Annotated in this window: 50 protein-coding genes (1 of these 50 running past the window's edge); 13 read left to right on the top strand and 37 right to left on the bottom strand. The window is 38.8% G+C overall.

The features are described 5' to 3' along the window. From BUA16_RS12025 to BUA16_RS12085, 13 genes are all read right to left on the bottom strand, one after another. Positions 1-254 (bottom strand): helix-turn-helix domain-containing protein (locus tag BUA16_RS12025; protein WP_143150502.1); only part of this gene is annotated, 254 nt, incomplete at its 3' end. 103 nt (positions 255-357) lie between these two features. Beyond that, a complete protein-coding gene (locus BUA16_RS12030) occupies positions 358-2,412 on the bottom strand; it encodes a DUF349 domain-containing protein (protein ID WP_072765002.1) in 2,055 nt (684 codons plus the stop codon). Between the two features lie 137 nt (positions 2,413-2,549). Further along, positions 2,550-3,314: a shikimate dehydrogenase family protein gene (locus BUA16_RS12035; protein ID WP_072765003.1), complete on the bottom strand. Its 765-nt coding sequence runs from the start codon at positions 3,312-3,314 to the stop codon at positions 2,550-2,552. Then, positions 3,286-4,305 (bottom strand): DUF368 domain-containing protein, encoded by a 1,020-nt coding sequence (locus tag BUA16_RS12040; protein WP_072765004.1) that lies wholly within the window; start codon positions 4,303-4,305, stop codon positions 3,286-3,288. The genes BUA16_RS12035 and BUA16_RS12040 overlap by 29 nt, the downstream gene beginning before the upstream one ends. Positions 4,306-4,319: 14 nt before the next feature. Further along, positions 4,320-5,237, bottom strand: coding sequence for a polyprenyl-phosphate transporter (locus tag BUA16_RS12045; protein WP_072765005.1), 918 nt, complete (start codon positions 5,235-5,237; stop codon positions 4,320-4,322). Between the two features lie 28 nt (positions 5,238-5,265). Then, positions 5,266-6,666 carry a tetratricopeptide repeat protein gene (locus BUA16_RS12050; RefSeq protein WP_072765006.1) on the bottom strand — a complete coding sequence of 467 codons (1,401 nt, stop codon included), beginning with the start codon at positions 6,664-6,666 and terminating at the stop codon, positions 5,266-5,268. A gap of 98 nt (positions 6,667-6,764) precedes the next feature. After that, entirely contained in the window at positions 6,765-7,946 is a 1,182-nt protein-coding gene (locus BUA16_RS12055; RefSeq protein WP_072765007.1) for an aspartate aminotransferase family protein, read from the bottom strand. 1 nt (position 7,947) lies between these two features. Next, positions 7,948-9,654, bottom strand: a complete 1,707-nt coding sequence (locus BUA16_RS12060) for an OstA-like protein (protein ID WP_072765008.1) — start codon at positions 9,652-9,654, stop codon at positions 7,948-7,950. Positions 9,655-9,768: 114 nt separating this feature from the next. Further along, positions 9,769-11,040, bottom strand: coding sequence for an adenylosuccinate synthase (locus BUA16_RS12065; protein ID WP_072765009.1), 1,272 nt, complete (start codon positions 11,038-11,040; stop codon positions 9,769-9,771). 21 nt (positions 11,041-11,061) lie between these two features. Beyond that, on the bottom strand, positions 11,062-11,508 hold the full coding sequence (locus tag BUA16_RS12070) for a Fur family transcriptional regulator (RefSeq protein ID WP_072765010.1): 447 nt from the start codon (positions 11,506-11,508) through the stop codon (positions 11,062-11,064). A 42-nt stretch (positions 11,509-11,550) separates the two neighbouring features. Further along, a complete protein-coding gene (locus tag BUA16_RS12075; protein ID WP_072765060.1) occupies positions 11,551-13,755 on the bottom strand; it encodes a RelA/SpoT family protein in 2,205 nt (734 codons plus the stop codon). A gap of 63 nt (positions 13,756-13,818) precedes the next feature. Further along, positions 13,819-15,051 (bottom strand): M48 family metallopeptidase, encoded by a 1,233-nt coding sequence (locus tag BUA16_RS12080; protein ID WP_072765011.1) that lies wholly within the window; start codon positions 15,049-15,051, stop codon positions 13,819-13,821. Positions 15,052-15,166: 115 nt separating this feature from the next. Continuing rightward, a complete protein-coding gene (locus BUA16_RS12085; protein WP_072765012.1) occupies positions 15,167-15,976 on the bottom strand; it encodes a TrmH family RNA methyltransferase in 810 nt (269 codons plus the stop codon). 73 nt (positions 15,977-16,049) lie between these two features. Here BUA16_RS12085 and BUA16_RS12090 point away from each other — a divergent pair, with 73 nt between their 5' ends. Then, positions 16,050-16,850: a DUF6503 family protein gene (locus BUA16_RS12090; protein ID WP_072765013.1), complete on the top strand. Its 801-nt coding sequence runs from the start codon at positions 16,050-16,052 to the stop codon at positions 16,848-16,850. A gap of 151 nt (positions 16,851-17,001) precedes the next feature. On the opposite strand, the gene BUA16_RS12095 is transcribed toward BUA16_RS12090, so the two are convergent. The 3 genes from BUA16_RS12095 to BUA16_RS12105 all read right to left on the bottom strand — a co-directional run bounded on the left by BUA16_RS12095 (position 17,002) and on the right by BUA16_RS12105 (position 22,695). Continuing rightward, positions 17,002-18,300: an amidohydrolase family protein gene (locus tag BUA16_RS12095; protein WP_072765014.1), complete on the bottom strand. Its 1,299-nt coding sequence runs from the start codon at positions 18,298-18,300 to the stop codon at positions 17,002-17,004. 12 nt (positions 18,301-18,312) lie between these two features. Continuing rightward, on the bottom strand, positions 18,313-21,270 hold the full coding sequence (locus BUA16_RS12100) for an amidohydrolase family protein (protein WP_072765015.1): 2,958 nt from the start codon (positions 21,268-21,270) through the stop codon (positions 18,313-18,315). A 357-nt stretch (positions 21,271-21,627) separates the two neighbouring features. Further along, positions 21,628-22,695, bottom strand: a complete 1,068-nt coding sequence (locus BUA16_RS12105; protein WP_072765016.1) for a DUF3810 domain-containing protein — start codon at positions 22,693-22,695, stop codon at positions 21,628-21,630. A gap of 72 nt (positions 22,696-22,767) precedes the next feature. Between BUA16_RS12105 and BUA16_RS12110 the strand changes: the two genes are divergently transcribed. Together BUA16_RS12110 and BUA16_RS12115 are read left to right on the top strand one after the other, a co-directional pair. Further along, a complete protein-coding gene (locus tag BUA16_RS12110; RefSeq protein WP_072765017.1) occupies positions 22,768-24,228 on the top strand; it encodes an aminoacyl-histidine dipeptidase in 1,461 nt (486 codons plus the stop codon). 138 nt (positions 24,229-24,366) lie between these two features. After that, on the top strand, positions 24,367-24,825 hold the full coding sequence (locus BUA16_RS12115) for a CBS domain-containing protein (protein ID WP_072765018.1): 459 nt from the start codon (positions 24,367-24,369) through the stop codon (positions 24,823-24,825). Positions 24,826-25,214: 389 nt separating this feature from the next. Here BUA16_RS12115 and BUA16_RS12120 read toward each other — a convergent pair whose 3' ends face one another. From BUA16_RS12120 to BUA16_RS12130, 3 genes are all read right to left on the bottom strand, one after another. Continuing rightward, complete coding sequence (locus BUA16_RS12120) at positions 25,215-26,324, bottom strand: peptidylprolyl isomerase (protein ID WP_072765019.1); 1,110 nt, start codon at positions 26,322-26,324, stop codon at positions 25,215-25,217. An 11-nt stretch (positions 26,325-26,335) separates the two neighbouring features. After that, positions 26,336-26,887 (bottom strand): gliding motility-associated peptidyl-prolyl isomerase GldI, encoded by a 552-nt coding sequence (gene gldI / locus BUA16_RS12125; protein ID WP_072765020.1) that lies wholly within the window; start codon positions 26,885-26,887, stop codon positions 26,336-26,338. A 131-nt stretch (positions 26,888-27,018) separates the two neighbouring features. Next, positions 27,019-28,035: a DHH family phosphoesterase gene (locus BUA16_RS12130; protein WP_072765061.1), complete on the bottom strand. Its 1,017-nt coding sequence runs from the start codon at positions 28,033-28,035 to the stop codon at positions 27,019-27,021. A 440-nt stretch (positions 28,036-28,475) separates the two neighbouring features. On the opposite strand from BUA16_RS12130, the gene BUA16_RS12135 reads away from it, so the two are divergent. After that, positions 28,476-28,895: a nucleoside-diphosphate kinase gene (locus BUA16_RS12135; protein ID WP_072765021.1), complete on the top strand. Its 420-nt coding sequence runs from the start codon at positions 28,476-28,478 to the stop codon at positions 28,893-28,895. A gap of 67 nt (positions 28,896-28,962) precedes the next feature. On the opposite strand, the gene BUA16_RS12140 is transcribed toward BUA16_RS12135, so the two are convergent. Genes BUA16_RS12140 through recF form a run of 3 tightly spaced genes read right to left on the bottom strand, consistent with a single transcriptional unit; the run spans position 28,963 to position 30,759 of the window. Beyond that, positions 28,963-29,259: a DciA family protein gene (locus BUA16_RS12140; RefSeq protein ID WP_072765022.1), complete on the bottom strand. Its 297-nt coding sequence runs from the start codon at positions 29,257-29,259 to the stop codon at positions 28,963-28,965. Beyond that, positions 29,259-29,678: a lipocalin family protein gene (locus BUA16_RS12145; protein WP_072765023.1), complete on the bottom strand. Its 420-nt coding sequence runs from the start codon at positions 29,676-29,678 to the stop codon at positions 29,259-29,261. Before BUA16_RS12145 ends, BUA16_RS12140 begins: the two co-directional genes overlap by 1 nt. Position 29,679: 1 nt before the next feature. After that, a complete protein-coding gene (gene recF / locus BUA16_RS12150; protein ID WP_072765024.1) occupies positions 29,680-30,759 on the bottom strand; it encodes a DNA replication/repair protein RecF in 1,080 nt (359 codons plus the stop codon). Between the two features lie 135 nt (positions 30,760-30,894). On the opposite strand from recF, the gene BUA16_RS12155 reads away from it, so the two are divergent. The 7 genes from BUA16_RS12155 (at position 30,895) to BUA16_RS12185 (ending at position 37,151) form a co-directional block, all read left to right on the top strand. Next, complete coding sequence (locus BUA16_RS12155) at positions 30,895-31,659, top strand: tetratricopeptide repeat protein (protein WP_072765025.1); 765 nt, start codon at positions 30,895-30,897, stop codon at positions 31,657-31,659. A 2-nt stretch (positions 31,660-31,661) separates the two neighbouring features. Then, positions 31,662-32,144 (top strand): 6,7-dimethyl-8-ribityllumazine synthase, encoded by a 483-nt coding sequence (gene ribH, locus BUA16_RS12160; protein ID WP_072765026.1) that lies wholly within the window; start codon positions 31,662-31,664, stop codon positions 32,142-32,144. Positions 32,145-32,352: 208 nt separating this feature from the next. Further along, complete coding sequence (locus tag BUA16_RS12165; protein WP_072765027.1) at positions 32,353-32,640, top strand: riboflavin synthase subunit beta; 288 nt, start codon at positions 32,353-32,355, stop codon at positions 32,638-32,640. A gap of 2 nt (positions 32,641-32,642) precedes the next feature. Further along, a complete protein-coding gene (gene mutL / locus BUA16_RS12170; RefSeq protein WP_072765028.1) occupies positions 32,643-34,493 on the top strand; it encodes a DNA mismatch repair endonuclease MutL in 1,851 nt (616 codons plus the stop codon). After that, positions 34,494-35,240, top strand: a complete 747-nt coding sequence (locus BUA16_RS12175) for a rhomboid family intramembrane serine protease (RefSeq protein WP_072765029.1) — start codon at positions 34,494-34,496, stop codon at positions 35,238-35,240. Next, positions 35,240-36,112: a rhomboid family intramembrane serine protease gene (locus BUA16_RS12180; RefSeq protein WP_072765030.1), complete on the top strand. Its 873-nt coding sequence runs from the start codon at positions 35,240-35,242 to the stop codon at positions 36,110-36,112. Before BUA16_RS12175 ends, BUA16_RS12180 begins: the two co-directional genes overlap by 1 nt. 4 nt (positions 36,113-36,116) lie before the next feature. After that, positions 36,117-37,151, top strand: coding sequence for an endonuclease/exonuclease/phosphatase family protein (locus tag BUA16_RS12185; protein ID WP_072765062.1), 1,035 nt, complete (start codon positions 36,117-36,119; stop codon positions 37,149-37,151). Between the two features lie 162 nt (positions 37,152-37,313). Here the strand turns inward: BUA16_RS12185 and BUA16_RS12190 are convergent, their stop codons facing one another. From BUA16_RS12190 to udk, 13 genes are all read right to left on the bottom strand, one after another. Next, the gene (locus BUA16_RS12190) at positions 37,314-38,060 is read right to left on the bottom strand and encodes a 3-keto-disaccharide hydrolase (protein ID WP_072765031.1); all 747 of its coding nucleotides are present in this window, start codon (positions 38,058-38,060) and stop codon (positions 37,314-37,316) included. Positions 38,061-38,149: 89 nt separating this feature from the next. After that, complete coding sequence (locus BUA16_RS12195) at positions 38,150-39,463, bottom strand: Gfo/Idh/MocA family protein (protein ID WP_072765032.1); 1,314 nt, start codon at positions 39,461-39,463, stop codon at positions 38,150-38,152. A gap of 185 nt (positions 39,464-39,648) precedes the next feature. Next, positions 39,649-39,957, bottom strand: a complete 309-nt coding sequence (locus BUA16_RS12200; protein ID WP_072765033.1) for a DUF6122 family protein — start codon at positions 39,955-39,957, stop codon at positions 39,649-39,651. After that, positions 39,950-40,582, bottom strand: coding sequence for a WbqC family protein (locus BUA16_RS12205; RefSeq protein WP_072765034.1), 633 nt, complete (start codon positions 40,580-40,582; stop codon positions 39,950-39,952). Before BUA16_RS12205 ends, BUA16_RS12200 begins: the two co-directional genes overlap by 8 nt. 171 nt (positions 40,583-40,753) lie before the next feature. Further along, positions 40,754-42,493 (bottom strand): signal peptidase I, encoded by a 1,740-nt coding sequence (gene lepB / locus BUA16_RS12210; protein ID WP_072765035.1) that lies wholly within the window; start codon positions 42,491-42,493, stop codon positions 40,754-40,756. An 82-nt stretch (positions 42,494-42,575) separates the two neighbouring features. Then, complete coding sequence (dapB, locus tag BUA16_RS12215) at positions 42,576-43,277, bottom strand: 4-hydroxy-tetrahydrodipicolinate reductase (protein WP_072765036.1); 702 nt, start codon at positions 43,275-43,277, stop codon at positions 42,576-42,578. 3 nt (positions 43,278-43,280) lie between these two features. Next, the gene (locus tag BUA16_RS12220; RefSeq protein ID WP_072765037.1) at positions 43,281-43,928 is read right to left on the bottom strand and encodes a DUF5683 domain-containing protein; all 648 of its coding nucleotides are present in this window, start codon (positions 43,926-43,928) and stop codon (positions 43,281-43,283) included. Further along, positions 43,921-44,844, bottom strand: a complete 924-nt coding sequence (locus BUA16_RS12225) for a ParB/RepB/Spo0J family partition protein (RefSeq protein WP_072765038.1) — start codon at positions 44,842-44,844, stop codon at positions 43,921-43,923. Before BUA16_RS12225 ends, BUA16_RS12220 begins: the two co-directional genes overlap by 8 nt. Then, positions 44,844-45,617, bottom strand: a complete 774-nt coding sequence (locus BUA16_RS12230; RefSeq protein ID WP_072765039.1) for a ParA family protein — start codon at positions 45,615-45,617, stop codon at positions 44,844-44,846. Before BUA16_RS12230 ends, BUA16_RS12225 begins: the two co-directional genes overlap by 1 nt. Before the next feature lie 148 nt (positions 45,618-45,765). Continuing rightward, complete coding sequence (gene scpA / locus BUA16_RS12235) at positions 45,766-47,967, bottom strand: methylmalonyl-CoA mutase (RefSeq protein ID WP_072765040.1); 2,202 nt, start codon at positions 47,965-47,967, stop codon at positions 45,766-45,768. Positions 47,968-48,049: 82 nt separating this feature from the next. After that, positions 48,050-49,438, bottom strand: coding sequence for a methylmalonyl-CoA mutase subunit beta (locus tag BUA16_RS12240; protein WP_072765041.1), 1,389 nt, complete (start codon positions 49,436-49,438; stop codon positions 48,050-48,052). Then, a complete protein-coding gene (locus BUA16_RS12245; protein WP_072765042.1) occupies positions 49,438-49,764 on the bottom strand; it encodes an FtsB family cell division protein in 327 nt (108 codons plus the stop codon). Before BUA16_RS12245 ends, BUA16_RS12240 begins: the two co-directional genes overlap by 1 nt. 6 nt (positions 49,765-49,770) lie before the next feature. After that, positions 49,771-50,379, bottom strand: coding sequence for a uridine kinase (gene udk / locus BUA16_RS12250; protein WP_072765043.1), 609 nt, complete (start codon positions 50,377-50,379; stop codon positions 49,771-49,773). 582 nt (positions 50,380-50,961) lie between these two features. Here udk and BUA16_RS12255 point away from each other — a divergent pair. Both BUA16_RS12255 and BUA16_RS12260 read left to right on the top strand, forming a co-directional pair. Then, on the top strand, positions 50,962-51,753 hold the full coding sequence (locus BUA16_RS12255; protein ID WP_317045396.1) for a serine hydrolase: 792 nt from the start codon (positions 50,962-50,964) through the stop codon (positions 51,751-51,753). 181 nt (positions 51,754-51,934) lie between these two features. Continuing rightward, positions 51,935-54,760: an Npt1/Npt2 family nucleotide transporter gene (locus BUA16_RS12260; protein WP_072765045.1), complete on the top strand. Its 2,826-nt coding sequence runs from the start codon at positions 51,935-51,937 to the stop codon at positions 54,758-54,760. On the opposite strand, the gene BUA16_RS12265 is transcribed toward BUA16_RS12260, so the two are convergent. Together BUA16_RS12265 and BUA16_RS12270 are read right to left on the bottom strand one after the other, a co-directional pair. After that, positions 54,747-56,009, bottom strand: coding sequence for a serine hydrolase (locus BUA16_RS12265; protein ID WP_072765046.1), 1,263 nt, complete (start codon positions 56,007-56,009; stop codon positions 54,747-54,749). The genes BUA16_RS12260 and BUA16_RS12265 overlap by 14 nt on opposite strands. 1 nt (position 56,010) lies before the next feature. Continuing rightward, positions 56,011-57,671, bottom strand: the 3' portion of a protein-coding gene (locus BUA16_RS12270; protein WP_072765047.1) for a PEP/pyruvate-binding domain-containing protein. The gene runs 1,246 nt beyond the window's last position; 1,661 of the gene's 2,907 nt are visible here — the last part of the coding sequence; its start codon lies off the right edge, out of view; the stop codon is at positions 56,011-56,013.

The raw sequence follows: 57,671 nt of genomic DNA on the forward strand, positions 1-57,671 counted from the left end.
TAGGCAGGAAATTCAAAAGCGATTTGCACTACGGCTCTTTCCACTTCTTCCTCAATTCGATTCTTGAGGTTTGGCTTCCTTCTATTGAGTTCCCGTAGTGCCAACTCACCTCCTTGGTCGTAGAGCTCTTTGAAACGATAAAAGCTATCTCTGCTATAACCAAAAAGCTTGCAGGCCTGAGATACGTTGCCCAATTGTTCTGCTAACTGTAATAAACCTACCTTAGATTTAATTACCTTTGCTTCTGTATTCATTCTGACAGTTTTAAGGATTAATATTTGTTGTTTTGACTCTTTAAATATAATTCTTAACTGTCAGATTTTATCGTGGTTACTTCATTTTAAAAAAAAAGTCGGATTACTCTTCCTTTGTGGTTCCTGCTTCGTCATTCTCGGCATCTTCCGCTTCTTTAATTAAATTGTTTTCTAAAATATTTAATTTTTTAAGCTTTTCTTTCCAAGTGGCTAAGGCGGCTTTGTGATTTTCGATATTTTTAATCACCTCTCTAACTACCGGATTGTCCTCAGAAGCATTGGAGAAGAACTGAAGGTTGTTCTCTAATTGTCTGACCTCGTTCTTGCTTTCGTCTATTTTTCTTCTAATAAAAGTACGTTCGTTAGAGATCGCATATTCATTATCGTTATTAGCCAATTGCTGAATCTTATTGCCGTATTTAAGCAATTCTGCCTCTTGTTTGTTGATGTTTAGTTTTTTGAAAATCGCATCAAGAATTTTGTTGAACTTAACATTAATGTTCTTTTTGTTAAAAGGGACCCTGCCTATAGATTTCCATTCTGAAATAAATTCTTTTATGCTGGTTAAATCTTTGGATTTATCCCCACTTAGTTCAAAAGCCTTTAGTTTTTCTAAACATGCATTTTTAAGATCAAAATTCTCAGCTTCTTCCTTGTGTGCTTCATTTTTTAAGGCGTGTAAACGGTCAAAGAAATGGTTGCAAGCGGCTTTGAATTCTTTCCATATTTTATCCGAATACTTTCTTGGGACATGTCCGATTTTTTTCCATTCGTTCTGAATCCTTTTTAATTCTTGAGTAGTCGTATCCCAATCTTCACTATCCTTTAAGGAAACGGCAAGTTTTAATAAATCTCTTTTTTTATCGAGATTTATCTGCTGTTCTTTCTTTAGGTTCTTATAGTAGTTGTTTTTGTTCCTATTAAATTCCCTAACAGCTTCCTTAAAGCTTGCCCAAGTTTTTTCATTTACCTTTTGTGGTACCTTCCCCGCCTTAAAGAAAGACTCTCGAAGAGCCTCGACCTCTTTTATTTGTTGCTGAAGCTCTTTGTGTTTCTGAGATACGTTGGATGCTATAGCGCTAATGGCTTGGGTAATTTCTGTTTTCTTGGCTAAATTTTGCTCGTATACTTTTTCAATGTCTTTAAAGTGTTCTTGCCTACGGCCGTGGAGGGCTTTGGTGGCATTGCTAAAGCGTTCCCAGATTGCTTCTCTATGGTCTTTGCCAACAGGGCCTATGTCTTCCTTCCAGATTTTGTGCAGGGTTTGTAGTTCTTGGAAGGCTTTAGATAAATCTTCTTCCCCCACTAGGGCTTCGGCGCGCTCTACTATCTTAATTTTTTCTTCTAGATTGTGTTTAAAATCTAAATCGCGCAATTCTCTATTAAGATGTAAAAAATCGTAAAAAATTTCAATATGATGGTGGTAAGTACGCCAAACATCATTGTAGTTTGTTCTAGGAATAGGGCCTGCATTTTTCCAAGCTTCCTGTAAGTCCTTGAAGTTTTTATAGGTGGTGTTGATGTCTTCTTCGACATTAACAAGTCCCTTTAACTCATTGATTATTTCTAATCTCTTGGCTAAATTGGCTTTAAGTCCCTGTTCTAAATTTTTATAATAGAGGTTTCTTTTTTCGCGATATTCGGAATAAACTTCATTAAACTGACGCTTGGTTACCGAATTGTATCGGAAATCAATTTCATTGCCGCCATTATTAATAAAGTCTTCTTTCTTTTCCTCGATGAAATCTTGAAATTTTAAGTCGAATTCAGCTTTAATACCTTCTACATGCTTCTTTATGGCTTGTACCTTTTCGTTACGGATCAAGCGTTGTAATTCTCCAACCAGATTTTCCATGGACATGGCATGGTAATCGGGCATAGGGATCTGGTGTCTTTGTTGATTGTCTTCGTCCTCGGCATCTTCGGCATTAGATTCATCAATTTCTTCCAATACATCTTCTTTTTCCTCGTCACCATCTTTTTTGGTGGATGTTTCTGCCATAGCTGATGTTGTATCTATATCGGCAACAGAGTCTTGATCTACTGTATTTGTTGTTGTTTCAGATGATATTTCTGAACTTTTGGAGGATGCAGAGGTCTCTGAAACTTCTTCTATCTCTACATTATTTTGTAGTTTATCTTCTTTGTCTTCTAACATTTTATGAATGTTTATAGCTTTCTAATTCTAATATACGGAAATATACTAACAACCGCTTTAATAGCAAAGCTTATGAATCTTCTTTTTAAGATTTAGCAGTGAAAAATGCAAAATGTATCTTAAAATTTCTTGCTTACTTATAATTCCTCACCAGAATTCCATATGGACCAAGCTTTTTCTGCCTGTAGCTCTAACATGTTTGCTCCGTTACAGATCTGGGCTCCTTGTGCTGCTCCTGCCAAAAGGAATGCTGTTTTATCAGGATTATAAATTAAATCGTAGAGCAGGTGTTTTTCTGTAATAAAGGAGTATGGAATAGTTGGTTTCTCTTCTATATTGGGAAAGGTTCCTAAAGGAGTACAATTAACTATTACTGAGTAATTGGCCATGATCTCCTTATTAAGGTCCTTATACTGCAGTTGTCCTTCGGCGGGGTTTCGCGAAACAAAATTGTAACTAATGCCCAATTCAGCGAAAACATGGGCAACTGCTTTGGAAGCACCGCCAGTACCTAAGATAAGAGCTTTGGTGTGGTGATCTTTTAAGTGGGGTGCGATAGATTGTCGAAACCCATGGGCGTCTGTATTGTACCCATAAGTTTTGTTTCCGATAACTTTTATGGTGTTTACTGCTCCTATTTTTTGTGCTTCTGGGTGAATCTTAGTTAATAGAGGCATTATTTTTTCCTTGTAGGGAATAGTGACATTAAAACCTACGATATTGTTGTTGCCTTCTAGAAGATTAGTAAACTCTTCTATTTCTTCCAAGTCAAAATTTTCGTAGGAATGGGTGTCTAGTCCCATTTTTGAAAACTTATTGGTAAAATACCCTTTTGAAAATGAATAGGAAATGTTTTTTCCTATCAAACCAAATCTAAACTTTTTTTTCTCTGTTATTTCCATACCAATCCAAACCTATTAAAATGAATATTCCAAATAAGATAAAAAACAAAGCCCACCATGTTTCTGTGGACTCTAATTGTGGTAAATATCTTTCGTAATTTTTTATGATAGGATTTTGGTTTGAATCCATTATTAGGTTGCCATCGTCAGATGTTAGGAAAAGTGTTCTTTTCCAAGGCCATACCACTCCTAAAGAGCCTGTTATAAAACCAATAATTACCGCGGTGGTAATGTGTTTGTAGTGTTTTAATACAAAGCTTAAGAAATGCGATAATGTAACCAGGCCTACTGCCGATCCTGCTGTAAATACAGCTAATATTTTTAAGGTGTTCAGGCGCTTTGAGTTTTCTAGAAAACTAAAGTTGCCAACCAAGATTTCTGATAAAGTGTCGTAAAGGGCATTTACAGAATCGACCAATAATAGAACGTAGTTCCCTAATAAGATTAGGATAAAAGAACCTGATAATCCAGGTAATGTCATTCCAGAAACACTTATTATGCCGCAGAAAAAAATAAAAATCAGGTTCCCGTTTTCGCGGGCCGGACTAAGAAAACTGATGGAGATGCCTACTAAAAGGCCTAAAATACCGGCGGTAATAGTTTTTTTGTTCCAGTGGTTGAAGTCTTTAGCAATAAAGTAAATAGAACCAAGGATCATCCCAAAAAAGCTAGCCCAAACAAAAAGCTCCTTGGTTTCTAAAAAATAATCCAAGACTTTAGAAATACTAAAATAGCTTACTAGCATTCCAAGAATAAGAAGGGATAAAAATTCTCCATTGGTATAGCTATAAAAACTTCTAAATCTTCCACTTGCCAAAAGTTTAATTGCCTTAAAATTGACTTTTTGAAGGGAATATATGAATTCCTCGTAAAAACCACCGACATAAGCAACAATACCTCCAGAGACACCTGGTACTTTATTGGCCGCCCCCATGCATAGTCCTTTGATAATCAAAAAGAATTTATCCGACAATGTTCTGGAGTTTTTCATTTGGGTGGTAAGGTTTACTTTTTAGTAGCCAACTTTTCTAGCATAAAAATAAGGGAAAAACCTAGGATACCTAAAAGAATGGCCCATAATATTTGAGGATCGCCATCAAAGGATAGGGGAGAAATGTTTTGTTCCTTGATTGTAATTATTTTTTCGCCAAAGGTTTTCGTTTCCAACACTTCTTTCCATGGCCATATTTTGTTAAGTGAGCCTAAAATAAAGCCTGTTAAAATGGCAAGGGTAAGGTTCTTATAGTGAGAAAACATCCATTTTAAGAGTTTGGAAAAACTCAATAATCCGAAAATAGCCCCAAAACCTACAGTAATAATTATTTTAAGATCGCGTTCATGAACGGCTTCAAGTATGGTTTTATACGATCCCAATAAAACAAGAATGAAGGCTCCTGATATACCTGGTAAAATCATAGCGCAAATAGCCAAAGCTCCCGAGAAAAATAAATAAGGGAGGGAGTCGGTGTTTGCAGAAGGGGGTAGGCTGGTAATAAAATAGGCCACTACCGCACCAAGAACTAACATCAATATGGTGGCGGTATTCCAGCGTTGTATTTCCTTGCCTACGAAAAAGACGCTGGCAATAACAAGGCCAAAAAAGAAGGACCAAAGCGGAATAGCCTGATTTTCTAATAGCCAACTGATTAATTTTGCCAAGGAAACTACGCTAATTGCTATGCCTGAGACCAAGGCAAGTAAAAAATTACCGTTTAATTGTTTCCAAAAAGAAGTAAAACCTTCTTTTTTAAGGGTTTTTAAGAGCGATAAGTTTACATTGTTAATACTACTGATAAGTTCTTCGTAAATACCAGAGATAAAGGCGATGGTGCCTCCTGAAACCCCGGGTACTACATCTGCAGCACCCATGGCCATTCCTTTTAGGGATATAAAAATATAATTTAAAAGATTGCGTTTTTCCATAATTGATAAAAAAACAAAAATAGTTTATTTATCTGGAAGCTTTTTTGATATCTTGGATTAAGTTTTTCGCCCAGTCCGTATGGTAAAATTGCGGAAACTCCTTCTTGAATAAATGTAACTGTCCTATATCTATTTTTAAAGCATTGATTAGTTGGTGCTGAGCTTTTTCAAAATCGCTGATCAATAGGTAAAAGCCTGCTAATTTATATTGCATTTCTGAGCGATCCGGATAAAAAACGATCCCTTGCAATAATATTTCAATGGCCGAGGGTACATCAAAATTTTGGATCGCGACATTGGCCCAATGAAACCATATGTCAAATTCAAAATATCCTAAGTCTACCGCTTGCTGGTAGGCGTAATAGGCTTCGTCATTGTTTTTTAAGGTGGCGTGTATACGGGCGCATTTTTTCCAGTATTTGGCATTCTCACCATCTAGATTAATGGCCTTATTGATATAATAAAGGGCTTTTGTGAAATCTTTTTGTCGAATATAATAGTCCGTAATGGCTAGCCATCCTTTATCCAATAAAGGGTCTTCGTGTACAGTTCTGTAGTAAAATGACTTTGCTAACTCCTCGTTTTGTAACTTTTCATGGCATCTCCCGATTCTTAAATAGGCATGAGAAGTGGGGTCTTCCATTTCTATGGTGATCTCGTAGTTTTCTATAGCTTCATTATATCGGCCTAGTTTTTCCAAAACCTTTCCTTTTTCAAAATAGGCTCCAATAAAGGTGTCATCAGAAATAACCGCAAAGTCAAAGGCAGCCAAGGCTTCTTTGTATAGTTTTTTCTCAAAATACATTTTTCCCAGCTGGTGCCAAGCAACTTCGCTATAAGGGTTTCGTTCTAAGTAATCGTTCAGATATAAAATGGCACCATCGTGTTCTTCCAAGAACTCAAAACAATAGATGACATTATAGAGCGATTGGTAATCATGTTCGTCATGCGAAACACATTTCATGAAGTTGAGTTTGGCATCTTCAAAATTATCCATGAATAGATACTCCATGCCCAATAGGGAATGAATGTCAAAACTATCATCGGTAAGGTTAAGAGCCTCATGTAAGAGCATAACTGCGGCCTCATGATTGTCTTTTTTAGAAAATATGTTGGCACGCTGAATGTAAATTTCTTCGTTGCTACTATCAATAGACTGCAATTCGTCAAGAAGTTGTTCGGCCAGATCCAAGTTGTTTTCAAAAACAAGGACTTCGACAAATAACAGCTTCAATTCGATACTGTCCGGATGCTGTTCTAGACTAATTTTTATGGCCTTTTTGGCCAAGGCAATTTTACCGTTGTTTAAGTAATGGTGTATGATGTCCTCGAAATCCTCTGCGTCAAAGAAGTATATGTCATCTGTCTTGAGCATGGATTCAAACTTTGTAATGGGTGGTCCAGGTCTTTCATTCGGTTCTAACGCCATAGGAACTCTTTGATTAATCTTATGAAAACTAAAATAGTCTTTTGAGAATTGTATTTACGGAGGGTCGGGACTATATTATTAACAAATTAGTTAACAATTTATAATTGCGATTTATCTAGAACTTCTAAGATAATAGCACACCCAGCAATAATTTCCTCTTCCGAGAGGGTTAATGGGGGTGAAATCCGCACCGCTGTTGGTTCAAATAGCAACCAAAACAGAATAAGGCCGTTTTGGGCACACCTAAGAACCAATTCATTGGCTAATTCCGGGCTGTCTACCATAATGGCAAGCATTAAGCCTTTTCCGCGTATTTCCGTAATTTTCGGATGTTTTAAAAGTTTTCTGAAAAGCTTTTCCTTTTTTAAGGTGTCGGCAATCAGTTGGGATTCCGTCAACTCCTCCAAGGTGGCCAAACAAGCAGCTGCTATAACAGGGTTTCCGCCAAAGGTAGTAATATGTCCGAGTTTCGGACTGTCTTGCAATGACTGCATTATTTTATTGGAAGATACAAATGCACCTACAGGCATCCCGCTAGCCATGCCTTTGCCTATTACCAAAATGTCCGGAACACAGTTGAAGTGTTCAAAAGAAAACAATTTGCCTGTTCTTCCAAATCCCGGCTGTATTTCATCTAAAATCAATAAGGCGCCAACTTCTGAACATCGCTGTCTTACCTTCTGTAAATAATCATTTTTTGGCAGTATAAAGCCAGCCCCTCCTTGTATGGTTTCTAAAACAACCGCGGCTGTTTTTTCCGTGATACGTGCTAGATCTGCTTCCTCATTAAACTGTATAAAGCCAACATCGGGAATAAGGGGTCTAAAGACGCTTTTTCGCTCTTCAAGTCCCATTAAGCTTAAGCTTCCCATAGTATTTCCATGATAGGCCTTCTTCGCGGCCAAAATTTGTGTTCTTCCTGTATATCGTCTGGCTAATTTTATGGCACCTTCCATCGCTTCTGTTCCCGAGTTTACCAGGTAAGTGGACTCTAAAGGATCGGGCAGGTGTTTTGCTAAAAGCTTGGCATAGGCTACGGCAGGCTCCTGAACATACTCTCCATATACCATAACATGCATATATTTCTCTGCTTGTTCTTGGATAGCTTTTACCACTCTAGGGTGACAATGACCTAGGCAACAGGCAGAAACGCCAGCTACAAAATCCAAATGAGCCTTGCCTTGGGAATCATAAATATAAGAACCTTTGGCATGGGAAACTTCCATGGCTAAAGGGTGTGGGCTAGTCTGAGCCTGATATTTAAAAAAATCGTGAAGCATTTTAAGGTTCTTGTTTTGCTTTTGTTAAGGCAGTTTTTGTTTTAGAAGGTGTTGTGCTTGGTCTATTTTTTTCTGGTTGGTCAATGGGGTCTCCTTGGTTTTTGGAACGCTCTTCTTCCTCAGCATCGATGTCTATAGGGTTTTCGATGCCTCTAATGGTGGGGAGCACTAGATTGTCGTCGTCCTCATCGAAAATATCTTCCATGGTAAGTATCCGTTCTTCTCCTCTCCAAATAAAACCTTTTAATTTTCGGCTATTATCGGGTAAATCTTTTTCCGGAAAAATATCCCCATCGGCATTGGTATTGAGGTAGATATCTTCAATATCGTTTTTGTCCATCGTTAATCGGATAGCACTACAGATACTTTTGTTGATGCCTATAGGTTCTTTCTTATCGTTGTACATATAGTAAATGACCTCGGTATTCTTGACCAAATCTATGATTTTTAGCTCATTGTCTATAAACTGTCCAAACAAATCTTTTCCCTTTGCTTGGTTATAGCCAGTGTTGCTAACCGTGTCCAAGGCTATGATAAAGGCATTATTGATTACCTTGAGCGAATCGAGTTTTTCGGTTTTTAAATTCGTGAGCAAATGAATGCTGTCCCCGGTCATCTGGTTTTTACCGTTCCAAATAATAGGGGCTTTAATGAGTTGTGTTATTCCTGTCTTTTGGTCGAAATGAATGGAGTCGCATTTGCCGCTAAGATCTTTTTTGTAAAATTTAGCATTCCGAAAGGTTCTTAAGATGCGTTCATCGGGTTTTCCTGTGATCATTAAAGTATCTCCGTGCATATAAAGCGAGTCTTTTTCTACCAGAGTAATCGATACGGCTCGTTTGGTAGCAAAAACAGAATCCTTGGCCTTGTGTATTTCGGCGTAATGAGCCCTTATGATCCCTTTATTAATGGTATCCGTGATGGTAATATTATTGGTGGCAGAAGCAAATTCCGACTTCTTGTCAAAGAAAAGACTGTCGCCTTGAATGATTCTGTTATTGTAATCTATACGGGTGTTTTTGATACCGTAGCCACTTTCTATTTTTGTATCGTAGAACCCACGTTCGCAATACAGTTTATAGGCTTCCCCTGTGATGGTTGACGGTCCGTACATATAGACATTCTTAGAAGTCGTATAGTAATCTAATTGTTTGGAATCTATAATATAGTCAGGATTGTTAATGTTTACGCTGTCCAAAAATTGTAATTTTTTTAGAGGCATAAAATATCGGCCTATTTTACTGGTCAGGGTATTGGAAGAATCTACTACAGTACCATGGTCTTGATAAAAAGCTTCTTGCCTTTCTCGGTCAAGCCGCAGGGTATCGGTAGTAAGGGTCATACTAGAGTTTGTCAGAACAACATTGTCCCATGCTTTTGCTAGTTTTACATTACCATTGTAGTCTATTTTGCCACTGGTCATTTGTAGAGAATCTCCTTGTTGTAAACGGATATTGCCAATGGCTTTTAACTTATTCTCTTTCTGGTAAAAGATGGCAATATCGCACCATAAGTCGGCGCCTTGATGTTCAAATTGTACCTGTTGCCCATCTTTTCTGAAAATTGCCGCACCGGGATACAGTTTCTCGTCTTTGGTAAAGGTACCTCCGTAAACAATGTTTATTTGTTTTTTTTCTGGTTGTTTATCCTGCGCTGGGCTATGATAAGCTGTGAGAGCTGCAAATAAAAAGAATACTAACTTGTGCAAGGTGTTTAATTTTTGCTCAAAAATAGCATATTTTGAGTGAGGATAATATAGTTTAGGATAGAATTAGTATAAGAGTAGAAATAAAAAAGCCACTTTTCAGTGGCTTTTTAACTCTTATCTATGAATGGTTTGCGTTCTGTCCGGGCCTACCGAAACAATTTTAATAGGCACTTCTAGTTCTTTTTCCAAAAATTCGATATAATCGTTTAAAGCTTGTGGTAATTGAGAAGCTTCTGTCATGCCAGTTAAATCTTCGTTCCATCCTTTTAATTCAGTATAGACAGGAGTAACGTTTTCTGGCTCAATATTATAAGGGAAATGGTTTATGATCTCTCCTTTATATTTATAGGCAGTACAAACATTGATGGTTTTAAAACCAGAAAGAACATCGCCTTTCATCATCATTAATTGGGTAACGCCATTTACCTGAACTGCGTATTTCAAAGCTATAAGGTCTAACCATCCACAACGTCTTGGTCTTCCTGTTACGGCGCCAAATTCATTACCGATCTTAGCCATCTTTAAGCCTACTTCGTCAAATAATTCAGTTGGGAATGGGCCAGAACCAACACGGGTAGTATAAGCTTTAAAAATACCGTATACTTCCTTAACCTTATTAGGGGCAATACCCAAACCTGTACAAGCACCAGCTGCAGTAGTGTTAGAAGAAGTAACAAACGGGTATGTACCAAAATCAATATCTAATAAAGATCCCTGTGCGCCTTCGGCTAAAATAGTTTGACCTTCTTTGATGGCACTGTTAAGGTATTCTTCGCTATCGATAAACTGTAATTCCTTTAATTTTTCGACTGCGGCAAAAAATTCTTTTTCCAGCTCTTCTAAATCGTATTCTATGGCTACATCGTAGAAGCTGATCATAGATTCGTGCTTATTAGCTAGTGCGCGATATTTTTCTTTCCAATTTTCTAATTCAAGGTCACCTATACGAATTCCGTTTCTGCCGGTTTTATCCATATAAGTGGGGCCAATACCTTTTAAGGTAGAACCTATCTTAGCCTTTCCTTTACTGGTTTCGCTGGCGGCATCCAATAAACGGTGCGTTGGGATAATGATATGGGCTTTGCGGGATACGATCAATGTTTTTTTATAATCGATCTTGAATTTGTCCAAACCTTCTAGTTCTTTTACAAAAACTACAGGGTCTATAACCACACCATTCCCGATAACATTCACGGATTCTTTATGAAAAATACCTGAGGGGATAGTACGTAAAACATGTTTAATTCCGTCGAACTCCAAGGTGTGTCCAGCATTTGGGCCTCCCTGAAAACGGGCAATTATGTCATAGTCTTTGGTTAGTACATCAACGATTTTTCCTTTTCCTTCGTCTCCCCACTGTAGTCCTAGTAGTAAATCTACTGCCATTATATTATGTAATTGGATTAATTATTTGTCTTCTTTGTTTCTTGTCCCGTAAAAATAGAGGGAATGAGTGTTTATTTTGATGTCAAAAATCTCCTCTATAGTTTTTTTGATGGATTGGATACGGGGATCGCAAAATTCCATAACCTCTCCGGTATCCGTTAGGATAACATGATCGTGCTGTCTGTCGAAATAAGATTTTTCATATTGGGCCTGGTTTTTACCAAATTGATGCTTTCGTACCAACTTACAATCCAATAATAATTCGATGGTATTGTAAAGCGTAGCTCTACTAACCCTATAGTTCTTATTTTTCATTTTGATATAGAGTGATTCTATGTCAAAATGCTCGTCATTATCGTATATTTCTTGTAAAATAGCATAACGTTCTGGTGTCTTTCTATGACCATTTTCCTCTAGAAAAGTGGTGAAAACATTTTTGACTATTTCCTGATTCGTATTATCTCCCATAGCAGTTTGCCCAGCATTAAGCTGCAAATGTACAGTTAAAATTTAAATTCTGGTTACTTTATCGATACCGTTAATGCCCTTTAGACTTTCTATAACTTTTTTAAGGATAGAATTGTTTTTTACAACAAGGGTAATTCTTCCGGTAAAAGTACCGCCATCGGTACTAAAATTAAGGTTTCTCATGTTTACATGCAGGTTGCCCGATATGATTTTGGTGATGTCACTGATCAATCCTAAATTATCTAGACCGGTAAGGATTATTTCCGATGTAAACTCTTCTTGTGAAGAATCTATCCATTTCGCACTAATTATCCTATAGGCATAATTGGATTGCAGTGAAATGGCATTTGGACAATTCTTTTTATGCACCTTTATTCCCTCGTTAACGCTAATGAAACCAAAAACTTCATCGCCGGGAATAGGATTGCAACATTGCGATAATGTAAACTCTAGTTTGTCTTCTTCTTTCCCGAACACAAGGGTGTCAAATTTCGTGGTTATTTCATCCTTGTCTACATCTTCGGGAACATGTTGTTTTCGTATTTTATTTTTAAAGAAACTGATAAAGGCATTGCTGTAAGAGGCAGCAAATTCCTTGATTTTTTGGTTGTCAATAACCCCTATTCCTACCCTGTAAAATAAATCCAGACTTGTTTTTAGTTTAAAAAAGATCACCATTTTGTGAATGGTATCGTCGTTAAAACTGATTTTTTGAGATTTAAGTTTCCTTCTAAGGATTTCCTTGCCTTCCTCGGCAGTCGATTTCTTCTCTTCGCGAAGCGAGGATTTAATTTTTGCTCTTGCTCTTGCCGTAGTAGCATAATCTAACCAGTGTTGGCTAGGTTTGGCTGTGACGGAGGTGATAATATCTACCTGGTCTCCACTGTTTAAGGTGGTGTTTAACGGTACCAGCTTTCCGTTTACCTTGGCCCCACGGGTATGCATTCCTATTTCCGTATGGATATTAAAGGCAAAATCTAATGGGGTAGCTCCTTTTGGAAGTGATTTTAATTCTCCCTTCGGAGTAAAAACAAATATTTCCTTGGAATATAAGTTTAATTTAAATTCCTCTACAAAATCTACCGCGTTTGAATTGGCGTTTTCTAAGGCTTCCTGTAGTTTGTTCAACCATTCCTCAATACCTTGCTCCTTTTGGTCGCCATGTTTGTATTTAAAGTGGGCAGCGTAGCCTTTCTCTGCGATTTCATGCATCCTCTCGCTCCGGATCTGTACTTCTACCCATCGCCCTTTAGGACCCATAACGGTTATGTGCAGGGCCTCATATCCGGTAGATTTTGGAGAAGATATCCAGTCCCGTAGTCGTACCGGGTTAGGTGTAAAGTGGTCGGTGACGATGGAGTAAATTTTCCAAGCCAGAAATTTTTCATTTTGCTTGTCCGATTCATAAATGATCCGAATCGCAAACTTGTCGTAAATCTCATCAAAGGAAACATTCTGAATCTTCATTTTCCGTCGGATAGAAAATATAGATTTCATCCTTCCTTTGATCTTGTATTGAAGGTTCTCCTTGTCTAAGGAATTACTGATTACTCCCGAAAAAGCATCTATATAGGCTCGTTGGTCTTCTTTGGATTCTTCTATTTTACTCAGTATGTCGGAATATACCTCTGGTTCGGTATATTTAAGACTTAAATCCTCAAGTTCCGTTTTTATATTGTAAAGGCCTATTCTATGGGCCAAAGGGGCGTAAATATACAGGGTTTCAGAGGCGATCTTAACTTGCTTGTGCTCTGGCATAGAATCCATAGTAAGCATGTTGTGGTAACGATCGGCAATTTTTATGATAATAACCCTTACGTCATCGTTTAGGGTTAGGAGCATTTTTCTAAAATTTTCTGCCTGTTGCGATATATTCATATCCTTTTTCAGGTGGGCAATTTTAGTAAGGCCGTCGACAATGCGAGCGACGGTTTCCCCAAACATACGTTCAATATCGGCAAGGGTATATTCGGTGTCCTCTACCACATCATGTAACAAAGCCGATGCTATAGAAACTGCATCCAACCCTATTTCCGAAGCCACAATCTTTGCCACGGCAATTGGATGAAAAATATAAGCTTCTCCAGATTTTCTTCTCTGATCTTTATGAGCATCCACGGCTGTATCAAAAGCTGATCGAATTAACTTTTTGTCCTCATCTGTCAGCGTTTGATAACTGATACGAAGCAATTCCTTATATTGCTTGGCAATCTCCTTGTTTTCTTTCTCTATTGCAGCTTCTGTCATCATAAAATACATCTATCGTCTTGAAATAAAAATAACATAATCTTAGCGAGTAGGCAACAAAAATCAATTCTTTAAATTTTTAATGCGATCGACTAGGGTAGGATGGGAGTAGTGCATAAACACATAGGCCGGATGAGGGGTAAGGTTGCTTAAACTATTGTTAGAAAGTTTTTTTAAGGAAGATATTAGCGGTTGAGCCCCAAAAGTGATTTTGGCATAATCATCGGCTTGATATTCAAATTTCCGCGACATATTGTTCATGATTAAGGAGGTAATTTCAGAAATTGGACTATATAGAATTCCAAAACCGATTAAAGCGGCATGAAAACTGGGCTGAGAAACTCCTATGGCCAAGGATAGCTCCGGATTGTTGATGAAAATAGACAAAACAAAAAGGGTGATCCCTGTGAGTAAAAGAGATGCGGAAAGATTAAATAGGATATGTTTTCGTTTGTAATGACCAACTTCATGGGCCAAAACTGCTACGATTTCCTCTTCGCTCAGGTCCTTAATAAGGGTGTCGTACAAGGTTACTCGTTTTTCTTTCCCAAAACCAGAAAAGTAAGCATTTGCTTTGGTAGACCTTTTAGATCCGTCGATCACATAAATATTTTTTAATTCAAAACCTACCTGTTGGGCGTAGGCTTCAATTTTATCCTTTAAGCTTCCAGGGGATAGGGGTGTCTGTTTGTTGAATAAAGGAACAATGAGTTTGCTGTAAAATAAATTCAGAAATATAGAAAAAACAGCTACCAGGCCCCAGGCATAAATCCAAAAATTAGCACCCGCCCATTGAAAAAACCAGATGACCAAGGCCAACATACCCCCTCCAAGGAGTATGGTCATTACCCAACCTTTAATTTTATCGAAAAAGAACAGCGTCCTTGTGCTCTTGTTAAAGCCAAATTTTTCTTCTATCACAAAAGTGCGATAGTACGAAAAAGGAGTGGTCACTATATCGCTTCCTATCATTATTATCCCAAAGAAAACAAGGGCTACGACTATAGGGTTTTCGCTTAAGCTGCGGGCTATGCCGTCTACCCAACCAAAACCGCCAAAGACCAGGAAGCCTAAGGTTAAAACTATAGAAAAGGTAGAAGAGAACAAGCCAAACCTATAATTTGTTCTTTTATAAGCCTGTGATTTTTTATATTCTTCTTCATCAAACACATCCTTTAAATCCTGCGGTATGGGATCGGAATAATGTTTCGAGTTTAGGTATTCTAAAAACGTTTCAATGAAAAACTGAAGGACCAATATGGCTATAATGGTATAAAAGAGAGGATCACTATTCATAAATAGATAGGAAGTTTAAAGGTTTGAATTATCAATGTCTAATGCCTAAGCTTCTTTGTAGGGGTTACCTTAAATTTAGTTAGAAAAAAGAAAGAGTCGTTAAGGGGCTTTGGTATTAAAAACCTCGCTGTCTTTTTGCTTCAAAGATAATTATTGCAGCCGAAACGGACACGTTCATGGAGTCTATTTCGCCCTGCATAGGAATTATAATATTCTGGGCTGAACTTTGAAGCCATTCCTCAGAAAGTCCAGTCGCTTCGGTACCTACAACTATTGCAGTTGCCGGAGTAAAATCTACCTTGATATATTCTTTAGAGGCCGTTAAGGCAGCACAATTAATGGCAATATTATGCTTTTTTAGGAAGGCTATGATCTCTGTGGTAGATCCGGTTGCAATGTTATTGGTAAATACACAGCCTACACTAGAGCGTATGACATTGGGATTGTAAAGGTCGCTTTTTGGATTGGCAATTATAACGGCATCTAAATTGGCGGCGTCCGCAGTACGAAGGAGCGCACCTATATTGCCTGGTTTTTCCGGGGCTTCCGCAACCAAAATCAAAGGGGTTTTGTTTTTAAACTGTAGCGATTCCAAAAGGTGTGTTTTCGTCTCAGCTACGGCAAGGATACCTTCGGTAGTATCGCGGTGGGCCAATTTTTGATATACCTCTTTCGAAATAGCAATGATTTCCGGACGGACAGCTACGCCTGATAACATAGAGGTAAGCTGCTCTTGGGAAATAAGTTCCGGATAATAAAACAAGGTTCGCAAACTATAATCGCCCTTCATGGCCAGCTGTAATTCCTTAATGCCTTCTATGACAAAAAGGTTTTGCTTTTTACGATCTCTCGATTTTTCTTTTAGCAACAGCGTATTCCTAACCATAGGATTCTGAACGCTGGTAATTTCTCTTATATAGCTCATCGGCGCAAAAATACTACATTATTGTAAACTTGTTTCAAGTTAGACGACAAAGGCTTTAACTTAAATAGAAATTATGAAATGTGTAATGTTGACCCTATTACTGGTAGGTATAATGGGCTGTAAGGGTGAAGGTAAGGATGTGACGAAGAACAAAATTAACCAAAGCAAAGAGCAACAGCAGTCGGTAATGTTCCAATACCCCCCAATGCTAGCCAAAGTATTTGAGGCCCATGGCGGAATGGCGACCTGGAAACGCAAAAAAAGTATGGTGTTTCAATTAGGGGAAGAAGTACATACGCTAAATCTATCTTCCCGAATGGATAGGGTAGATGGTCCTGGATATTCTATGGGGTTCAACGGAAACAAAGTGTGGTTGTTCGATGAAGGGAACAACTATAAAGGAGATGCGGTTTTCTATCATAACCTAATGTCTTATTTTTATAGTATGCCCTTTATTCTAGGCGATAAGGGAATTGTATACGAAAAGACCGAAGACTTGGTTTTTAAAGGAGTGAGTTATCCTGGTTTCCGGATCGGGTTCCATGCTGGTGTGGGGATTACTCCAAAAGATGAGTATTATATTCATTATGACCCCAAAACTTTTAAGATGGCCTGGCTGGGATATACGGTGAGTTATCGCAGCGGCGAGCGATCCGATAATGTCAAGTGGATAGGGTATCACCATTGGATGGAAGTAGATGGGGTGCTGATGCCCAAGGAACTTATTTGGTACGAGTATGAAGGACGGACCCTTAAGGAACCTAAAACCCCCTTGGTTTTTAAAAATGTTGTGCTTAGTGAAGAAGCAAAACCTATCTTGTTTTTCGAGAAACCAGAGAGGGCTGTGTACGTCTCTGGAAAAAATCAACAATAAAGAACGCCTTATAGAGCTAATTCCTGTTGATGGACGGCAGGCGATAAGCCTTAATTTTGGGACGTTACTTCTTTCTTTTACAAATAAAAAAAAGGCTTGGAAACCGCTAGTGTTTCCAAGCCTTTTTAAGCTGTATTATGATCAAATGCAATTATTTGCTATTGTATTTTTCCATATAGCGCTTCCATAGTTCTGTCTGGTGCGTTTCTAGGGAAATATCCCTACCGTCTATAAATGCCCGTGTCAATTGATTGGTTCGCATGTCTAATGCGTCGCCTTCCGAAATAAACAGCGTAGCGCTTTTGCCAGCTTCCAAACTTCCGTAATCGGCATCTATGCCCAAAATCTTTGCAGGATTACTAGTAATCATTTGTAAAGCCTTTTCCTTGGATAATCCTTGTTGTACTAATTGCCCAGCGTAAAAAGGAAGGTTTCTGTTTTGGAAATTAGATTGGTGCATATTTTGTATCCCCACCACTAAACCGGCATCGGACAATAATTTTGGAAGTTTAAAAGGAAGGTCATAATCGTCATCATCAAACTCTGGTAAGTTATGAGGGGCCCTTACCAAAACGGCTACCTTGTTTTCTTTTAAAAAGTCTGTGATCTTATAGGCATGATACCCCCCTACAAGAACAATATGCTGTATTCCCAATTTTTTGGTGAAGGTAACGGCATCTATGATCTCTTTTTCGCCATCGGCAGCTATATATAGCTTCTGAGTGCCGTTAAACAAACCTTGTGAAGCTGCAAAAGCAGGGTTTACCGTGGCAGGAGTTGATTTTCCGTATGCTATGGCATTTTTAAAGAAGGTTTCTATATCGCCTACCTCTTTGGCATAGTCTTTATTGGGTTTAAAAGCGGCGTCCTCGCCTAACCACCAACGGCCTTGTTTAAAACTATTGGGCCAATTCAAATGAATGCCGTCATCTGCCTTTACGGCAGCATCTTCCCAGTTCCAAGCATCGAATTGCACTACCGAGGAAGTTCCGGAAATGGTACCCCCTTTAGGTGATATTTGCCCCATAAGCACCCCGTTGGGACGCATGCTTTCTACTACTTTAGATTCCGCATTATAGGCAATTAAGCTGCGGATATGAGGAATCATTTCCCCTATTTCGTCCTTGTCGTTTGTTGCTCTTACGGCATCTATTTCTACAAGCCCCAAGGAAGTACAAGTAATAATGAACCCGGGATATACATGTTTCCCCGTAGCGTTAATAAGGGTTCCCTGTCGTGCTATTTTTGTTTTGGCGTCGCCTACAAAAGTAATTTTTCCGTCTTGGAACATAATTAAGGAATTCTCAATGACTTCCCCATTTCCAAGGTGGGCGACGGCTCCTTCAATAGAAAAAGCTTCCGATTGTTTTGGTGCTGGCGTTTGCTGGGCAAAACTAGGTAGACTACAAATTAGTAGCACTACTGATATGATATTTCTAATTATTTTCATTTCAATTATATTTTAAAGGCTATCACAATGAAATAGTTCGTCGGTATTTTTTTGGGGCTCTTGTGTGGCTGCGCCCTTATCTTTTTCTTTTAACATTAAATTGATCAATTGGCTCCTTTCTGCTTTAATGGCCTCTCTTTGTTGTTTGTCTTTTTCCAGGTCAAAATAAACCGTCCCGTCTATAAGTGTTTTCTCTGCCTTGGCATAAACCGACAGTGGGTGGTCGTTCCAAAGGACTAGATCGGCATCTTTTCCTTCTTTAATACTCCCTACACGCTCGTCTATATGTAACAATTTAGCCGGATTAATAGTAATCATTTTCCAGGCTTCCAATTCTGTCATTCCACCGTATTTTACGGTTTTTGCAGCCTCTTGGTTAAGTCTTCTCGACATTTCGGCATCATCACTATTAAGAGCTACGGTAACACCTTGACTTTGCATAATGGCGGCATTGTACGGAATAGCATCGTTTACCTCATATTTATAGGCCCACCAGTCACTAAAAGTAGAGGCGCCAACACCGTGTTCTTTCATTTTGTCGGCTACCTTGTAACCTTCCAAAATATGGGTAAAGGTATTTACCTTAAAATTGAATTTTTCGGCCACTTTCATCAACATATTAATCTCACTTTGCACATAGGAATGGCAACTGATGAAACGTTCCCCATTTAGGATTTCGACCAAGACTTCCATTTCCTCATCATATCTAAAAGCCTGTCCGCTGTTCTTTTTAGTCTCGTATTCCTTAGCTCGTTGGAAGTAATTGATCAGCATTTGTTCTACTCCCATTCTAGTTTGTGGGAAACGGCTATAGCTGCTCCAGTTAGACTGTTTTACATTTTCTCCCAAGGCAAATTTTATGAATTTGGGCGAATTGCTGTAGATCATTTCATCGGCACTTACTCCCCATTTTAACTTAAGGATCGCAGAACGGCCACCGATAGGGTTTGCCGATCCATGTAACAATTGGGCCGTAGTGACCCCACCGGCCAAATTTCTGTATATGGCAATGTGTTCTGGATTTACAACGTCTTCCATTGTAACTTCGGCAGAAGAGTTTTGACCACTCTCATTAACGGCCAAGGCTGCAATATGGGTATGCTCATCGATGATGCCGGCCGTAAGGTGTTTTCCTGTAGCGTCTACCACAGTAGCACCACCTGCCTTTAGGTTTTTTCCGATTTTAGCTATTTTTCCGTTTTTGACCAAGACATCGGTTGCCTCTAAAATTCCCGCATCTTCACTGGTCCAAACGGTGGCATTTTTAAACAATATAGTTTCTTGTTGCGCTTTGCTTTTGTAGCCATAACCAAGGTTAGGGTAGGTAAGGGCCAATACCTCTGAAGAGGAGTCCTTGTCCGAGTCCGCTTTCTTTTCCTTTTCAACGAAAGGGGCTGTCTTGGTTGCTTTAAAAGTCGATTCTGATCCGTTAGGAAGCCATAACCTTCCTGTCAATAGGTCCGTGGAAGGATCTATTGGGGCGGTCATTCGGTACGCCTTATCGCCTTCTTTGTTGTTAAAAGAAAGTTCAACCCATTGGTTGTCAAAATTGATTTTAGCAGTAAGTTTGTCTTCTCCTGCTTTTACCTCTACCTTAGGTTTGTTGATCTCCCCAGAAATAGAAAGTTTGTAGGTAGTCGCGCCGGCTACTAAATCGTATTCGCCTCTGATATCTTTCTGGTTTTTATCGACTATTATATTTTGTTGGCCTTGCACCCAGTTTTCATACAGAAGGGTTTCTTTTTCAAAAATATCCCCAGAGGTAATCAGGAAATTGGCAAGGGCCCCCTTTTCTAAGCTTCCTATCTGATTGGTTTTTCCCAATAGTTGTGCAGGAACCGTTGTAAGGGCGGCCAAGGCCTTTTCTTTTGGTAATCCGTAGGCGATTGCTTTTAATAAATTTGATTTAAAAGTAGCAGTTTCTTTTAAGTCGTGAAGCGTAAAGCTAAAAGTTACACCATGCTCTGCCAATATCTTCGGATTGGTGGGCGCCTGGTTCCAATAACGCATATCTTCCAAGCTAACGTATTCTGCCTGATATGGATTGGAAACATCATAGGCGGCAGGGAAATTTAAAGGCACTATCAAAGATGCATTGGTAGCTTTTACTTCATCGATGCTTTCAAATTCGTTGCCCCCCGCTAGAATAGTGTATTGGATGTTAAAAGCATCCCCAATTTTGTCGGCCCTTAAAATATGTCCTTTGTCTTTAGCTTCAAATATTTGAACTAATTTTTTTTGCGCTATCAAGGCTTCCAAAGAGCGGTCTTTGGTAGTGCTATTTCCCTTGGCATACCAATCCATATCGTGGTACATCTGTCGCAATAAAGCCATAGACCCCATGAGCGATGTAGGGTAAGATTGTTGGCTAAGAACACTTTTTTTAAATGATAAATACTGTGCAGATTTGTCGTCGAGCACTCTATCATTGTCCGTGCCATTACCGTTTAAAGTAATTAAAGCTCCTGTACCACGTACAATTCCGTCATGGATATGGGTGTTGACAACCCCAAAACCGGCTTCCCGTAATTCTTTGGCTTTTTTGTCGTCGAAGCTAAAACTGGAAAGGGCATTTTTTTCGGGCATGATATGGTCATTCCAATAAAATCCTTCCCTCGAAGGACCGTACTGTGCCGTTCTTCCGCCATTGCTAGCCTTTTTAGGTTTTTCTATCCCGAAATCGGAATAAATATCTATAAAAGAGGGATATATGTATTTGCCTTCTAAATTTATAATCACCGTGTTTTTGGGGATACTAACAGATTTCGCGGCCTGAACGACCTTGCCGTTTTGTATCAATAAGGTCCCATTATCCAGTATTTTAGTCGGACTGATGTAAATTTTAGCATTTGTGAAGGCAGTAAAGTTATTGTTGTCTGCCTTTACACCTTCATTGTTAGGGAAGTAATCCTGTGCAAACAAGGAAACGCTACACCATAAGGTGGCGAGCGCTAGAAATCGCATTTTCATATAGATTAGTGTTTGTTTATTAGGTGTCTAAAGATAAAATTCGGGAACTAATTAGACGTGGTGTTTGGTTTTTTTTAACATTTAGCAAGCCGTCAATAAGCAAAGACCAAAAAAAGAGAAGCGTTAATATGGTAGCATGCAAAATAAATGTGGGCCCTTTGTCAATTTTTCAAGACACCGGGCATTTCGATTTGGGCGTTCCCTCCTTTGTCGGGCGGGCCATTGGCTATATCCCTCGCTGCGCAGCGGGGATGCCGCCGCTGTCCCTAACGCAAAGCCATTATACCGAGGCAACAATGTCGCTAACGTTAATAGTGGCAAAAGCATAATTTTTGGGAATACTGTATAAACCGGGAATTACAACGGTCTATCTAAATAGTAGGTAACCAAAAGTGATACAACCAAATTATAGCTTTTTATACCTTGTTTCTGATTATTGGCTTTTAAAAAAGTATTAAAAATAGACTTGAATACAGGTTCCATAGGGTTTTCATGTGCTGCCCAAAAATCCGATACTTCTTTAAAATTCTTTTTAACACCACCGTGAAGACGGTTGTAGCTACTCTTAAAAAGGGTGCTGTCTCTTCGGTGAAGCTCTCCTAAGCAATAATTGAGCGCATATGCATAGGCCGAATATTTAAAATATACATCCTCATTGTTTACAGTAGCCAAATAGCCTATAAAATTGGTTTCGTTTTCTGCGGAGTAGCCCAGCTGGTGTCCTATTTCATGGGCGCTCACCACGGGAAATCTAAAATTGGGCAGCAGGCTATTGGTTTGGGCCTCATTGGTAAAGGGGTTTAAATACCCCCCATAGCCCATATAAGTTAATGGCCAACTCCATAGTGATTTTTTAAGACTGGGATGATGATATTCAAATAAAGCGTGTTTTTTTTCTAATAACTTATATCCCTTGAGTGTTAGTTCAAAAATTTCCTTTTTAGAATAAGGGATGGCTACCATAGCACTAGTGTCCGATGTGATTTGGAAATGTGTTTCATTGGTCTTGGTTATCAAACGGTCTATAAAATTTACCAAATCTTCCTGACTGTGCTTTGTTGGTAAATCTAGGGTCTTGGCAAGGGGTTGCCTGTAGTAATTAAACCCCCATAGCAGGTGAAAAGCAAAATAGGTAATGGAGAAAACCATGGCAATATTTCTTAGGAAATACAAAGGTCTTTTTTTGATTGTTAGTCTGTTAACAACAAGGTAGCGAATTCCTATTACAGCCAAGGCGGTATAGAAAAGATCACCTATAGAAAATGGCAGCCATCCTAACAGAATACGCCAAAAGTTGGAAACCATTGGGTATATTCCTTGACTGTAATAGGTTTCTATAATTTCGGGGTAATTTCCCAGCCATTTAACCAATAAGATTTGAGGGATGATTAAAACGGCTATTAGATTTTTGATTCTATTGTTCATCGACCCAAAAATAGTTAATAATCTCGCATAGTTGTTTTTCAATGTGTATTTTTGAACCTGGAAAATAGCATTATGAGTAAAGAAATAAGAGTTTTAGAGCCAATAGCGGTATGGAATAAGTTCGCCGATTTAAACGAAGTTCCTAGACCTTCGAAAAAGGAGGAAAAGGTAATTCAATTTATGGTCGATTTTGGCAAAAGTCTAGGTTTAGAGACCATAGTAGATACTGTAGGAAACGTTATTATTAAAAAACCTGCTTCTACGGGAATGGAAAATAGGAAGGTAGTAATCCTTCAATCGCATTTGGATATGGTGCATCAAAAGAATGCCGATACCGTTTTCGATTTTGATACCCAGGGCATACAAATGTTTGTAGAAGGCGATTGGGTAAAGGCAAAAGGAACAACCTTGGGTGCCGATAACGGCATGGGAGTGGCTACGATTATGGCTTTGTTAGAAAGCACAAACATTCCTCATCCAGCTTTAGAAGCCTTGTTTACCATCGATGAAGAAACCGGCATGACTGGCGCTATGGGGCTACAAGGCGGACTGTTACGGGGAGAAATATTATTGAACCTGGATACCGAAGAAGATGATGAAATTGATATAGGATGTGCAGGAGGAATAGATGTTACCGCAAAAGGGAGCTATACCGAAATAACAACTTCGTCGGATGCTTTGGCCTACGAAATTAAAATTAAAGGATTGTCGGGAGGACATAGCGGAATGGATATTCATAAAGGCTTGGGGAATGCCAATAAGCTTATGAATAGTTTGCTGTGCGGTGCTCAGCAAGAATTATCCCTTCATATTTCAGAAATAGACGGAGGTGGATTACGAAATGCAATTCCTAGGGAAAGCAAGGGAACAGTAGTCGTAAATGCCGCGGATGCCGAGACGTTTAAGGACGTTTTTGAAACTTTGTCCAAAAAACTGATCGAAGAATACGCCGCTACTGAACCTAATCTTCAGGTAGTTTACACCGCTATCGATGTTCCAGTAAAAATGATGGATGCCGATGCTCAAGGAAAGCTTTTAGAATCTTTGAAAAAAGCTCATAACGGGGTGTATGCCATGAGTGAGGCTATGGACGATTTGGTAGAAACTTCTAACAATATCGCTCGGGTAACGGTAAAAGAAGGTACCGTTAAAATTAGCTGCCTAACAAGGTCATCCGTAGAAGAGGGTAAAATGGAATTGGCGAACCGGCTAAAGGATGCTTTTGAGGCCGCTGGGTATGAAGTGACTTTTAGCGGGAGTTATCCAGGATGGAATCCTAATCCAGATTCAGGGATTTTAAAAGTGTTGGAAGCAAAGTACGAGGAGCTTTTTAAGGCTAAAGCCAATGTCGTTGCTTGCCATGCCGGATTAGAATGTGGAATTTTAGGTCAAAACTACCCAGATGTAGATATGATAAGCTATGGACCTACCATTAGAGGGGCCCACTCTCCTGACGAAAGAGTAAGCATTTCCTCGGTACAGAAATTTTGGCGCTATACCTTAGAAATCCTTAAAAATATTCCCAAGGCTTAAGACATTCCTATTATATAAAAGTAGTTTTAAACTGGATCATTGAAACCCTCACCTATAAAAATAAAAGGTGGGGGTTTTTATTTTAGGTTAGATACCAAAATTTTATTAACTTTAAGAAGATACTAAAAGGATAATGTTATGGGAATCAAAAGTTTTCAAGGGCCAATGGTGCCACAGCCAAATGAGAAAATATCATTGCGGGTTTGCGATTATATGACCAGGAAACTAATAACATTTAAACCCGAAGAATCCGTGGAAACGGTTATTATGGCACTTTTAAAACACAAAATTTCTGGCGCCCCTGTTGTAAATGACAACAATGAACTGGTTGGAATTATTTCTGAGGGGGATTGTATTAAATATATTAGTGAGAAAAGATATCACAACCTTCCATCTAATAATAGTATTGGCGATCATATGGTAAAGAACGTGGAAACCATTGATGGCAATATGAACATATTTGATGCGGCCAATAAATTTTTATCGGAGAAACGACGACGTTTCCCCATTGTGGAGAACGGAAAATTAGCGGGACAAATTTCACAAAAGGACATTTTAAAAGCAACCTTAAAATTCAAGGCCAATGATTGGAGATAAACGAAAGGTGTTATTTTTGTAAATCGCTATAAATTTTGTGGTACTGCTTAAAAAGGGCAATGATCGTCGAGGTTTTTTGGCCAAAACTCACTTGTATGAAAAAGCACCTCCTAGGTGTTTTTTTTAATGGTTCCTTTAAGCTCTTCATGATCTGTTTTTGCGTTAGGGATCGCAGCGGCATCCCCGCAGCAGCGCAAGGGATATAGCGAAGAGCCCGCCCGACGAAGGAGGGAACGCCCCAATTATTTTTCTAAAAACTATAAGAGTTCGGAATCGGATCTTCTTAAAGAATCCATATCTCAATGTAATCTCCAAAAAAAAAACTTGTCGTTCGCATATGGTCCCAAAAGGGGTATGCAAACCGACAAGCTTTTATAGGGTACTTTGTCTTACTTTGTTATTTCAGTAATTTCAAGATCGAAAACTAAATTTGCGTTCGGAGGAATTACATTTCCTGCACCACTGGCACCATATCCTAGGTGTGATGGAATAAATAAACGAACCTTGTCGCCTTCCTTCATCTGCAAAAGTCCTTCTCTGAACCCTGGGATCAAACGAGCCTCTGGACTGTAATCCATAGGTATTGCCTGATAGCCTCCACCTTGTTTTCTGTTGGCATCGAACTTTCCGAATTTTGTCGCAATTTCTTCATAATTGCTGTCAAAAAGGGTACCGTCTGATAAATATCCGGCATAGTATACATTTACTTTCTGGCCAACTCTTGGCTTATCGCCAGTGCCTTCCTTTAAGGTGAATACTTTAAGACCAGAAGGTAGTTCTTGAGCAGATTTTTCCTGTTCATTGATCTCTGCCACAAAATCGGATTTTAATTTTTCCATGGCCTTTACCCTCGCTTCTTCCTCGGCGAAGTAATCTGTCATGATTTGTACGGCATCAAACTTTTTGGCTGCCTTGCCATTTCGTATAATCTCGATGGTTTCCATGACCACATCATCAACCGGTTTATCTCTCTCGGCAGTGGCAACATTGGCAATAGAATCTACTACATCCAGTCCTACAACAACTTCCCCAAATACGGTATGTCTGCCGTCTAAAAATGGCGTTTCCTTATGCGTAATAAAAAACTGACTTCCGTTGGTTGCAGGCCCCGAGTTGGCCATAGATAAAATACCTGCCTTATGGTGTTTCAAAGAGTCATTTATTTCATCCTTGAATTTATAGCCTGGATTTCCAGTACCGGTACCCGTTGGGTCGCCTCCCTGTATCATAAAGTCCTTAATGACTCTGTGGAAAATAATACTGTCGTAGTATTTTTTTCCTTTGTACTTTTCATTGACAAAAGGATTTTTTCCTTCGGCCAATGAAACAAAATTTGCTACGGTGACCGGCGTCTTTTCGCTTTCTAATTTTATGATAATATCGCCTTTATTGGTTTTGATGTCTGCAAAAAGACCATCGCCCAAATCTGCATGCTTGCTGGACTTACAGCTCGAAACAGCAATGGAGATCATTGCCAATAATAAATAGGTTTTTTTCATTTGATGAAATTTTAATTTTGAATATTAGTGGATTGTTTATCGATTTTTAAAATTGATACAGTGGCTTTTAAAGGAATGTTGATACCGATTTGATCATTATCCCCGTGGTAGCCATAACCAAGGGAAGAGGGAATTAAAAAGGTAGCTGTTTCATTTTCTTTTAATAGTTTGACAGCGCTGCGCAAGCCGGGAAACAGTTCTTGTTTGTCTACCTTATATGTAATAATGCCAATATCTTGCTGGGTGTAAATAGTGTCATTTTCAAAACTTACAAGATTGTATTGCAAGCTTACCAAATCATCTGGTTGCGGAAAATAGTCTGCCCGATCGTTCTTATTTACATAATAATACCAAGATCCGCCACCGCTAGAAAAATACGTGTTTAGGGAGTCTTGGGCTATGATTTGTTGCATCATAGCTTCTTCCATAGCCAATAGTTTTTTGTTTCGTTCTACAGACTGCTGTAAGACATTGCCTGTTTTGACCTTTACAGGGCGGCGCGCTTCTGTTTCGGAACAACCGATAAAGACTATCAAAAATGTAAAAAATAAGAGGTGTTTCAAGCTTTTAGATTTCAGTTATTGTAATTGCGTTAAACGATTTTTCTGTAAGAAAGGTATTAAAATTTTTCTTTACAAGCTGCAACAAATGGGTTTTGTATGAAGGCAGACCTTCTTATGGCAATGATAATGCTTTAGGCTTCCAAGGCCTCCTTGTATTTTGGAAGCAAGGATTTAAAAAAGTTTGTTGTTTCTTCCATAGACACATCACTACGTCCTCCTGATGCATTGGTATGACCACCACCGTTAAAATGATTTCTTGCAAATTCATTGACAGAAAAAGTCCCTTCTGACCTAAAGGATATTTTTATGATGCCTTCTTCTTTGTTCTCTATGAAAATAACAGCAAATTTTATGCCTTCTAAGGTTAATCCGTAATTTACGAAACCTTCGGTGTCTCCTTTTTTATATTCGCACTGGTCTAACTCTTCTTGTGACAAGGTGATATAAGTAGTATGGTATTCCTCTAAAATGACCATGTTTTTTAAGGCGCATCCCAATAGATGCAGGCGGCTTGGGGTATTGGTGTCGTACACCTTGTTATGGGCTTCAGTGTTTTTGGCGCCTTTGTCTATTAATTGGGCAACCACCTTATGGGTTCTGCTGGTAGTAGAAGAAAATTTAAAGGAGCCAGTATCGGTCATTATGCCGGTATATAGGCAAATTCCTATTTCCGGGTCAATGAGATCGGTATCGCCTAGGGCTTCTACGAAGTTGTACACCATTTCGCAGGTAGAACTCATACGTACGTCAGAGTACATGATTTGGGCATAATCCGAAGGCTCTTGGTGATGGTCTATCATTACAAAAGTAGCCGTTGCTTCTTCTAACAAAGGTTGTAACTGACCAATTCTGCCAAGGTGGTTGAAATCTAAAGTGAAAATCACCGAGGCCTTGGAAATAAGATCTTTGGCCGCAGAAGCTTCCTTTTCAAAATTGACGATTTTCTCACTTCCCGGCATCCATTTTAAAAACTTCGGGAAATCGTTAGGAGAAACAATTACGGCCTCGTGTCCTTTTTTGATTAAATAATGCCATAGTCCTAAGGTGCTTCCTATTGCATCTCCATCAGGATTTTTATGCGGAACAATAACAATTTTTTGTGGCGTTTCCAATAACGCCTTAATGGCTTGTGTAATCTCTAAATTCATGCGGGCTAAGATACAATTATTAGGATATACTTTTGTCCTAATAAAACTCTTTTTAAACCGTTGGCTATTGCTTACTGATATTAATTCTTTAGTTGTTTTATTAACCAGGGGTGGGATACATGTATCTAAGGTCGATGTGGTGAGGCTTGTCTTAAGTTGAATTTTTAAGAGGGGCAGCATCTGCCGGAACCTGTAAATATATCAAAGCGAATGATGGTTTGGAAAATATAAAAATAGGGTCGGATTATAGCAAATCTATTAGTATATACCAATTGACTTTAATGAAGGGAAGGGGAAATAGATATCCTTGTTTTTTTGTTATTGGAAGCCGTACTGCTAAGTGTGGTAAAAAGCGGTAAGGTGTTGGAAGTCTAGAGAGAAAACGATATTGTATTGTGAGTTGAAGAATAAAACGTATTTTTGCCGAAAATTAAAAAAAAATGAGCACAAACAGAACATTTACCATGATTAAGCCTGATGCTGTTGAAAACGGACATATCGGTGGGATCTTGGAAAAAATATCCTCAGCTGGATTTAAAATCGTAGCTATGAAATATACGCAATTGAGCACAAGAGATGCTGAAGCGTTTTACGCCGTTCATAGCGAGCGTCCATTTTTTGGAGAATTGGTTGAATTTATGACCAGAGGTCCTATTGTAGCTGCTATTTTAGAAAAGGACAATGCCGTTGAAGATTTTCGTGCTTTAATTGGAGCAACGAATCCTGCAGAGGCAGCAGAAGGAACTATCCGTAAATTATTTGCAACCTCAATAGGGGAGAATGCAGTTCACGGTTCGGATAGTGATGAGAATGCAGCTATTGAAGGTGCATTTCATTTTTCTGGAAGAGAAATTTTCTAGTCATAGAAATACATAAAAAAAGCCAGCTGAAACAGCTGGCTTTTTTTGTTTAACGACATTGCATATGCTATCGCAAAACGATTTTTGTGATGAGGTCTTTGCCAAGCTCTTCGTTGAGCATGCTTATGATTTTTGATTTCCCGTGACTTAACTCTTCTCTTAGGACAGAAGAAGAAAGGGAAACAAATAAGGTGTCATTTCTTAGCTCTATTGCGGTGGTATAGTTGTTTACTCCATTTCCCATTAGGTTTTTCCACGCTTCTTGGGCATTTACCTTGTCAATTCCCTTTTGGAGGCCTTTTTCGGAAATAAATTGTTGTAACGCTTCCCCTAATTTTAAGTTGTCATTTTTTCTTTTAGCCATTATTCTGTGATGTTAATGGGTTGGAATCGTTTGTATTGGTAGTGTGTGTTTTCCCTATTACTGACCGTGAAACTATTTTCGGAAATGCTTATGACTTGCTCCTGCCACTCGCTTAGATCGGTTTTGTAATGTAGGGTAAAAACACCGTCTTTTTCGTATATGCTAAAATACTCGGCATCATTGGAAGTTTCGTAAGTCCCGTCAAATTTTGGATACATTTTTTTGCGAAAACCTTCTGTGTCTTTTAATTCAATATAATCTATACTGGTATTGACTGTATAGGCTTTGGTACTGCCGTCAGGAAAAGTAACCTTTTTGATTTCCCAATATCCGTTTAATAAATTTAAGTCGGCCTTGCTCACCTTGGTGCTACAAGAGCTTGCAATTATAAGCACAAATATAACTACTAAATTTCTCATACTATAGGTTGAAAATTTTATAAGATTGATGTATGTTTTTGATAATATTCTCTGTTCTTTCGGCATGGGTATCGCTTAGGAAAATCTGACCAAAGTTTTCTTCATCTACTAGTCGAATAATATGCGCTACCCTATTTTCATCCAATTTGTCAAAAATATCATCTAAAAGCAATAAAGGAGTAGTGTTGGCCTGTTTTTTTATAAAATAAAATTGGGCTAATTTTAAAGCTATCAAGAACGATTTTTGCTGACCTTGGCTGCCAAATTTCTTAATAGGATGGCCATCAATTTCAAAACTTAGGTCGTCCTTATGAATCCCTACCCCAGTATATTGAAGAGCCCTGTCTTTGTCCAGGTTTTTCTCTAATAAGATTAATAGGTCTTCGTTTATTAATTTGCTGTCATACAATAGGTTGACTGGTTCTTTGTTTCCTGATATGACGGCGTATTGTTCCTTAAAAATAGGTATAAATACTTTAAGAAAGGCTACTCTTTTTGCAAATATTTCAGAGCCGTATCGATGCAGTTGTTCGTTGTATACGGCTAAATTAGTCTTGTTAAAAGTTTGGTTTAGAAAGAAGTATTTTAAAAGGGAATTCCTTTGAGAAAGTATTCTGTTGTAATTGATTAAATTCTCTAAGTATTGTTTGTCGGATTGGGAAATCACTCCGTCTATAAATTTTCTTCTGGTTTCACTGCCTTCAATGATCAAATCCCGATCGGCGGGAGAAATGATGACCAGGGGTAAAAAACCAATATGATCCGAAAACTTTTCATACGCTTTTCCGTTGCGCTTTATGATCTTCTTCATGCCTTTTTTTAGGCTACAAAGAATTCGTTCTTCCCTATCGTTCTTCTGGAACTCCCCGTCGATTACAAAAAAATCTTCGCCATGTCTTATATTTTGACTGGCAATAGGGTTAAAGTAACTCTTGCCAAAGGAGAGGTGGTAAATAGCGTCTAATACATTTGTTTTCCCAATACCATTATCTCCGACAAAACAGTTGATCTTATTGTCGAACTCAAAACTTTTAGAAGAAAAGTTTTTATAATTTATAAGTGATAATTTTTTTAAAAACATTCTGCGAAGTAAAGATTTTATTTTTCACTAGCTTAGCAAACGGCAAAATAATAAAGATTCAAAAAAATATCGATTGAATTGGTGTTTGATATTGGATAAAAACTATATTTTTGCCCGATTCATAAACTAAAAAATATGGCAACTTACAAGAAAAAAGGGTTCAAACCGAAAAACAAGGAGGAAGAAATTCAATTGAATGAGCAAGAAAGTACTACTGCGGAAGTCTTTAGCTCCTTGGATGAAGGCGCTTCTAGGTCCGAAGAATGGGTTTCTAATAACCAAAATTACATTCTTGGTGTAATAGGTATAGTTGCTGTGGCTGTTTTGGGGTATTTGGCATATTTTCAATTTGTTCAAAAGCCGAAAGAGGCAAGTGCAGCTAACGAGATGTTATATCCACAACAATATTTTGATATGGCCCTAGAGGGTTCTGTCGAAAAGGATTCTTTGTTTACTTTAGCTTTGGATGGAGCAGAAGGAAAATACGGTTTCTTGGATATTATCGAAGAATACAACGGGACCAAGGCTGCCAATTTAGCCAAATATTCTGCAGGTATGGCGTATTTGAATATGCAGAAGTACGATGAAGCTATTAAATACTTGGAAGATTTTTCTTCTCCAGATATGATTTTAGGCGCTTTGGCAAAAGGTGGATTAGGGGATGCATTTTTGCAATTGAACCAGCCTGCCGATGCTTTAGGGTATTATGAAAGCGCTATAGCCCATAGCACGAACGATTTTACGACACCAAAGTTTTTGTACAAAGCAGGCGTGACAGCCATGGAGTTAGGGGAAAATGATAAGGCTCTAGGGTATTTTAATAGAATAAAAGAAGAGTTTGGCACTTCTAATGAGGCCAGGAATATAGACGCCTTTATAGGTAAGGCTAAAACCAACTAAGAATGGCTACGGCTAATAAGAACTTGTCGGTTTACGATAAAAACACTATCCCGGACGCGAGTAAGTTTCGGTTTGGGATAGTTGTTGCTGAATGGAACCCTGTAATTACAGAAGGGCTTTACAATGGAGCTATAGAAGCTTTGTCAGATTGCGGTGCCAAGGCGGAAAATATTATTCGATGGAATGTTCCTGGGAGTTTTGAACTTACTTATGGATGTAAGAAAATGGCAAAAACCCAAGAAGTAGATGCTGTTATTGCCATTGGAAGTGTAATTCAAGGAGAGACCAAACATTTCGATTTTGTTTGCAGTGCTACGGCACAAGGCATCAAGGATTTAAACGTGCAGTTAGATGTTCCGGTAATATTCTGTGTGTTAACGGATAATAATATGCAACAATCTTTGGAGCGAAGTGGAGGTATTCACGGAAATAAGGGTACTGAAGCAGCAATTGCTGCAATAAAAATGGTCACTTTAGGGGCTTAAATCCTCAAAGGACAGGGAAGTCGTTCACTAGCGGTTCAAGTGTTTTCGTACCACTTTAGGGAAAGAGCCATATTCTTTCTTCAGGTATGCTATTACTTATAAAAAAATCTATGTATAACAGCCAAAATGTGTATATCTTTTAACATTTTTTGGCTGTATATCTACTACATATTTTTTCATTTTGAGTAACTTTGAAACAATAAGTATTATGGGAAAGTTTTCAAAATTACGCAAGAATAAAAAGTTCGATTATACGCCTCGTTACTACAAGGATCAAGGCGAGGGAAGTCCTTTTAAAATTGAGCATAAATTCGATAAATTTAGACCTACCCTGGATGGGCGAACTGGTTTAAAAGGAAAGTTCAGCAGGGCTATGGACGATTTTAAACAAAAAGGCAATCGCAGTCAAAATATTCGGTTGCTAGTTATCATCGCTATTCTTGTATTTATTTTTCTATTTATAATCGATTTCGATTTATCTATATTCAAACCTTAACAATGGCAGATATTATAAAACTCTTGCCAGATCATGTTGCCAACCAAATTGCGGCGGGAGAAGTGGTGCAAAGACCAGCTTCTGTAGTAAAGGAACTTTTGGAAAACGCTATTGATGCTGGAGCTACTACCATAAAATTAGTGATCAAAGAAGGTGGGAAAACCTTGATCCAAGTAATTGACGATGGGGTGGGAATGAGCGCTACAGATGCCCGATTAAGTTTTGAACGGCATGCTACTTCTAAAATTCAAAAAGCGGAAGATCTATTCAACCTACATACAAAAGGGTTTAGAGGAGAGGCGCTGGCTTCTATTGCTGCTATTGCCCATGTAGAAATGCACACCAAAACCGAGGAAGATGAAGTAGGGACCCATTTAAAAATAGAAGGCAGTACCATTGTTTCACAAGAAGTTACCGTGACTCCAAAGGGGACTTCTATGATGGTGAAAAACCTGTTTTTCAATATTCCTGCACGTCGTAATTTTTTAAAATCAAGTCAGGTAGAACTTCGTCATATTATTGAGGAATTTCAAAGGGTAAGTTTGGCACACGCCAGTATTTCCTTTCATTTCTATAATAATGGAAACGAGTTGTTTAATTTGCCTAGCTCTAACCATAGGCAACGAATTGTCAACCTCTTTGGAGGGAAAATAAAAGAAAAATTAGTGCCTGTAGATGAGGAAACACAGGTAGTTACTATTAGTGGATTTATAAATAAACCAGAATATGCCAAGAAGAGCAGGGGAGAACAGTTTTTCTTTGTCAACGATAGGTTTATAAGAAGCCCGTATCTGCATCATGCAGTGGTATCGGCCTTCGATGGTCTAATAAAAAAAGAAAATCATCCTGGATATTTTTTATATCTCACAGTGGATCCGGCGTCTATCGATATCAATATTCATCCGACCAAAACCGAAATTAAGTTTGATGATGAACATACCTTGTACGCTATTCTAAGATCTACGATTAAACATAGTTTAGGGCAGTTTAATGTAATGCCTTCCTTGGACTTTGATAAGAATCAGAACTTGGAAACGCCTTATGAATACAAGGATAAATTGGTTCAGCAGCCTAAAATAAATGTAGATTCTAACTTCAACCCTTTTAAGGAAGAGATGCTTAGAACTAATTATAGGCCTAATTTTCAAAAACAATCGACCAAGGGTTGGGAAAGCATGTATGTTGGGATGGATTCCGAGGACGATGAAAAGGAAGCAGATACTAGTATCACCTATGAGTCCGATACTATTACCGGTTCAATTTTTGAAGGGAAAAAATCTAATTTCGAAACTGCGTCCACGACTTTTCAACTAAGAAGGAAATATATAGTTACGACCATTAAATCTGGTATGGTAGTTATAGATCAAAGTAGGGCGCATCAAAGAGTTCTCTATGAGCGTTTTTTAAAAAATATTACCATTAAAGGAGGTGTTAGTCAACAATTATTATTTCCCTTAAGATTGGCTTTTACGAAATCCGATTGTGCTATCATCCAGGAGATTAAAGAAAGTTTAATTACTGTAGGCTTTGTTTTTGGGACCATAGACGAAGAGGAAGTAGAGATTACCGGAGTTCCTTTGTCTGTGCCGGAAAGTGAGGTGGGAATGATTTTAGATCAATTGATATCAGATTACCAACAAGATTTCGTGGTGGATGGTTTTTCCCAAACTGATGTTTTGTCAAAAACACTGTCAAAGTCTTTAGCAGTAAAAACCGGTGAAATATTGGATAGTGATTCCCAATTGGCGTTGGTAAACGATTTGTTTGCATGTAAGGAATCGGGAGTAAGTCCTTTTAATAAACCAATATACGTGACCATTACGGAGAGCGATATAGATAAAAAATTTTTATAAATGGGTAGAGTGACAGACGCTGTAAAGCATTTGATTATAATTAATGTATTGTTCTTTTTTGCGACACAATTATATGGGGATCAAATGTATCAGTGGTTTTCCCTTTGGTTTCCTAAAAATGAAAATTTTGTTTTATGGCAGCTGATTTCGCATATGTTTATGCACGGAGGCCTTATGCATATATTATTTAATATGTACGCCTTATGGGCATTTGGATCGCCATTGGAGCAGATGTGGGGAAGGAATAAGTTTTTCTTTTTTTATTTTTCTGCCGGAATTGGAGCCGCCCTTATCCATACTGGCGTAAATTATTACTATTTTAATGAAGGAATGGATGCCATATTGAGTTCAGGGATCTCTAAAGAACAAGTATTGGAGGTGGTATCTAGTGGTAAATATAGTCCCAGTTGGTACGAATTGGCCTCTAAGAGTACTATTGATAATTTTTTAAGTTCTTTTAGTACTCCTGCCGTAGGGGCTTCTGGGGCAATTTATGGTATATTAGTGGCTTTTGGAATGTCTTATCCCAATAGCGAACTGTTTTTAATGTTTGTGCCAGTCCCGGTTAAAGCGAAGTATTTTATACCAGTGCTTATAGGGATCGATCTATTTTCCGGAGTGACAGGATATTCCATCTTTGGGAATGGCATTGCGCATTTTGCTCATGTGGGTGGAGCTTTGGTTGGATTTTTGATGATGTGGTATTGGAAAAAAAATCAATTTAATAATAACCGTTGGGATAGATAATGGATACAAAAAATATTACATATCAGTATAATAGGTTAAACATAGCCGAAAAGCTTATTGTAATTAATGTATTCATATTTATTGCCGCCGGCCTGTTGAAAATTCTCTTTGGGTGGTCTGGAGCTACCATTACTCAATGGTTTGAACTGCCAAAGGATTTTTTCCAATTCCTGACACAACCTTGGTCTATTGTTACCTATTCTTTTTTTCACTCTGGTTTTGGCCATGTTTTTTGGAATATGATTATGTTGTATTTCTCTGGAAAAATATTTCTAAACCTTTTTGACAATAAAAGATTTATTAATGTCTACTTCCTAGGAGTTATTTTAGGAGGATTGATATTTCTATTGTCCTATAATATATTTCCGGCTTTATTGGGGATTAATACTTCTCTTATAGGGGCTTCTGCTGGGGTAACTGCTGTGCTGATCTTCGTTTGTACCTATTTGCCAAACCAAGAGGTACGTGTCGTTTTCTTTAATGTTAAACTATGGCATATTGGCGTATTTGTAGTAGCTCTAGATCTGATACAGATTTCTTATGGAGGTAACGTCGGAGGGCGTTTGGCTCATTTAGGAGGGGCTGCTTTAGGGTATTATTATGCTCGCCAACTTTTTAAAGGCCATGATATAGGTAGTGGTTTTTCTAAATTTTTGGGGTATATGGAAGAGCTTTTTAAAAGAAAGGATAAAAAAGCTCCTTTAAAAACAGTTTACCGTAGGGAAAGCTCGGGAGCAAAGAGCAAGGAGTTTTATGATAAGGAGAGCCACCAGCGTAAAATAGATGCTATTTTGGACAAAATTAGTAAATCTGGCTATGAAAGCCTTTCTAAGGCCGAAAAGGATTTTTTGTTCAAAGCAGGTAAAGAATAAGGTCTTGAAAAATCTACATTTTTTCGATAAAATAGTCTTCCTGTTTAATGTGCTCTTAGCATTTTTATTGCTAATTTCTTTTGTTGCTCCCTATATTTCCGTAGTTCATTTTCCTTATCTGTCTGTATTGAGTTTAGGGGTGCCTATATTAGTACTGATAAATATGCTCTTGTTGTTTTATTGGACCCTTAGGCGTAAAAGGCAATTGCTGCTTTCTTTGTTGGTGTTGAGTATTGGTTATTTGTGCTCGGATAGCTTTTTTATGTTTAAGATAAAGGAAGAACCTATTGTAGCGGACCAATTAAATATTATGAGTTACAATGTCCGTGGATTTAATAAATATAATTGGATAGAGGATACGACCGTTGGCGACCAAATTATTGATTTTATTAAAGTCGAAAATCCTGATATTCTGTGTATTCAAGAATTTTCCCGTATCAAGCATGGGGATTTAAAAAATCATTTCAAGTACCACTATATTAGCGAAATGCGTGGCGAAAAGAAATCCTTGCAAGCTATTTATTCAAATTATCCCATCCTGTCAAAGGGCTCTTTAAACTTTCCTCAGAGTCAGAACAATGCTATTTATGCCGATATCCAATACCAAAAGGACACGATAAGGGTTTACAATTTGCATCTAGAATCCTTAAGGGTAATACCCAGTGCAGAAGTCCTAACGCAAGAGGCTTCCTCCAAGCTATATAAAAGATTGGGGAACTCTTTTGGTAAACAACAGGAACAGGCAGATATTTTTCGGAAGCACTGCAATATGGCCCCTTTTAAAACGATTGTATGTGGCGATTTTAATAATACACAGTTCTCTAACGTGTATAAGGTAATCCGAGGAGACATGAATGACTCCTTTATAGAACAAGGAACGGGTTACGGACGGACTTTTAATTTTGAGTATTATCCGATGCGAATAGATTTTATTCTTGCCGATGATACCATAGAAATAAAAGCACATAAGAATTTCAACCTAAAATTATCAGATCACTTTCCGGTAATGGTTTCTTTTGATATGGATGATGATCAATAGCTAAGAAGTTGAAGGAGGAGGATCATCGTACTTCTCACAATGGATTGGTTTGCGCTATTAACAGTTGAACCTCCAAGTGGCATTCCGAACTAAAAAAACAAGGGGATAAAAAAGGGCTCCAATTGGGCCTCATGTATCTAATTATCCTAGTAAGCAAGATGGTTATAGTTCATCTACTATTTGTTCAGCAGAGGTAACTCCTTTAGGTAATTCTATTACCTTTAAATTTCTAAAATGGATTTCGGCTCCTTCAGATTCTAGGCAGAGGTATCCTTTTTTAATGGACGACTTGCTGATTCCGTTTACAAATTTCCCGTTTACCGATAATTTTACGGTGCCGTCGACACAAATTACTATGTAGCTGTTCCACGCTCCCTTTCCTAGAGATCTGTTTTCCAATGACCTACTTCTGGTTCCTCTAGGGTTGTCCGGAATGGTAGTAACCCCGCCCACGCCAAACAATTCTCCGTGTACATAGGCTATGGGTGGCTTTACGCCGTCGCGTATATTCTGGTTTACCCAATCTAGCTCTAACATCTGTACTTCTACACCCCCTGGAAGTCTGTTTTTCTCCCCGGGTATGGCGTCGCTCCATACAAATATACCAGAATTTCCTCCTGCTTCCATATGGCGCCATTCTACGGTTAGAATGAAGTTTTCGTACATCTTTTCGGAGCGTATAACGCCTATGGGTAGCCCCTTGCATACCAGAAGATCGCCTTCTTTATGCCAGGTATCTGGCTCGGTATTAACATTGATCCATTTAATTTCTTGGACATTTGCCTTGTCGCCAGATACCAAGTGATCAAGACTGGTTTCGGTACCAAAGAATAGGGGGTTTTCTTGTGCTTTTATTTTTAAGCTGCTGCCCCATAGTGCAAAGAGGCATAACAATAAGGAGGGCTTCATATTAAATTGGTGGGTTATTGGGCTGTTTGCTCCTTTGGGGCGTGCTCGCCAAAAAAGTAGACAGCGGTTGCTTTAAATGTTATTTAGGATTAGAAGAATTTAGTTTTACCGGGTATGGCCACTGGTGGAGTAGGCCACTTTAAATGCCAATTGTATTCCTCTATTTTGGGGCCGAGGTTTTCCTTGGAATTAAAAACTTGATCCCAGGTGAGGGTTTGGCCGGTGTAGGCAACCATACGAGCCCAAATGGCCAGCATGGTACTTTTGGACATCCATTCCCCATCGTTTATAGGCTTCCCGTTTCGGATGGAGGCAAATAGCTCATCTTGCTCTGTCTGGAACATATTATTCCTTTCCCCGTCATAGGTATAGTTGTTCTTACCGGTGATTTCATATCTGCGTCCAATATGGGTTATAGAAGTGCCTTCGGTACCTAGGGCCTCTACGCTGTTCCTATGGGAGGTGTTGTTTTGTTGCCTAGTAAAGTGGTAGCCCTTGGCCCCGTTTTCATATTCGAACTCTACCGCAAAATGATCGTATATATTTCCATACTTACTATCTACACGTACTTGTCGGCCTCCAGTTCCAGTGGCACTTACAGGCATTTTATCCCCCATTACCCAAGACATCATATCTAGGCTATGTACTGCTTGTTCCACTACTATATCGCCCGATAGCCAATTGTAGTAATACCAGTTGCGCATTTCGTAGGCCATATCCGTCCAATCTGGCTGACGGTCCTTATACCATGCCTCGCCTCCATGACGAAAGGTAGTTACGGTTCTGATGTCCCCAATCTGACCATCTAGGATACGCCCAACAATTTCCCTGTTGGGATAGTCATACCTAAAACAAAAACCTGACACTAGGGAAAGCCCCTTTTCCTTAGCTTTTTTGGCGGCGGCCAATACTTTGTGTATTCCGGGTGCATCTACGGCAACGGGTTTTTCGCAAAATACATGTTTCCCTGCTTCTACCGCAGCATTTAGATGGTCTGGTCTAAAGGCCGGTGGAGTGGTAAGCAATACCACATCCACGCCCGAATCTATTACTTTTTGGTAGGCGTCAAATCCTATGAATTTATTTTCTGGAGCAACCTTTACCTTGTTTCCCATGGCTTTCTGCAACTCTCTATGTGCTAAATTCAATTGGTCTTCAAACACATCGCCCATGGCGTATAGAATTACGTTTGGATCTGCTTGTAAGGCTTGGGCGGCAGCACCGGTTCCACGACCACCACAGCCAATTAAACCCACTTTTAGGGTGGAGTCTTTATAAAGGCTATTGGCGCCAAAGGTAAGTACTGGCGATACTAAGGATCCTCCGAGCAGGGCCATGCCTGATTTTTTGATGAAGTCTCTTCTTCCCGATGGAAAAGTGGGGTAGATTTTATGATTTCCCATGGTATTTTATAAGTTTGCTATGTTAGGATAAAATGAAGCATATAAAATAGTAATTATTTTCTATTCTTTAAAAGAGGAAGGACAAAAAATTATAAGAATTTGCATTGCTGCCTGCTTCTTAAAAAGACTGCTAGTTAAAAAGGAGTGTATTTATGCGGGGTCTACCCTGTAACCAAGATATATAACTACATTAAAAGGCAATCCGTTATGTCTGCTGCGATATGGATTACCAAGGCCAATCCGAATATCCTGGTTTTTTTGGGGATTAACATCGCTACATACAAAGCAATAGCCCAGTAGGTATGCAAGGGGTGAAAATTAATACTGCAGCGATTCGGATCAAACAATGGGTCGGCGAATACATGGTCTATATCTATTATTATTCCTGCCAATAAAATAGCGATTACAGTGAACCGCTGTTTTTTATAGAAAAGGAGGCCTATAGCAATAGGAACAAGAAAATGTATTCCGTAATGAACGCAAAACCTAAGCATTTAAATAGGTTAAATGAATGCTTTTAAGGTAAGAAAGCGCGTTGGGGCCTTCGTTAAAAAGCAGGTCTAATATGCTAAGATTCTTTATAAAATGGTGTCGATCATCGAAAACCTGTACATACTCAGGTTGTTCTAGTGCTACTTCTTTTTTGGATAATATTAAAAATCTTCCGTCCTTATCCGGACCCAAATCTTTTTTGAATTCCGAAGTTCTTGTCGTAGGCATTTTTATTTGAAGGCAATCGCATACGGCAGCTGTAGTAGCTAAATTGTACTCCATCAAAAACTTGTATTCATTTTCAAAGAGGGGCGCAAGCTCATCCTCGTAGAATTCAAAGAAAGGCGAAGTTCTATAGGCAGTTTGCAAGGTGCGCCAATGTTGTCTTTGCCATTGATAGGAATTATCGATCTTAAGTTCTGAATATTTCTGCTTACCACTAGTTTTTTTCTCGTGCTTTATAGGGATATTAAGCATGTGCATGCCTATGTCCGTGGCAATATAGCAGCGGTTTCGAAAGGTTTGTTTTTGATAATTATCATGAACTTCCCAACAAATATTGTTCTGAACAATAGCGGCGAAATTAGCGATGTTAAGAAAGTAACCAGGGTGAAGGACAAGTGTCATGGTTGTGAATAAATCTTAATTAATACGAATGTTTTATAGGGCGTTTTAAGACCGGTCCTAAAACAGGTTCAAGAAGCAAAGGATAGTAGTTCAGGGTGTCAGGCTACTATCCCATGCATGGTGTTATTCTTCGGTTTTCGATTAATAAAATTGGAAGCCGTTATTTTATTTTTATTGGTCTTCTGTTTTAGCTTGTTTCTTTTTTCTAAAATAATCAAAGGCAAACCAAGCTCCTAGGGCAATTAAAAAATATTTAAAATAAGAGACTGGTTCTCCATCGCCACCAACAGTGGTGAAAACCCTATCCCATCTAATTTTCCAATTGCTAAGGCCGTCATTAATGCCATCTACGCTCATCCAAATAAAAACAGGAGTACCTACGACATGGTCTTCTGGAACATACCCCCAGTAGCGGCTATCTTCTGAACGATGTCTATTATCTCCCATCATCCAATAGTAGTCTTGTTTAAAGGTGTAGTTGGTTGTTACTTCCCCGTTGATAAGTATTTGGTTTCCATTTACCGAAAGGTCGTTTCCTTCGTATTCCTTAATTATTTTTTCATATAAGGGAAGCACTTCGAGGTCTAGAGGAACCGTTTTTCCTTCTTCCGGGATGTAAATGGTCTTCATATTGTCAGAAGTTCCAGCGTAGGCGGCGTTTTGAGGGAATACATCGGTATGAGGAATGGTGTAAGCGAACTTTTTTATGTCAGTAATACCAGCTTTTCCGATATAATTCTTAGCTTCTTCTTCTGTTAAGAGGAAAAGGGCCTTGTTTTTTACTTCTTCAGCCTTAAGGTAGTTAATGGCTTTTTGGTTACTGATGCTACCGGTATAATAGGTATAGGCGCTATCAGAACTTACCTTATCTAAATGCATGGCGCTAATAACCTCTTGGGCGCGATCTTGTTCCAAAGAACTTGCTGGGACACGTATTACGTTTCCAGACACGTTCTCCCTACCTAGAAGGTCAATGGAGGCAGAAGTGAATTGATCGGCCACGGTTACGGTGTGTAAAAATTGTGGTTTTGCCCTATAAGGTAGCACCGTTTTTTTGCCATTGATGTGAACATAGCCATCAACAATAGAAAGGGAATCACCAGGAACTCCAACACATCGTTTAACGTAGTTTGATTTTTTGTCTATTGGTTTTCTTACCCCTGCCTGCTTTTTAAAGAATTGGTATACCGTATCGGCAGGCCAACTGAAGACTACAATATCATTTCTTTTGATTTTTTTAAAACCGGGGAGTCGCAAATACGGAAGCTGTAGTTTGTTCCAAATCGAAGTTTTGTAAGTAGCCGGATCTACATCGGCTACATAGGACCTTGATTTAAAAACAGGTAAGGTATCGTGTACCATGGGTGCCGCAACCGTGGTCATTGGGACACGGGCACCGTAATGAAATTTACTTACAAAAAGGAAATCGCCAACAAGCAAAGTCTTCTCTAAAGAAGATGTTGGGATGACAAAGGGTTGAATTAAGTATGTGTGTACCAGGGTAGCTGCTACAATGGCAAATACTATGGAGCTTACCCATTCTCCAATAGCTGTTCTTGGGTGAAGATCCCTGTTTTCGACATATTTGACGTCTAAAAAATAATTTACATAATAGATATATAAACCAAGGGTTAATAGTGCTAGCCAAGTGTCAACTAAGGAATTTTTGCCGAAACTACGGATGGTTTCTACCCATATCACGGGAAACATTAACAAATTGATGATGGGTATGAAAAGTAATATAACCCACCATTTTGGCCTGCCAATAATTTTCATTAGAATAATGGCGTTATACACGGGTATGGCAGCTTCCCATGCCTTTCTTCCCGCCTTTACATAAAGTTTCCAAGTACCCAAAAAATGTATAACTTGGATAATAAGAATAAAAATAATCCACTGTGTGCCGTTCATAATCTATTGGTGTTGATTAATGATGAAGGGACCTTAATCCCGCCATAGTTAAGTCTTAGCTGTCTTGTTTTTGTTACGTCCCTTAACTTAGGTTTAACACATCTTTCATGGAAAAAACGCCTTTTTTACCAACAATCCACTCGGCTGCTACAACGGCACCAAGTGCAAATCCTTCCCGATTATGGGCGGTGTGTTTAATTTCAATCGAATCAACTGCGCTATCATAAGATACGGTATGGGTTCCCGGAACATCGGCAATGCGCTTGGCTGTAATGGCAATCTCGTTCTCGTTTGCCGTATCCAATTGCCATCCTGAGTAATCGGTTTCTTCAATAATACCTTCAGCCAAGGTTATTGCCGTTCCACTAGGGGCGTCAAGTTTTTGGGTATGGTGAATTTCTTCCATACTGACGTTATACTCTTTAAGTTGCTTCATCATTTTGGCTAAATATGAATTTAGTTCAAAAAACAAATTCACGCCAAGGCTATAGTTGGAGGCATAAATAAAGGCGCCATTTTTTTCTTTGCAAAGGCTTACGGCCTTGTCATAATCTTTTAACCATCCGGTAGTTCCGCAAATGATAGGAATATTGTGTTCCAAACAACTTTTAATGTTGGAAAAAGCGGCATTGGGCATACTAAAATCGATGGCGACATCTATTTTTGAGTAGTCGATATCTGTAGTATCCAAATCAATTTTTTCTACAATGGTATGGTTTCTGTTTAGGGCGATTTGTTCAATCATTTTTCCCATTTTACCATAGCCAAACAAGGCAATATTCATAAATTAAAACTTAATGGTTAGAGCCAAACCATAAACAGGGTTGGCGGTAATTTTATTTATATCCAAATATGGCCTAAAATCCATACTTAGGTTATCATCTACATTAAATTGCTTTAAATGGGCGTCGACATTGGCGTCTACTATATTTAAAACATATATTCCTATAGTGGCTAAAAGCCACAAATCCCTATCGTTCTGATACCTTTCTTGGGCGTCTTCCAAGGCTTTATCAGAAAAATCGGGGGCCGACCCAGGAGGGTTTGGGCTGCCTAAGTCGTAAAATTCGTCATCTGTAAATCCGGCTTGCCTACGTTTAAAAGCTGAACGGAAGCGATCATAGAGATCGTCATTGTACATATAGGCATAAACGCCGGTGCCAATAGCCGCAAATACAATGGGAGTTTTCCAGTAACGTTTGTTATAAATTTGTCCAAGACCGGGAAAAACAGCGGAATAAAAAGCAGCCTTACTAGGTGCCAAGGGATTAATACCTCTTTTTTTAATGGCGAGGGTATCTATAATAGTGATGCCTTCTTTTTTAAGAGAAGTCTTTATGGAGTCTGAGGGTTGAGATTTGTTCTTGTCGTCTTGAGCCGTGCCAAGAACTACAAAAAAACAAAAAAACACCCATGATACAAGAGTTTTATTCACCTGTGATCAATTTTTTTAATCGACTAAATTCTTCCTTAGAATTAAAGGCAATAGTGATTTTACCTTTTCCTTTTTCCGAGGCTTTAATATCTACTTTGGTGGATAGGTAGTTAGAAAAAGAACCGAGATTTTCTTTAATAAATTCTGGCTGAAGGCTAGGCTTTTTCTTGGCTGAAGGAATATTTTCCCCAGCATCGCCATTTAGTATTCTTTCTTGATATTCTTTAACAGCTTTCTCTGTATCTCTGACCGAAAGGTTTTCGCCTACGATCTTCTCATATAATGCTATTTGGTCTTTTTGCTTCTCTATATTTACCAAAGCCCTACCGTGGCCCATAGAAACAAACCCATCTCGAATACCGGTCTGAATAATAGGATCTAACCGTAGTAAGCGCAGGTAATTGGTTATGGTAGAACGTTTTTTTCCGACCCTTTCGCTCATTTTTTCCTGAGTCAATTGAATTTCATCAATTAATCTTTGGTATGACAAGGCTATTTCTATAGGGTCTAGATCTTGTCGTTGGATATTTTCTACCAAGGCCATTTCTAAGGACTCTTGGTCGTTGGCAATACGGATATAAGCCGGAATGGTTTCCAAACCGATCAGTTTGGAGGCTCTAAAACGTCGTTCCCCAGAAACTAACTGATAGCTGTTAAAATCGAGTTTTCTGACCGTAATGGGCTGAATAACCCCTAGTTCCTTAATGGAAGAGGCCAGTTCTTGTAGTGCTTCATCGTTAAAATTGGAACGTGGTTGGAAAGGGTTTACTGCGATACTTTCCAGATCTAATTCTACAATATTGCCTACTACTTTATCGGCATTTTTGTCGGATACCGATTGAATATCATTATTAGGGTCTTTTAATAAGGCCGATAGGCCTCGTCCTAGTGCTTGTTTTTTGATTGCTTTCGCCATTATACTGTTTCCTTGTTTTTCACTACAACTTCATGGGCCAAATTTAAGTAATTGGCAGCTCCTTTACTACTGGCGTCGTATTTAATAATGCTTTCTCCGTAGCTAGGGGCTTCGCTAAGTCTAACATTTCGTTGAATGATAGTGTCGAAGACCATTTCGGAAAAATGTTTTTTTACTTCTTCCACGACCTGATTTGATAAACGTAGCCTAGAATCGTACATGGTAAGTACCATGCCTTCTATATCTAAGTCTGGGTTATGGATTTTTTGAACACTTTTAATAGTGTTTAATAACTTGCCTAATCCTTCCAAGGCAAAATATTCGCACTGAATAGGGATCATAACAGAATCTGCCGATGTTAAGGCATTAAGCGTCAGAAGCCCTAAGGAAGGAGCGCAGTCTATAAGAATATAGTCATAATCGTTTTTCAGGTCTCTTATTGCTTTTTTCATCATATACTCCCTTTCGTCCTGATCTACAAGTTCTATTTCAATAGCAACAAGATCGATATGGGCAGGAATAAGGTCGACATTAGGAGAAGAGGTTTTTACAATCATTTCCCTGGCAGCTTTGGTATGTTCCAAAAGTTGATAGGTACCATAGGCTACACTTTCGACATCGATACCTAAGCCAGAAGTGGCATTTGCTTGTGGATCAGCATCAATAAGTAATACTTTTTTTTCCAAAACCCCCAAAGAGGCAGCCAAGTTTACCGAAGTAGTAGTTTTTCCTACTCCTCCTTTTTGATTCGCAATAGCAATTATTTTGCCCATTTTCCTAGTAAGTTAGAGGGTAAAAATACAATTATTTATGGTGTTATAAAATGTAATTTGTTAACACAAAGTGAATAACTTACGGTATATTTTGTTAAATAAAGTTAATAACTAAGGGTGGTCGCGAACAATAAATGATTATAGGGGCTTAATCGATCAATATTTTCAAAATCTCAATGGCGGCATCGCTTATTTTAGTCCCGGGACCATATATAGCCACCGCTCCGGCATCAAGTAGGTAGGCGTAATCCTGTTTAGGAACTACCCCTCCTACGATCACCATAATATCTTCGCGCCCATGGGCCTTTAATTCCTGTAATACTTGCGGCACCAATGTTTTGTGGCCTCCTGCCAATGAGGAGATACCTAGAATATGCACATCGTTTTCCACGGCTTGTTTTGCGGCTTCTGCCGGGGTTTGGAAAAGGGGGCCTATATCTACATCGAAGCCTAGATCGGCATAGCCGGTTGCCACTACCTTAGCTCCACGATCGTGACCATCTTGGCCCATTTTAGCAATCATGATACGTGGCCTACGGCCATCTTGCTCTGCAAAGGTGTCGGCCAATTCGCGTGCTTTTTTAAAGCTATCGTTGTTCTTTATTTCTTTTGAATACACCCCGGTAAATGATTTTATTTCGGCTTTATGGCGCCCAAAAACTTCTTCAAGAGCCAAACTTATTTCGCCTAAAGTAGCTCTTGCTTTTGCAGCCTTGATCGCTAAAGCTAATAAATTTTCTTCATTATGAATCTGTCCTTGCCTGCTTTTGTCTTTGGCCGATGTTTTTTGATGGGCTGTATCTGTCAGGTCTTTTAGAGCCTGCCTCACCGCTTCTTCCTTTCTGTTTTTCTTTACTTCTGCTAAACGGGCCAATTGCTGCCTTCTGACCGCTGCATTATCTACTTCAAGGATTTGAAGGGTATCATCTGCGGAATATTTATATTTATTAACACCTACAATTATATCCCTATCACTATCGATACGAGCTTGTTTTTTTGCGGCAGCTTCTTCAATTCTTAATTTTGGAATACCTGCTTCAATAGCCTTGGTCATCCCGCCGAGAGCTTCTATTTCTTCAATTAATTCCCAAGCTTTTCTTGCAATTTCGTCGGTCAGTTTTTCTACGTAGTAACTTCCTGCCCAAGGATCTACCGTATTTGTAATTCCGGTCTCATGTTGCAAAAACAATTGGGTGTTTCGGGCAATACGGGCCGAAAAATCGGTGGGTAGGGCAATGGCCTCGTCCAAGGCATTGGTATGCAAGCTTTGGGTGCCCCCAAAAACAGCCGCGGCCGCTTCTATGGTAGTACGTGCAATATTGTTAAAGGGATCATGCTCGGTCAGACTCCAACCGCTGGTTTGGCTATGGGTGCGCAACATCAAGCTTTTTTCGCTTTTTGGATGAAACTGTCGTACCAGTTTGGCCCATAGTAATCTTCCCGCCCTCATTTTGGCGACTTCCATAAAATGGTTCATTCCTATGCCCCAAAAGAAAGATATCCTAGGAGCAAAGGTGTCTATAGTCATTCCTGTTTTAAGTCCGGTTCTAATATATTCGAGGCCATCGGCCAGCGTATAGGCCAATTCTATGTCTGCCGTAGCCCCTGCTTCGTGCATGTGGTAACCAGAGATACTGATACTGTTAAACTTTGGCATATGCTTGCTGGTATACTCAAAAATATCGGAAACAATTTGCATCGAAGGTGCTGGGGGATAGATATAAGTGTTTCTCACCATGAATTCCTTTAGGATATCGTTTTGTATGGTCCCAGCAAGATCTTTGATAGCAACGCCTTGTTCTTCTGCTGCTACGATATAAAAAGCCATAATAGGTAAAACGGCACCGTTCATGGTCATGGAAACCGACATTTTATCTAAAGGGATATCCTGAAATAGAATTTTCATATCTTCAACGGAATCAATGGCTACACCGGCCTTGCCAACATCGCCTACCACCCGTTCATGGTCGCTGTCATAACCTCTATGAGTAGGAAGATCAAAAGCCACGGAGAGGCCTTTTTGCCCCGCTTTTAAATTTCTACGGTAAAAAGCATTGCTTTCTTCCGCGGTAGAGAATCCGGCGTACTGTCGTATGGTCCATGGCTTTTTTACATACATAGTAGAATAGGGACCTCGTAAAAAAGGGGGTATCCCGGCTGCAAAATTTAAATGTGGTATTCCTTCAATGTCCTCCTGGGTATATAGAGGTTTTAAAGCGATCCCTTCAGCAGTTTCAAAAGGAGTGAGCTTTTCTTTCCCAGAGTTGGCCGCCATCTTCTTGTCCTGCAAACCTATGGGCGATTCTTGGGAAGGAACTAGTTGTATGTGTTGAAGATTTTTTCTTGCCATGGTTTCTAAAGATGATTAGGTAGGTTCAGTACGATACTTTTTGATGTTATACAACCAAAAATTAAACGGTAATGCTAATTGTTTATGGTTGTTCTTGTTTTAACCTATTTTGTTCCAGGGTTTCGGACAGTCTTTTCTCTATGATGGGTTCAATAAGGGTTTTTCTGGCTTTGGTTTTTACAAAAGGGTAAAGCTCTAGCATGTCTTTCATTGTATCTTCCTTGGAACGATATTTATTGGTTCCAACAAGGATTTTTTCCTTATAGTTAAATAACTGTTCTTCCTTGCCGGCACTTTCCTTGATCTTTTTCTGTATTTGGTGTTCCTTCAACTGTACCAAAAAGCCTCCGCCTTTTTCAATTAGCTTAAAGAGCTCTAGAGCTTTTGAAGCTAGTTGGTGTGTTAGGGTTTCTATATAATAGGAGCCCGCTGAAGGGTTGTTTACTTTGTCAAAATAGCTTTCATTTTTTAGAATCAGCAACTGATTTCTGGCCATGCGTTCCGCAAACTCGTTATCCCTGTGATAAATAGCATCATAGGGAGTGTTACAAATTGTATTGGCCTCGCCCAAAATGGCCGACATACATTCTGTAGTAGTACGGAGCAAATTGGTATTGTAATCGTAAATGGTTTTATTGCGTTTGCTAGGCATACCAATAATATGGCAATTGGGATTGGCACCGTATTCGGTGGCCAAGGAGGCAAATAGCCTGCGTAAAGCCCTTAATTTTGCTATTTCAAAGAAATAGTCGCTACCCACGGCTACTATAAAGGTAATGGTATGCTGCTGCATCCCTGCTTCCAGGGTATTGTTTAAATGGTTTAAATATTCATTGGCATGGGCTAGGGCATATGCCAATTGTTGGGTGATGTTAGCACCTGCATTTTGATATAAAGCCATATCTACCCCCAAGGTCGTAGCGTGGCCCAGTGATACTATAGCGTCTAAATTCTGATGGTCTTCTTTTAGGTTGACGAACCAATTGCCTTGCCTAGCCAAATGACCGATGATATCTATATTCAGAAAGATTTTGGCCGATTTGTTTTTGCTAAACTCGAGGATGGACTTCGTATAATTCTCGGAAAGAAACTGAAGGTTAAAATAAATAGGAGTTGTCCTAAGATCTATCCCCTTTAACAGCTCTTGAATTTCGGTTTCTGGGGAAGGCACTGTAAAATAAATGCTTTCGGCGCCACGGGAAATAGCATCTAAAGCTTTATCGTTGGCTACAATGGCATTTCCCGCGAATATCTTTTGACAAATTCTCCATTTACTTTCCTGAGGAAAGGAGTTCAATGGTAGGTCTATTAAATCTTCTGAATTGTAAAATGGCTTTACCTTAATACCTTCAGGTGATTCCCAGACCAAGGTTTCGTTATAGTCGGCCCCTTTAAGGTCTACCTGAATTTTTTGTTTCCAAGCCTTGGATGATGTTTCGGAAAAGTCACTAAATAGATCGGGTTTATCCATTATTTTTTAGTTTTTAAACTATCCTCGTATTCTATTAAATAAATTTCTTCGTTTTTTCTTTTTAGATAGTACTGTTCCCGGGCAAATTTTTCGAGCTGGTTTTTGTCCGATAATTTTTCGATAATCAATTTGTCTTTGGCAATTTCTTCTTTTAAAAACTCTTGTTGTTTTTCTAATTTTTCAATTTCCTCTTTGAGTTCCCAATGTATTAAAAGGGAATTGGTGTCAAAAAAAACCATCCAAATGACAAATACCGTAAGGATCAGTACATAGGTGTTGGTAACAATGCCAAACCATTTTTTCTTTCTTATACCTTTAATACCCATATATGATTATCCTATTTTGTCGTTTATAATGGTACGTACGATATCTACGGCAACGGTATTGTATTTATTGTTAGGAATTATAATATCGGCAAATTCCTTGGTAGGTTCAATAAACTGATCGTGCATGGGCTTTAAGGTATGTTGGTAACGGTTAAGTACTTCCTCTAAATCACGTCCACGTTCATTAATGTCTCTTTTTAACCTTCTAATGAGGCGTTCATCCGAGTCTGCATGGACAAAAATCTTAATATCGAACAATTCTCGAATTTCTGGTTGTGTCATGATTAAAATTCCTTCTACGATCATTACTTTTCTAGGGTGCGAAAGAATAGTGTCCTCGGTTCTATTGTGCTTGACAAATGAATACACCGGTTGGTGTATTGGCAAGCCTTCTTTTAGGCTTTTCAGGTGACTGACGAGCAAGTCAAAATCTATGGCACGTGGATGATCGAAATTTATTTGTGAACGCTCCTCATAAGTCAAATGGGACAAATCATTATAATAGGAGTCTTGAGAAATAACTCCCACTTCCTCATTAGGAAATTCATTGATAATTTGGTTGACAACAGTTGTTTTGCCACAGCCTGTTCCTCCCGCAATCCCTATAATTAGCATGCTTATGTTTTTTGTTTCAAAAATAAGGATTTGGCACGAAACCAACCCGATTAAAATAAATGGCTACCGTTTATAAAATATGTTTTTATAGCACAGTGCACCAAAATTGTCTTTTTAAAGCTAAAGGTGAAAAAACTAAAATAATGATATAAAAATAGTTGATACCTATTGTTCAATTTTTCTGTTATTGGATCCGGTCCTATTTGTTTTTCTTCGACTTCTGAAGTCTTTTTACATAAAACGTATGGTTAAAAAGCATAGGTGTTTTCTATTTCAAAACCTTTGGTAGCATCTTTGGGAAAGTTAAGGAATGTTTTTTTAACAAAAAAATGGATTAAATATAGTGAAATCCCTATGATTTATTGGTGTTTTGTATTTTGATAAGTGTTTAAAAATTAACAGATTGTGGACGTGTATATTAAATATCTTTGTTTTTGTAATTGTTGCTAATATATGAGAAGCCTCTTTTTTATTTTCTTCGTTTGTTTTTTGTTTTTATGTCCTTTGTGGGCACAGAAAGCTTTGCCTCTACGTCTTGATGAGGCTGACTTAAAACCCTTAAGGAGTTTAGAACACACCCTTTTGCAAAGGAATTTAGAGAAGGAACTCATGGCCAATGCCCGTTGGAAATATCTCATGAACCAAAAGAAAATGGCTGTCGGGATTGTAGATTTAAGAAATCCTCAACAGGCAAAATTTGCCAGTATCAATGGGGCCCATATGATGTATGCGGCAAGTTTGCCCAAAATAGCAATATTATTAAGCTCAATGGATGCCATAGAAAAAGGAGAGTTGCAAGAAACTGACGAAATTAAACGAGACATGCGCTTAATGATCAGTAAATCTAACAACCAGGCTTCTACAAGAATGATAGACCGATTAGGATATGATAAAATAGCGTCGGTAATGACCGACCCTCAATACAAATTTTACGATAAAAGTCGCGGGGGCGGTCTTTGGGTAGGAAAACGCTATGGAGGAGGAGGGGACACCAATAGGGAACCCTTGAAAAACTTATCGCACGCTGCTACTGTGAATCAGGTTTGTAGGTATTATTATATGTTGGTGAACGGAAAATTAGTAAATAACCAACGCTCCAAACAAATGCTCGACATTATGGGGGAACCAGAACTACACCATAAATTTGTAAATACACTAGACCAAATTGCACCCACGGCAAAATTGTTCCGGAAATCGGGCTCTTGGAAAAACTTCCATTCGGACTCAGTTTTAGTCTGGGGAAAAAATCCTTCTAGACGTTATATTCTAGTAGCATTGGTCGATGATCCCAATGGGGACGAAATTATTAGGAGCCTAGTAAGGCCTATAGAAAAAGTTTTAAAGAATACCGTAAATACAGTAGCCTTAAATTAAGTCGACCTAATAAACACCTTAAGAATTTTCTTCTGGCTATATTGATTTTAGTCTCCTTGTAATCAATTATTTTCTTAAATTACCATATGATGAATTTTGTGGGATCGTGGTCCTTATGAGCAGGATCATATATAAGATTCTGTAGGAAACTTAATATAAAGAGCTAAGAACGTAACCATAGATGCTAAGAACTGTACTGACAAGATTATTCGATATACGCGAGGGTGAGTACAAGGTGTCCTTATGGATGCAGGCATATATTTTTATAATCATTGCCACCTTGCTTATTATTAAGCCAACTGTAAACGCATTGTTTCTTTCAGAATTAGGGGTAGAAAATTTGCCTTTTGCTTTTTTATGGGTGGCCTTAACAGCAGTGATAAGTTCTTATTTCTATTCTAAGGCGCTACGTAAATTCGCCCTTAATAAAATAATAGAAACCACTCTCATGGTTTCTATAGTGCTTCTTTTAGGGCTAGGGGTATTTTTACAATTGGGGGCACGCACCAATTGGGTGCTCTATTTCTTTTATGTTTGGGTGGCTATTTATGCCGTTTTATCGGCTTCCCAATTTTGGGTATTGGCCAATTTGGTGTTTAATATAAGGGAGGCCAAGAGATTGTTTGGATTTATTGGCTCTGGCGCAATTTTGGGCGGTATTTTTGGAGGCTACCTCACTTCCTTGTTAGCACCAATCATAGGGGTCGAAAATGTCATCTTTGTAGCCGCTGGTTTATTGATGTTAACACTACCATTATTGCGAAATACTTGGCGTAATAGGGTAAAGAAACTCAATGATTTTAAGCAAAAAAAACGAAGTATATCCCCAGAGGAAAGGCCAATTGCCCTCATAAAAAAATCGAAACACCTTAGTTATCTGGCCGGAATAGTCGGAGTGAGCGTTTTGGTAGCCAAATTAGTCGACTACCTCTTTAGTGATTTTGCCTCTTCTGCTATTCCCGACCCCGATGATCTAACTTCCTTTTTTGCCTTTTGGTTTTCGACTTTCAACGTTTTATCCTTAGGGATTCAATTATTTTTCACCCAACGGGTGGTTGGTGTTTTTGGGGTAGGCTTTTCCCTGGTCTTATTACCGCTTGGGATATTGATCAGTAGCAGTTTATTCTTTGTTTTCCCTGAGCTCGCTATTGTCATTTTAATTAAAGCGATAGATGGCACCTTAAAACAGTCCATCAACAAAAGCGCCATAGAACTCTTATCGCTGCCATTGCCTTTTGAATTAAAGAATAAAACGAAATCCTTTATCGATGTGGTAGTCGATAGCATAGCTACAGGTATAGCTGGTTTTATTTTGATTTTTGTGATCAAGGGCTTCGAGTTAAGTACTACCTATATTGTTTCTATCATTCTTATACTAGTAGGAGTCTGGGTGTATTTTGTAAAGAAAGTGAGAAGCGAATATTTTAAAACATTCAGGGAAAACCTAACATTAATGACCGATAAGAGCGGTCATAAAAAACTGCAAGTAAAACCTGTTTCTGTGATACAGGGAATGAAAACAGTTTTTGAAAGCGGCACCGAGACACAAATATTGTTTATGCTTAAAAAGCTTCTCGAAATAAATGACAAACGATTTGAGTTAGAAGTGCAACAACTATTATCGCACCCAAGTGATAAGGTAAAAACGGCAGCCATAAAGAACATGTATTTCTTAAATAGCAATACTATGGTTACTCATATACCAGCACTGTTAAAGTCTGAGGACGAGGAACTTGTTACTGAGACGCTTGCTTATTTATTATTGCATTCCAACAAAAATAGTGCTGTAGTTTTTGACAGCTATTTGTCAGATGAAAATATGCATATTTCCGATGCTGCCCTCTTGTGTTTAGCGCGTGAGGCTAGGGATAATTACTCCTTAAAACAACACTACAACTTAGAAGGACTCATTGAAAAGAAGATAAGTTATTTAGCAGCTCATCCCGAGGACGAATTTGGCTTACATATGCTGTTAAAGACCATTGGTGCAGCCAATTTACCTAAGTTCCATTCTTTTCTTATAAAGTACTTTGAGCATGCAGATGCGAAGGTTGTACGTATTGCCATTGAAGCTGCCGGCGCTACTTTAAATGGAATGTTGATACCCCATCTACTATCTTTTTTACCTCATAAAGGGTATCGGGAGAGCGCTATTTTAGCCCTGCATAACTATGGAAGGGAGCTGCTTCCCCAATTAAGGACAATGGTGGCAGACCGAAAAACAACGGAAGCCTATCATCAATATATTCCCAAGGTCATGGAAATGTTCAATTCTCAAGAAGCAGTCCGGAATTTGTTCTTTTTGCTAGAAGATAAGGATTTAAACATGCGACTGGAGGCCCTGCGTTCCCTGAATAATTTGAAGCGAAATACGCCAAGGTTAAAATTTAATAAATTTAAAGTGGTAGCGATTATTCTGGAAGAATGTAATATGTACCATCAAACTTTATCCGCTATGCATGCACAAATTATTATTGCTTACCGAAACAGGAAAAAGTCAAAAATACAGGTGAGTGCCGAGGAATATGATGCCAGATCTACTTTGTTAGACTTGTTGGAAAGGCGGTTAGATTTGGGTCTTGAACGAATTTTTAAACTATTGGGGTTAAAGTATCAACAAGGCGATGTTGAAATAGCCTATTCGGGTCTCCTTAGCGAACGGCAAGAAGCCCAGGCCAATGCCATAGAGTTTTTGGACAACCTTCTTACTGGAAATCTTAAGCGAACCCTATTGCCCATTGTCGAGAGTACTATTTTAGACGTTACTACCGATGAAGGGATACAGAAAATTAAGCATAAGATTCCATCAGAATTGGACTGTTTCCAAATGTTGATGGAGGCGCATGATTTAAAATTAAAATTAGCTGTTTTATATCTTATTAAAGTACAAAAGGACATTCGCTACCTTCCCCTTCTTGAAAAATTAAAGGATAGTGAGGAAGTTAAAATACGAACTTTTGCCCAAGAGGCTTTGTTGGCGTTGGGGAATGTCGCTAGCCCTTCTTAACAATTTTATCAATATTGGTCGCTAGGGTCATATGGTCAGTAGCCGAATTTTTCCGTAGTACATTGGTCATTAAGACCACAAAATAGGTACAGTTGTTAGGATGTTCTATAATAGCTACGGAATTCATAAAGTTGCTTATGTTCCCCATGTATTTACCGCAGGGCTCACCACTGGTTTTGTTGCATTGGTAGAGGCTTCCAGATTTAAAATATACGGCTGCCTCTTTTAGGGCGGGCGATTGAGCATATCTAATACGGCGATCTGTCATATACATAAGGCGTTTCATTTCCAAACTCGAATTTTGATCGACCACATTGCCTTGTTCTAATTTGATCAAAAACTTCATTATACCTATAGGGCTACCAATACTACCTCCTTTATCGCCTACATAGGTATTGGCTCCTTTGGTGAAAAAACTTCCCAAACGCCATTCGTCCGTAGTAATCCCTAATTTTCGTAGCGGTTGGTTTACCACACTGTTTCCTAAATCTGTCAGTTCTTTTCTCGGGGTAGTTGCAAAATAGGAATCTGCCTGTTCTTGGGTCAAGTTGGGGTAGTCCTTGCCAAAAGCGGCCATAAGCATTGCTTCGCGCCATACGATACTGGCAGCGCCGTTATTGCTTACCGATAACATATGGTCTGTCCATTCAAATAAGCTAAATACATCACTCGGAATCACTTGCCTTTTAATCAGTTTATGGGTTTCTACATTAAAAATAGGAATGGTATGCGAATCTGTCATTCCCCATTGGCCAGCTTTTACAGATTTAGTACGCAATAACTCGAGTCGTTTTTCAAAGGATTCGGGGTATATATTTGCCAATTGGGTAAACAGGGCTGCTAATACGGCTATTTTTCCGACACTTCCAGGTTGGTAACCGGCGGTTTCATTTCGCTTGGCAAAACGAAGGTTCTCCGGATCCGAAATATCTAAAACGGCAATGGAATAGCTTTTGTCCAAGCCTTTAAAAAGCCCATTGATTTCGCTCTGAAAGTTGTCATTTACCTTAAAAAAGGAATTGGTGCTATCATTTTTTTTGGCAGTTAGGTTTAGGGAAATATCCATATAAGACTTCATGGCTCCCGGTGGAAGGGTGCTCGGTTCTTTGATAACGCCATTTTTTATAAGTTCTACTCGCAGTAGTCGTTTAATACCGGTACGGGTATACCCATCAATAGGATAGTAGGCGATGGTGGTAAAGGCCAAACAGAATAGTGCAGGTACTAGAAATTTTAAATGTTTTTTCATCCTATATTTTTTTAGAAAGCGGTATTCGCTTATTAATATCTATTTTCGGGGTTATGGATTCCAAATAATCGGAAGTCAGCGCTTTTTTATTTTCCACGAAGGGCCGTATTTGAAATAACCACAATTTGTTGTTTTGGAAACCTAGTTCCACATCATAGGCACCCTCATAATCCGAATGGGTTTCTTTAGGGAGGGTCTGGCGGATGGTTGTTGCAAATGCCTTAATATCTTGAATGTTTTTTGGATTAAGGATGAAGTTTTCAAATGTGGATGATTTTTTTTCGGTACCCCCCGTTGCCGGCAGTCTATTGTGGTACATATCCCTGGCAGGTGCCAATAATTGAATTTCGCCCGTATCTTTTATCAAATAGGTTTCTGCAGCCTGACCGTCTACGGCCCCTCCGGCACCACGGCTAAAGGCAATAGTTAAATCCTTGTCATTGCCAGAACTAATACCTTTGGTAATCAATACCCCTGAATAATCCACATCGACACTTGGAATGACCAAAATGGAAGGGAAAACATTTTCTGGATTGAGCAGGTATTTTTGACGCCATTTAAAACTGCGTTCAGTATAGGGAGAGGCCCACACATCTTTAATACCTGATATGATTTTTTCTTTGGAAATGACATTAAAAATAGTCAGGTTTAATCCGGCTCCTGTAAAATCTTTAAGGTCTTCCATATTGGTATCACTTCTTAGGAATACCGGAATATTGCCAATATCCTTTCCTAGTACATTCTTAAAATCTGATTCTAATTGGGTTATGAATTGGGGCTGTAGGGGCATTTTTTTTATGGCCTCTCGCAACGTTTCTAGCTGTCTTAGCTGGTAGTTTTCTATTTCCATTTCAGGAATACCTTTGCTGTGCATACCCTCGGCTTCTTTGAACATTTGGTTTAAAAACTGCCAATAGGTGATTTTTTGCCCAGGCATAGCTTGGTCCATATGGGCTCTAAAAATACCAAAAGGAATCACCAAGCCTTCGACTACTTTGTCTGGGAACATTTTTTTTAATTGCCCTAGATTAGCAGCCTTTGGACCGCAAAGTTTTCCAGAGTCAGCTGCATCAACCGATCTGAGGTTAAGGATTTTGGTATTCGATAATTCAATGTTCTGTGTGGGGACTTGAATTTTTTCTTCCTTGCGTTCCTTTTTAGCAAAGAGGTTTTTCTCTTCTTGGGTCATGTCCTTTTCCAATTTCATAATAACATTGCCTTTGTTGGAGACGGCATAAAAAACTCTTTCGCCATGGAATGTTTGAAGATTTAGCAAGTTGTCATCTGCTAGGGCCGTATTGGGAATCCCCAAGTTTCGTGCTAATAATTGGACGTGAGATACCATATTTCCCTCAGAAACCGTAGCAATTCCGGCAATGGGCTTTAAATCGGCCGGGGGGCGTTGAAACACGTATATTTTATTGGAAGCTACTTCAATATTGTCGGGTGACCCGCTTACGACAACTAGTTCCCCGAGGGCATATCCGGGGTTGAGACCTCTTATACCACTTTGGTTGGGAATGTTCAACACCTTATTGGTCAGGGCCGATTCCTGAGCGATAATATCGCCCAAGTCTCCAACGGCCTTGCCTAAATGCAGGGCAATGGAGCCCCTGATTTTATCATCGATAAACCCATTGGCCAAAGGTTCAAATTCAGCAT

This window comes from Arenibacter nanhaiticus, assembly GCF_900141935.1.
Classification (GTDB): Bacteria; Bacteroidota; Bacteroidia; order Flavobacteriales; family Flavobacteriaceae; genus Arenibacter; species Arenibacter nanhaiticus.

Excerpts from the sequence above, each read along its gene's own strand:
- BUA16_RS12030 (WP_072765002.1), bottom strand. The coding sequence starts at position 2,412 with ATGTTAGAAGACAAAGAAGATAAACTACAAAATAATGTAGAGATAGAA.
- BUA16_RS12035 (WP_072765003.1), bottom strand. The coding sequence starts at position 3,314 with ATGGAAATAACAGAGAAAAAAAAGTTTAGATTTGGTTTGATAGGAAAA.
- BUA16_RS12040 (WP_072765004.1), bottom strand. The coding sequence starts at position 4,305 with ATGAAAAACTCCAGAACATTGTCGGATAAATTCTTTTTGATTATCAAA.
- BUA16_RS12045 (WP_072765005.1), bottom strand. The coding sequence starts at position 5,237 with ATGGAAAAACGCAATCTTTTAAATTATATTTTTATATCCCTAAAAGGA.
- BUA16_RS12050 (WP_072765006.1), bottom strand. The coding sequence starts at position 6,666 with ATGGCGTTAGAACCGAATGAAAGACCTGGACCACCCATTACAAAGTTT.
- BUA16_RS12055 (WP_072765007.1), bottom strand. The coding sequence starts at position 7,946 with ATGCTTCACGATTTTTTTAAATATCAGGCTCAGACTAGCCCACACCCT.
- BUA16_RS12065 (WP_072765009.1), bottom strand. The coding sequence starts at position 11,040 with ATGGCAGTAGATTTACTACTAGGACTACAGTGGGGAGACGAAGGAAAA.
- BUA16_RS12070 (WP_072765010.1), bottom strand. The coding sequence starts at position 11,508 with ATGGGAGATAATACGAATCAGGAAATAGTCAAAAATGTTTTCACCACT.
- BUA16_RS12075 (WP_072765060.1), bottom strand. The coding sequence starts at position 13,755 with ATGACAGAAGCTGCAATAGAGAAAGAAAACAAGGAGATTGCCAAGCAA.
- BUA16_RS12080 (WP_072765011.1), bottom strand. The coding sequence starts at position 15,051 with ATGAATAGTGATCCTCTCTTTTATACCATTATAGCCATATTGGTCCTT.
- BUA16_RS12085 (WP_072765012.1), bottom strand. The coding sequence starts at position 15,976 with ATGAGCTATATAAGAGAAATTACCAGCGTTCAGAATCCTATGGTTAGG.
- BUA16_RS12090 (WP_072765013.1), top strand. The coding sequence starts at position 16,050 with ATGAAATGTGTAATGTTGACCCTATTACTGGTAGGTATAATGGGCTGT.
- BUA16_RS12095 (WP_072765014.1), bottom strand. The coding sequence starts at position 18,300 with ATGAAAATAATTAGAAATATCATATCAGTAGTGCTACTAATTTGTAGT.
- BUA16_RS12100 (WP_072765015.1), bottom strand. The coding sequence starts at position 21,270 with ATGAAAATGCGATTTCTAGCGCTCGCCACCTTATGGTGTAGCGTTTCC.
- BUA16_RS12105 (WP_072765016.1), bottom strand. The coding sequence starts at position 22,695 with ATGAACAATAGAATCAAAAATCTAATAGCCGTTTTAATCATCCCTCAA.
- BUA16_RS12110 (WP_072765017.1), top strand. The coding sequence starts at position 22,768 with ATGAGTAAAGAAATAAGAGTTTTAGAGCCAATAGCGGTATGGAATAAG.
- BUA16_RS12115 (WP_072765018.1), top strand. The coding sequence starts at position 24,367 with ATGGGAATCAAAAGTTTTCAAGGGCCAATGGTGCCACAGCCAAATGAG.
- BUA16_RS12120 (WP_072765019.1), bottom strand. The coding sequence starts at position 26,324 with ATGAAAAAAACCTATTTATTATTGGCAATGATCTCCATTGCTGTTTCG.
- BUA16_RS12130 (WP_072765061.1), bottom strand. The coding sequence starts at position 28,035 with ATGAATTTAGAGATTACACAAGCCATTAAGGCGTTATTGGAAACGCCA.
- BUA16_RS12135 (WP_072765021.1), top strand. The coding sequence starts at position 28,476 with ATGAGCACAAACAGAACATTTACCATGATTAAGCCTGATGCTGTTGAA.
- BUA16_RS12140 (WP_072765022.1), bottom strand. The coding sequence starts at position 29,259 with ATGGCTAAAAGAAAAAATGACAACTTAAAATTAGGGGAAGCGTTACAA.
- BUA16_RS12145 (WP_072765023.1), bottom strand. The coding sequence starts at position 29,678 with ATGAGAAATTTAGTAGTTATATTTGTGCTTATAATTGCAAGCTCTTGT.
- recF (WP_072765024.1), bottom strand. The coding sequence starts at position 30,759 with ATGTTTTTAAAAAAATTATCACTTATAAATTATAAAAACTTTTCTTCT.
- BUA16_RS12155 (WP_072765025.1), top strand. The coding sequence starts at position 30,895 with ATGGCAACTTACAAGAAAAAAGGGTTCAAACCGAAAAACAAGGAGGAA.
- ribH (WP_072765026.1), top strand. The coding sequence starts at position 31,662 with ATGGCTACGGCTAATAAGAACTTGTCGGTTTACGATAAAAACACTATC.
- BUA16_RS12165 (WP_072765027.1), top strand. The coding sequence starts at position 32,353 with ATGGGAAAGTTTTCAAAATTACGCAAGAATAAAAAGTTCGATTATACG.
- mutL (WP_072765028.1), top strand. The coding sequence starts at position 32,643 with ATGGCAGATATTATAAAACTCTTGCCAGATCATGTTGCCAACCAAATT.
- BUA16_RS12175 (WP_072765029.1), top strand. The coding sequence starts at position 34,494 with ATGGGTAGAGTGACAGACGCTGTAAAGCATTTGATTATAATTAATGTA.
- BUA16_RS12180 (WP_072765030.1), top strand. The coding sequence starts at position 35,240 with ATGGATACAAAAAATATTACATATCAGTATAATAGGTTAAACATAGCC.
- BUA16_RS12190 (WP_072765031.1), bottom strand. The coding sequence starts at position 38,060 with ATGAAGCCCTCCTTATTGTTATGCCTCTTTGCACTATGGGGCAGCAGC.
- BUA16_RS12195 (WP_072765032.1), bottom strand. The coding sequence starts at position 39,463 with ATGGGAAATCATAAAATCTACCCCACTTTTCCATCGGGAAGAAGAGAC.
- BUA16_RS12200 (WP_072765033.1), bottom strand. The coding sequence starts at position 39,957 with ATGCTTAGGTTTTGCGTTCATTACGGAATACATTTTCTTGTTCCTATT.
- BUA16_RS12205 (WP_072765034.1), bottom strand. The coding sequence starts at position 40,582 with ATGACACTTGTCCTTCACCCTGGTTACTTTCTTAACATCGCTAATTTC.
- lepB (WP_072765035.1), bottom strand. The coding sequence starts at position 42,493 with ATGAACGGCACACAGTGGATTATTTTTATTCTTATTATCCAAGTTATA.
- dapB (WP_072765036.1), bottom strand. The coding sequence starts at position 43,277 with ATGAATATTGCCTTGTTTGGCTATGGTAAAATGGGAAAAATGATTGAA.
- BUA16_RS12225 (WP_072765038.1), bottom strand. The coding sequence starts at position 44,844 with ATGGCGAAAGCAATCAAAAAACAAGCACTAGGACGAGGCCTATCGGCC.
- BUA16_RS12230 (WP_072765039.1), bottom strand. The coding sequence starts at position 45,617 with ATGGGCAAAATAATTGCTATTGCGAATCAAAAAGGAGGAGTAGGAAAA.
- scpA (WP_072765040.1), bottom strand. The coding sequence starts at position 47,967 with ATGGCAAGAAAAAATCTTCAACACATACAACTAGTTCCTTCCCAAGAA.
- BUA16_RS12240 (WP_072765041.1), bottom strand. The coding sequence starts at position 49,438 with ATGGATAAACCCGATCTATTTAGTGACTTTTCCGAAACATCATCCAAG.
- BUA16_RS12245 (WP_072765042.1), bottom strand. The coding sequence starts at position 49,764 with ATGGGTATTAAAGGTATAAGAAAGAAAAAATGGTTTGGCATTGTTACC.
- udk (WP_072765043.1), bottom strand. The coding sequence starts at position 50,379 with ATGCTAATTATAGGGATTGCGGGAGGAACAGGCTGTGGCAAAACAACT.
- BUA16_RS12260 (WP_072765045.1), top strand. The coding sequence starts at position 51,935 with ATGCTAAGAACTGTACTGACAAGATTATTCGATATACGCGAGGGTGAG.
- BUA16_RS12265 (WP_072765046.1), bottom strand. The coding sequence starts at position 56,009 with ATGAAAAAACATTTAAAATTTCTAGTACCTGCACTATTCTGTTTGGCC.